The sequence below is a fragment of the Aureitalea sp. L0-47 genome, from assembly GCF_026126405.1.
In the GTDB taxonomy this organism is placed as follows: domain Bacteria; phylum Bacteroidota; class Bacteroidia; order Flavobacteriales; family Flavobacteriaceae; genus Pukyongia.
Genome location: NZ_JAFMTQ010000008.1, coordinates 57,672 through 115,342, shown reverse-complemented (window position 1 = coordinate 115,342; position 57,671 = coordinate 57,672). Strand labels below are relative to the sequence as shown.

Here is a 57,671-nt window from a genome sequence, read left to right as displayed (position 1 = left end):
TGGAAAAGTGATCCAGGAGCTACAGAAAGAAACCAAGACGACCATCGTGATCAACGAAGATCCGGTTACTGAAGAAGGAATTGTAGAGATCCTCGGAACCGACCAGGAAGGAATCGATGCTGTACTAGCGAAAATCGACTCTATCACTTTCAAACCAACAGTAGGAAATGTTTACGAAGTAAAAGTGATTAAGATCCTCGAGTTCGGAGCTGTAGTTGAATATTTAGACGCTCCGGGTAATGAGGTATTATTACACGTTTCTGAATTAGCATGGGAACGTACCGAAAATGTAACTGATGTGGTGAACATGGGTGATGTTATCGACGTGAAATACTTTGGGATTGATTCCAGGACCCGAAAAGAGAAAGTCTCTCGTAAGGCCATCCTTCCTAAGCCGGAAGGCTATGTAGAGCGTCCTCCGAGACGTGATAACAAAAATCGCGGTCGCGATAACCGAAACCGTGATAGAAGAAGGGACTAGAGACCAAAATTATTGAATAGACCGAATACGCCTTTTTCAAATTGAAATGAGAGTAAGAATTGAGAAAGGTCGAGAATAAAAGGTGAATTTATAAACACCTTAAAATAGCTAAAATCATAGTTTAAAGACTATTAAATTGTCAAACGCCTTCCTTTCGAAGGCGTTTTTTGCATTTAATCGAATAGTTCTTAGAATTTAAAAATTATCTATTAGATTCGTTTTTGAAGGAATTTTCCTTCAAGATAATAGCCCCCAAATGAATACTCTTATTAATCGTTTTTTTACGAGAAACGAGGCTAAGGAATTAATTGAAGAACAATGCAATGATTCGAGGAGAATCGTCCTGAATTATTTGTATGATCTGGCCTCACGCTCTACTCACATTCCCGAGTTTGAATCTGAAGTATTAGACATTAGGTTTGACGAAGATCCTTTCTTCGCCGATCTGCAATTGGTGAGATCCTATCTTTACGCCGAGAATTACCTTGTTAATAAAGATCCAAGGTTCATTGGAAATTGTTCCGAGCTTCGAGAAAAAACCAAGGAGAAGTTCTTCGAAGTTATGGATCAGCCGGCATTCAAATTACTGCTTGATTCAGAAGCAAATCAAAAATCTCACTTAGCTAGATTATACCTGCTTTATCTTATTAAAAAAGTTCAAAAAGATCATCCCCAAAAACAGCTGACCAAAAATTGGCTGGAGCGCATCCATATAATGTTCCCGGAAAAATATGGATTTAATATTGTTGATAGGATCAATCTTTTCAGAAGAGTCAAAGAAACCTCGGTGGAAATATACGATGAACTGTGCGATACATTAGGGAACAATGAAACAGAACGTCTCTTCTACGAGTCTTACGAAGACCTTCAAAACATCTATCGTTTTAACAAACAAATAATTGGTATTAAAGAAATAATACCAGAAGGTAAAAAGGTTCCACAAGGAATCCCGGTTCGGAAATTAATTGCTGTAAAAGACAAGAACGAAGGTGAGAATTCGAATTACATCAGCGGAGCTCATTATAAGTCTGTTCTTGAAAATATGCTGGATGGATTTGTACTGATCGATAAACATTCTCGAATTCTAGATGCCAACACTAAGGCCATGCAAATTCTCGAGCTTACTCAGGACGAGCTGGCAAACCATACGATCACTGAATTCCTACCCGATGAGATCTCAAGAGGAATAAAACAAGACCTTAACAGGCTCGATTCAAGTATTCCCAGCATCTTTATCGGTAAACGAATAGAGACGGTGTTATCGGACAATAGCGGTTCAAAGGAAGACTACGAAATAACCATCACCAATAACTTCCACGGTGACAATGAAACCTATACTGTTCTTTTAACGAACATTAGCCATAAAAAGCACATGTTGGAGGCTATACAGGAAGCAAAGGTTAATGCGGAGCGTTCGGCGAAGGCCAAATCGACCTTCTTATCGAACATGAGTCACGAGATACGCACCCCTCTTAACGTAATTCTAGGGCTTTCAGATATAATAAAAAAGAGTGCCTCCGGAGAAAATGAAATATTGCAGAAGAATATTGACGGCATAGACTTTTCGGCAAAGAACCTTCTTTCTATAGTAAATGATATACTGGATTTTTCGAAGATAGAGGCGGGGAAACTCACCCTACAATCCATAGATTTCAACTTGCGTAAAGTAGTTGAAACTATTTCAGATGGCTTTGCGATAAAAGCAAATGAGAAAGGATTGGATCTTATTTCAGAAATGGACAAGGACATACCTGATATGGTGATTGGAGATCAGTACCGCCTTAACCAGATCCTCACTAATCTAATCGGTAACGCGATTAAATTCACAAAACAGGGAGCGATCAATATCAAAGTTGAACTAGTTTCGGTATTTGAAGATGAAGTTAAACTTAAGTTCAGTGTAAAGGACACAGGAATTGGTATTTCCGAAGAAAACTTATCGAAGATCTTTGATAGTTTCTACCAGGTAGAAAACAGAGAAGACAACGAGATCGCCGGTACGGGATTAGGACTGGCGATTACCAGGGAATTGATCAAATTACAAGATGGTGAATTCCATGCGAATAGCAAGCTCCATGTTGGATCCGAATTTGAGGTTACTCTTCCCTTCAAGAAGAGTAAACTAAAAAGTCTGAATGATTCCATTAAAACCTTCGTAAGGGAGGATAAGAATCTCGAAGGTCTTAAAGTACTGGTTGCCGAAGACAATAAGATGAACCAATTCTACATCCGCCAATTGCTTTCAAACCTGAAAGTAACTGTGGATATTGCGGAGAATGGTAAGGAGGCTGTTGAGATTTTTCAGCAGGATACGGCGAACTACGACCTCATCCTCATGGATATGCACATGCCGGTAATGAACGGTATTGAAGCTATTTCGAAAATCCGAAGAACGAATAAAGACAAATTAAAGAAAGTGCCCATAGTCGCCTGCTCTGCTGATGTATTCCCGGAGGCAAGAAAGAGTGCAATAAAGGCAGGCATAGATTTCTATCTTACAAAGCCGGTTAGTGAAGATGCACTTAAAGAAGTGTTGTTCTGGTTGAGATCGGATGAAGCTTTCGAACCACAAATTTCAGGGAACCAGATAAGTTCAAGAACGCAGGAAGAAGAGAACATCGAGCGAAGTGTAAATATAAACCACTTGATGGAGACCTTCGATAATGACGAGGAATTCATTTCTTCCCTGCTTGAGGTATTCATTCAAACAACGCCGGAGGAATATAAAAGCATGCGTACCTGTATCGATAGGGAATACTACGCCCGTGCAAGTGCGATGGCCCATAAAATGAAATCCAGCTTTATGAACCTGGGCATGACGGTTCACGGACATCATTTGCAGCAAATAGAAAGTAATATCATAAAGAGAGATGGCATTGAAGAAGCCAAACGACATCTGAGTCTCTTCAGTCAGTTATACAACAAAGCACTACTGGAAGTCAATCTGTTACTCATAGAATTAAAGCAAAACTAGAAGAGCCGCCCCAAGAGGGCGGTTTTTTTTTGACGCAACCTTTTTGCTCACATAAGATAAGTCCAGACCTGATACCCTAAAGAATTTATTCCAAGATAAAAAATAAGATACTTAAAGCGTCAGCTTAGAGAATTCGCCACGTTTGTGGCGATTTTTTTTGATGCGGTGCGAAATCCATTTCTAGAACCACCAGGGAGTATTATTTGATATCTAATCAAATTTAATGTAAATTTAACCCTCTGTTGACCAGCTAAAAGATACTTTTTACCGAAAAACAAACAACCTTTTGTAACAAAAGGCATCTTTTATACGTATAACTACCAAAGCGAATTTAACTTAAGACAGGTAAACCTTAATGAGACAACTTAAAATTACGAAGCAGGTCACGAATAGAGAAACTGCTTCCTTAGACAAGTACCTACAGGAAATTGGTAAAGTTGACTTAATCACAGCAGACGAAGAAGTAGAGTTGGCACAACGTATAAAAGCGGGAGATCAACTTGCGCTGGAAAAGTTAACTAAAGCCAATTTGCGTTTCGTGGTTTCGGTAGCAAAGCAATACCAAAATCAAGGTCTTACCCTCCCAGATTTGATCAACGAGGGAAACCTTGGGCTTATAAAAGCAGCTCAGCGTTTTGACGAAACCAGGGGATTCAAATTTATTTCCTACGCGGTTTGGTGGATTCGTCAGTCCATTCTTCAGGCCTTAGCCGAACAGTCCAGAATCGTTCGTCTTCCGCTGAATAAGATTGGAAGTATAAACAAGATCAATAAGACATTTGCATTCCTGGAACAAGCGCACGAACGTCCGCCATCAGCCGAGGAAATCGCAAAAGAACTGGATATGACCATTAACGATGTGAAGGAGTCTATGAAAAATAGCGGCCGTCACGTATCAATGGACGCTCCTTTAGTAGAAGGAGAAGATTCAAACCTCTACGATGTATTGCGTAGTGGTGAATCGCCAAATCCGGATCGATCTCTGTTACACGAATCGCTTAGAACCGAGATAGAGCGAGCGCTCGAAACACTAACTCCTCGCGAGGCCGATGTGATCCGATTGTATTTCGGGCTGGGTGATCAACACCCAATGACCCTGGAAGAAATTGGTGAGACTTTCGACTTAACACGAGAGCGAGTGCGACAAATTAAAGAAAAAGCGATCCGCAGACTGAAGCATACTTCACGAAGCAAGATCCTTAAAACATACCTGGGCTAATACCCGGTAACCGCAACAACAGTTTATAAAATAACTGTTCGTTTTTTGATTGATGAATGACCCCCGGCTGATTACCGGGGGTTTTTTTTGTATATTTAAGTAAACTAACCATCATGTTGCGGACTATATGTTACGTAAGCACTGCAGCACCCTCACTTGACGAAAACGGGCTGGCTGATCTCTACGAGGAAGCAATACAGAAAAATACTGAGCAGAATATTACCGGAATACTTCTCTATTCAGACGGGAACTTCATGCAGATCATGGAAGGTGAGGCAGCACCGTTATTAAAACTTTATAATAGCATTGATAACGATGTAAGACACCATCATCTTATCAAGCTCACCGATCGTGAAATCAAGCAACGCATATTCGAAAATTACGCCAACGGATTCACCATTGTCAATAATGAACAGGAGGTCTTTAAACTGAACCTCTATCTCAATTGGTTGAAGGAAAATTTTGAAGGTAACGTTCAAAGACTTGTGGAAATCGTTCAGCCCTTTCTAAAATATACCTAAACAGCACCCCATGAATGGTTTAGTTATCGTCTTTTTTTATATATTCGGACAAACAACCAAACCCTCATGTTCACTATTTGTTATGTGAGTAGTGCCCGTTCCGGTATTACCGAAAATGATTTAAATGAACTTTTTTCTACAACCCAGCACTACAATGCTTCCGGGAATATAACCGGCATTTTGTTATACCAGAGTGGTAAGTTTCTCCAGGTACTTGAAGGTGAAGAAGAGACCCTCTTAAATTTATACGAGAAAATTGAGCAGGATTCGCGGCACAACAATATCTTTGTGATCTTAAAGCAGAAATGCAAACGAAGAATATTCGAGAACTATAAATCCAGGTTCAGTATTGTGAAATCGAAGGAAGAATTACAAACCATAGAAACTTACCTGAACCAAATTGAAGATTCTCCCAACTTAAAATATGTAAAAGGCCTACTCGAGCCTTTTCTACTCTGAATTTATGAGCGCACTTATTGCACCTTCGATCCTAGCCGCCGATTTCGCCAACCTGCAACGTGATTGTGAATTGGTGAACAACAGTGAAGCAGATTGGTTCCACCTCGATGTTATGGACGGGGTTTTTGTTCCGAATATATCCTTCGGAATGCCTGTGATCAAGGCCATTGCCCAACACGCAAATAAAACGCTGGATACCCACCTGATGATCGTGGATCCGGACAGATATATTAAGACCTTTGCCGACCTGGGCGTTAACGTTCTTACAGTGCACTATGAAGCCTGCACACACCTCCACCGAACGCTGCAGGCTATCAAAGCGGAAGGTATGCAGGCTGGTGTGGCGCTTAACCCGCATACCAATGTTTCTTTACTCGAAGACACGTTAAAGGACATCGACATGGTTTGTATTATGAGTGTGAATCCCGGATTTGGAGGCCAAAGCTTCATAGAGAATACCTATTCCAAGGTAAGATCCCTAAAACAAATGATCACGGATCAGGGAGCTTCTACATTGATAGAGATAGATGGAGGTGTGACAAACAAGAATGCCGCCCAACTTGTGGAAGCAGGAGCGGATGTACTTGTTGCCGGAAGTTATGTGTTCCGTTCCGAAGACCCAACATCTACAATTGCCGGCTTGAAATCAATCACTGCATAAATTAGTCTGAATTTATAATTCAAGACATCATTTTGTTGCGAACTAAGTAACTTCCCGGTTATATTTGGTTATGCAGCAACCACCATCATTTGATACCTGGACCTCGCTATTCCTGTTCGCAGTTGCCATGGGTTTGTTCTTATTTGTTCTCCTTATCACAGGGAAAAACAAAAAGAATTACCCTATCGCCTTCCTGGTACTTGCTTTTTCAGTGATACTATTTCAGTATGTCCTTTACTGGACGAGATACGAAACTGTTTTCCCCTACTTTGTTCTGATCCCCCAGGCATGTTACTATATCACTGGGCCCCTGCTCCTTCTCTATTTTCTGAATCTGTACAAGAATAATACGAAATTCAACCTTTTACTTCATTTCATCCCGGCTATCATTATACTAATCCCAAATATCACCATCTGGCTGCGCTATTTAGGCTGGACTGAAGTCGAGATTCCGTTACTCTGGCTCGTCCGAAACCCCTGGTTCGCGGCAGGCCATATGATTTTCTATACGCTGCTGGTTGTTCGTTTGATCTATATAAACAGGAAAAGCACTACGGAATACTTGCGATTAAGACATCGTTGGGCCACAATTATGGTAAGCCTTTATTCACTGTTCATCTTAGCATATGCTTCATATTACATTTTGGTAAAATTTCCTTTTTTCAACAGTCAGTGGGATTACGCCATATCCTTAACCATGAGTTTTTCAATTTATGCCATTGGGTTCTTCATATTCAAACAACCACAAATCTTCGATGGAGAATTTTACAGGCAATTGTTTATACCCCTTCGGAATAAAAAAGAAAGCTTCGAACAATCGTTATTAAATGAATTGTATAAGAATCTCACCAAATACATGGAAACCAAAAAACCCTATATCGAAAATGAACTGCGTTTGGTGCATTTGGCAGATCAGCTTGGTTTTTCCACACATTTACTCTCAAAGGTGATCAACGACATGGCTGGAAAGAATTTCAACCAGTTCATAAACGACTATCGCCTTCAGGAGGCTGAAGGTCTCTTAAAAGAATCGTCAGACCTCTCCATTCAGAATATCTACTACGAAGTGGGTTTCAACAATAAGGCCACGTTTTACAGTGCCTTCAAAAAGAAATACGGCTGCACTCCCACCCAGTTTAAGAACACTATACTTAGGTCTTAATTTTTAAATCAAGAGTACAGAATTATAATTTCAAACCCTTTTCTGAAGGTTTTTGGGCAATTTCGGACTGCAATCCTTAAAACTCATACACTATGAAAAGATGTAAACTATTCGCAACAATCATACTCCTGTTAATGGCAGCAGGAATTTCAGGACAAAACCTGGCAGTTTATGTTTCCGATGCCGGAAGTTTTAGCACCGGTCCCTGGCAGATCGCCAAATTCGATGAAAACGGTACTTACGAGGGCGCTTTGATGAATGACGCCGACGGTATCGTCTGGCCACAGGATATTATCTTCCTGGACAATGAACAAGCTGTTTTGATATCCAACCTAAGCACTGCCGGAATTATTTCAAAACACGAATGGGACACAGGAAACCTGATAGAAAACTTCGCAGAAGGTATAGCTGGTCCAACACGCATGAAGATCGGACCAGATGGCCTCTTGTACGTGCTTCAATGGAGTAATACCGATAATAAAGTACTTAGATATCAATTGGACGGAACCTTTGTGGATGAATTCTCAGAAGTAGGTGTGGTGCAAAGTATCGGGATCGACTGGGATAGCAATGGTGACTTTTATGTTTCTTCCTATGGTCAATCCACTATCCGCAAGTTCGACGGAACTAACGGTGATGATCTCGGTCTATTTATCGATACCGGCTTACAGGGCCCTACGAATATCTTTTTCGAACCGGGGGGAGATCTTATCGTATTCAACTATAATAGTGGTATAATCAAACGATTCGATTCCAATGGAAATTTCGTAGAAGACCTTATTACAGGTGTTAACGGATGCGAAGGTTTCGCTTTCTTTCCGAATGGAGACCTGCTAATAGGTGTTGGCTCGGACGGTTCGGTAAGGAGATATGACAGTAGTTATAATTTCATCGAAAACTTTGTAGATATTGGGGTGCTAAACACGCCAAATGCGATCGTAATAAGGGACGATATCCCTTTAGCCGTTAGGGAGAACGCCCTTAAGCTCATTATGGTGACTCCCACGATCGGTACCGCTTTCACTATTACCGATCAGGCAATGAATAACTACAACACATTCTATTTACATAATACCCAGGGAATGCTGATCGACTCCATAGATCCATCAATCAATCGAACATATAATGCATCACATCTCGCTGAAGGAATCTATTTCCTTTCAGCCACGAACGGTGAGAACAGAATTACCCAAAAAATTGTGGTAATGTTTAAGTAGGCTGCTGTTGGATAAGCAGGTCTCGCCCGACTCTTTTTAAGTAGTAAGAGTCGGGCTTTTTGTATCTTTGCCACAAACAATTTGTTGTGAGTATGAGGCTGGATGTATTGATTATCGGAGGTGGTCCCATAGGGATCGCCTGCGCACTGGAATGTAAGAAAAAAGGGTTGGACTATGTAGTATTAGAAAAGGGTACCCTCACCAATTCCCTGTACAATTACCCATTAAATATGACCTTCTTTTCCACTTCTGAAAAGCTGGAAATAGACGATATTCCATTCATAAGCAACAGTGCAAAACCGAATCGGGATGAAGCCCTGGAGTATTATCGAAGGGTAGCGACATCCAACCACCTGAACATCAACCTGTACGAAAAAGTAGAGGCTGTTGAGAAACAAGGGGATATTTTCGAGATCAAATCGAGCAAGTCATCGTATACAGCTAAAAATATTATCGTTTGCACCGGTTTTTACGACATCCCTAAATTACTGGATGTTCCGGGGGAAGATCTTCAGAAAGTCTCTCATTATTTCAAGGAAGCACATCCCTACGTTATGCGAAAGACCATCGTGGTAGGCGCAAGTAATTCGGCGGTTGACGCCGCACTGGAGATCTGGCGAAAAGGCGGCGAGGTTACTATGGTAGTCCGTGGTCCATCCATCGGGGAGCGGGTTAAGTATTGGGTGAAGCCTGATATTGAGAACCGTATAGCCGAAGGAAGTATAAAAGCCATCTACAATTCAGAAATAAAAGAAATTAGAGATAACGAGGTAGTAATTTCCACTCCTGATGGCGAGCAAACACTCGATAATGATTTTGTGGTAGCGCTTACCGGTTATCGTCCGAATTTCGAATTCCTTAAATCGATTGGTGTGAAGCTCTCTGAAGATGGCAACTACTTCCCTGCATACGATCCCGACACAATGGAATCAAATATTCCCGGCTTATACCTGGCGGGTGTGATCTGCGGCGGAATGGAAACTCATAAATGGTTTATTGAAAACAGCAGGGTTCACGCGAAGATCATCCTGGAGAATATTCTTTCCCGGGTTAGTACCCGGCATACCTGAAATTAAGTAAATTCTGAGTGTATTTGTACAGGGTTGGAAAGTGCGACTTGAACTCCTCAGGGGATTCGATAAAATACTCTGCCAGTACAGCCATAAATTCATACTGATTGGAAAACGCGTATTCCCTGAAATAGCGCGTTTCATCCAGTTTGTGCTTTACATCTTCGTTGGTAAGTCGCCTTAGAATATTCTGGAATTGCTTGACAAAACGCGACGAATCTATATCACTTCGCTGTTTGGCTTCCAACTGCATGGCATGCATGAATTCATGGATTCCCAGGTTAAGGTTGTCGTTGGTGATTTTAAATCCATCCTCGAAATGTTTCCAACTTAAAACAAGCGCTTTCTCCCTGGGATTGAACTCTCCCTTGTGATGAGATTCGTTGATCGCACTGTAGAATTCCCCGGGATAGACGAGGATGAAGTCGATAAGGCTGTATTCGTAATTCTTTCTGCCAAAACTCAGCATACACCCTATGGAAGCTATTAGAACTTTGATGCGGTCATCAATTTCCAGGCTTTCCCTTCCGATAAATCTTTTTTCGGAAATAAAGGTTGCTACACGATGACGAAATTGTTTTTTGTATTTCTCGGATAATTTCTGATAGAATAAAAACTCCTCTTCTAGTATTTTAACCTGATTGGGTTTTAATTTCTTATATACGAAGTAATGCCTGAAGAGGGGTTTATCATATCTTCCCGCATACCAATTCTCGAAAGCCCTGAAGATGGCGAAGAGTAATATAACGAACACGACCCCATACGCATAGGGCGCCAACCAAGTTGCATTCTCATCGGCTTGTAATAGTAGCATCATAAAGAATTGGGATACCTAAGATACCGATTAATCCGGTACTCGTTGTTAATTCATTGAATAAAAACGAATTAAACAGCTCCTTTATTACTTTTTTGTGCTCTCTCCCCTAAAATTTTGAGAATTATTTTTGAACAGGACATTAAAGGTAGTAAGTGAGCCATAGCATCGCGTTATGTACTGCTGAAGATCAACCTTATCCTGATCATCCATAGTTTTGCTGGAATTGATCTTCTGTTCCAATACACGCAAGCGATCCCTTAACATTACAATCTTGTGAAAAAAAGTATTGATAGGGATCTCTTTTTCTGAGAGGGAGATATCCTTTGGTTTAAGGATCATTGTACCTCCTTTGAATTTATCTGCTATAGGTACGATCTCACTGGCATCGCTCCATTTCTTGAGAATGTCCCTTAGACTTTTTTCAACTTCATAAAAACTCACAGTGTCTACTTCGTCTTCAGCGGCTTCGATTATATCGAAGGTATCATCTACATCGATCGTCTCGAGTCCTTTATCGATAAATGTTACCCAGTACATCCTTGCTGTTACATTTGTAACTACTCCTTTTCCGTGTTCGGGATGATCGATACGCGATCCTATGCCTAAAATCCTGTTCATAGTATTTGGTTTTACAGCTAGTGAAAATACGGAAATTTTATACCCGATAAAACCATCATAGGAAGATTTCTAAAATGATAATTATCATATTATTTGAGACCACCTCACCTTAGTTTTGTGCTCAACGGTTGGTTGAAATAACATACTCCCTGTATATAGGGGACATCTTTTAAACAAGGAAGATCTCATTGTTCGATCGCATATTTTAAACCTGATGTGTCATTTCGAAACTTCATGGAAAAGCGATGATATGAAGTTTAATGAACTTCCGGATGTTTTGATCCGGTTGAAAGAAATGGAAACAGATGGTTTGATCGAAATGGAAAGTGACCGAATTCAGGTCACTGAGAAAGGTAGGCCGTTCGTAAGAAACGTGTGTATGAGTTTCGATTTGCGCTTAACACGCAAAAAACCGGAAACTCAACTCTTTTCTATGACGGTTTAAGTTGGTTTATTAGTTAGAAGCGTAAAACGGGATGCAGTTTTCGAATTGCTCCCGTTTTATGTTTTACTCGTCTTCTTTCTTTTTACCCTGAGACATATAATAAATAGTAACCCCGATAAGGACTACGACTACCAGGGCAAAAACCCCGATCATTATTACGCCGTTACCCCAGTCTACTAATGGTATATTAAGTGCTTGCATAGCGTTATCGTTTACGAATTATAATGAATTATTTTTTCTGAACTTATTGAAGTGTGACATTCCATTTCGGCATCCACTTTCTCACTCATGGGTTTTGGTGAAATGTATGGTATTCCAAGTCCGAGGCCCCTCAAAATGAAAAGCACACCAACGATCACAACGAATACCGGAATCACTTTCCGAATTCGATGACGAATTTTACCGGTAAGGAAATTTCCGAAGTAAACAGCAGTGGTCATAAGCGGTATGGTACCCAGTCCGAAAAGCACCATATACAAACTACTTTGAAACAAATCTCCTGCGGCAATCGCACCAAAAACAGCCATATAAACTAATCCGCAAGGCAGAAATCCATTGAGGAAACCTATGGTTAGAAAAGTATCGGGTGATTTTTTCTTGAGCGCTGCTCCCAGTTTGTTTTTTAGTCCGGATATTGCCTTGTACAAGGGTGCTGAAAACCTAAACTTCCTTATGGATGTAGCCGCCAGGACTACTGCGAGAATCATAAGAATACCCGTGATTACAGATATTTTTTGCTGTAAACCAAAAAGATACAGGCCTCTGCCCAATAGTCCGAAAAGTAATCCGATAAGACTATAGGTTATAATACGCCCAAGATGATACAGAGACACCTGAAGCATTCGCTTCGATCTGCTTTTTCTATCCAGAGGCAACACGAATGCAATAGGGCCACACATTCCCACACAGTGGAAACTACCTAACAATCCCAGTATGAAGCCAGACCAAAGCATAAGTTTAATAGACTATGGATTCCTTGTACATATAGTGTTCTCCTTCGTATTCCCAATCCAAGGTAATGTTCCAGCGACCGTCCAATAAACGTTCATCAGGTATGAGTAATTGAGCATTGGATATAACTATGGGTATGTCGAAATCCAATCGCTTATTAGACGGTCTGTATAGGAACACTTTTCCTTTTATTTTATTGGGATCCAGATCTTCGGGAAAATGCAGCAGCCATCCTTCGGCTACCTTTTCACCCGTAATATTTGCAAATTTCTTCTGACTATTCTCTTCAGCATTGATCTCCTTCTGATATTGGAGGTCTTTTTCATAATAGCCCTCGGTAACGAGATCGTGATTATAGGCATCGTCTGTCATCATTGTTATTACCATATACATGATAAACCCAATGAACAATACCATCCCGATAACAATTCCCGTTCCCCAGTTGAACTTCATAATTTCATCTTTAATTATAACTTCTAGGCCCTAAAAAGGCTGATTTGGTTGATTCTATCAGTTTATCACCACTGTAGACTCCAATTTTTACTTTTTCTCTGTCGCTGGACAGATCTGAAGATTTTATTTCAATAAAAAGGGTTCCTTCAGAAATACCCTGTTCTTCAACATTAATATTACCGTCTTTCACCATTCTTATCGTACCATCATGAGACATTAGCTCAAATCGTATATTTTCAATCTCTTCGGTGGTTTTATTCACCAATTTATAGGTATACACATTGCTTATTGTGTTTTCGTCTACCTTTTCGTATAGCTGACCCGGGAGCCTGAGTATCCTCGCTTCAACGTCATTCCGAAGGAATAACATCCCAATGAACACTCCTATCAGTATAACCAGAACCGCAGAGTACCCTTTTAACCTGGCACCGAATTTAAATTTCTCTTTGCTCTCAATATTTGCCTCGCTGGCATAACGGATAAGTCCTTTCGGAAGGTCAACCTTCTCCATCATATGGTCACAGGCATCAATACACGCTGTACAGTTCACACATTCGAGCTGCGTACCATTCCGAATATCGATTCCCGTAGGACAAACATTAACACACTGGAAACAGTCTATACAATCTCCTTTTCCGGATGCCTCACGGTCTTCATCCTTTTTAAATTTAGCCCGACCAGCTTCTCTTTCTCCTCGCTTATGGTCGTAGGCAACAATAATCGAGCGGTTGTCTAACAGTACTCCCTGCAATCTTCCGTAAGGACATGCAATAATACATACCTGCTCACGGAACCAGGCGAAGACGAAATAGAATACAGCTGTAAAGATGAGCAATGAAATAAGCGTGCTCATGTTTTCAATAGGGCCTTCCGTTATGTATTCTATAAGTTTATCGCTTCCTATGATGTAGGCCAGGAATACGTTAGCGATAAGGAACGAAATGACAAAGAACACAAACCATTTCAAAGTACGTTTTCGGATCTTTTCACGGTTCCACTTTTGTTTATCAAGTCGGATTTGCTTACCACGATCACCTTCAATCCAATATTCAATTCTTCTGAATACCATTTCCATAAAGATGGTCTGCGGACAGATCCATCCGCAGAAAATCCTTCCGAAGGCAACGGTAAAAAATACGATGAATACCACCCCGATGATCATCATGATCACGAATAAGTGGAAGTCTTGTGGCCAGAACGGGAATCCAAAGATATTGAACCGCCGTTCCAGGACATTGATCATTATAAATTGGTTTCCACCAATCTTGATGAAGGGTGCGGCGAACAAAAAGGCAAGTAAAATGTAACTTACCAGTTTGCGTTTCTCATAATACCTTCCCGAAGGTTTCTTAGGGAAGATCCAGGCTCGCTTACCCTCTTTATCTATAGTTGCAATACTATCCCTGAATATTTCATCTTCCGGTGTTTCCAATTTTCAATTTTTAGGTTATTCTCGGTTAATGACCAGGGTTCTTATGTTCTAGGTTTTACTCGTTATCGGTCATAGTTATCTCTGCCTCCGTGGCAATAGAATCTACTACAGTTTCCATAACTTCTTCTGCTGGTGCTTCAGCGTCCGGATCAACCCATATTTCTCCTTCCGGAGCTTTAGGTTCTGCCGGGGTTGTACCCTGCATGGTAAGAATGTAGCTTCCTACTTGTGCCATTTCGGCCGGACTAAGCTCCGACTTCCATGACACCATACCTTTACCGTCACGGCCTCCTTCGGAAATGGTTTGGAATACATTCTTGATTCCTCCACCCAGGATCCAGTGTTGATCCGTTAGATTCGGACCAATACCTCCACCTCCATCGTTCTTATGACAAACGGCACATTTTCCTTCGAAAATCACCTTACCAGCGGCCAGGTCAGATTCTTCGGTTAACAATTCAACTGTATTTACATCCACCAGGTCTTTAGCGGTCTTCTTATACTCTTCAATTGCCAGGCGAGCATCTTCCATCTCAATTTCAAACTCCTCTGATGTGCTCACTCCATCGAAAATATGGTAACGAGCCAGGTAGATACCTGCGAAAATAATAGTGATGTAGAATCCGTATAACCACCATGGCGGAAGCTTGTTGTCAAGCTCCTTGATACCATCGTAGTTGTGATCAAGAACGATCTCACCTTCTTCTTCTATTGATTTACTACCTTCCAGCTTTCTCATCAACTTTTTAATTCCGGAAAATTGGTTCTCCTTCCTTAAAGCTTCCTTTTCAAGGTAGCGTTCCTGAGCCTCTGGTGTCATTCCTCTGAACATGATGGATTTCAGAGATTCGGAAACGATCTCAACAGCAGCTGCGAATAGAGCCAGCATTGCAAGTACTCCCCAAATTATTGGGTATTTTTCAATGGCCATTTGATCGCCGCCATCTATAGTTACTTCCAGCAGCACAAAGGCGATCACCATAAATATGATTACTCTTAGATATGACGCGACTGTTTTCATAATTGAATAGTATTGTTGGTGTTAGTATCTTCTTCTAAAGGAATATTGCTTACTTCCTCAATGTATTGCTTCTTCGCACTTAATACCCAAATGGCCAGTACAACAAAGAAGACAAAAAATATCAATAGTGAGATGATCGGGTAGATCTCAACCCCATCAATATTCTCCAGGTTTCCTTTTATAAATTTCAACATGACTCTTATTGATTTAGGGTTACTTCTTCGTTATTCTCTACTTTAATATCAGTTCCAAGTCGCTGCAAGTATGCTATCAGGGCTACGACTTCTCTGTTTCTCATATCCACAAACTCCTCACCACTTTCTAAAGTGGCTTGCTTATCGGCTTCATAGGTCTTCACAAAGTCCGGATCGGCGAATAAATTCTCTTCGATCTGCGTCCCTTGTTCCAACATCGACTCCTGAGCAGCGGTGATTTCTTCTTCGGTATATGGAACACCTAATGAAACCATAACCTCCATTTTCTTCTCTGTTAACGATTTATCCAGGGAATTTTTAATCAGCCAGGTATATCGAGGCATGATTGATCCCGGAGAGGTTGTTTGCGGATCCCAGAAGTGGTTGAAGTGCCAGTTGTCTGAGTATTTTCCACCTACTCTAAAGAGGTCGGGGCCGGTTCGTTTACTACCCCAAAGGAATGGGTGATCGTAAACATATTCACCGGATTTGGAATACTCACCATAACGTTCCACTTCGCTACGGAACGGACGGATCATTTGCGAGTGACAAGCGTTACAACTTTCTCGAATATAGATATCTCGACCTTCCAGTTCAAGTGCGGTATAAGGTTTCACACTAGTGATCTTAGGAACATAGTCGTCTACCATCAACGATGGAATGATCTGAACCATACCTCCTATCAATATTGCTATAGTAGCATAAATTGTAAGTTTCACAGGTCTTCTTTCTAACCAGGTGTGATAACCTTCTTTTGCAGTTCTTCGTTTGGTAACTCGTTTTAGTGGAGCAGCCTCTGCAAGTTCGTCGGTTACTTTGCTACCACTTCTGATAGTCATAACCACATTAACAAGAAGCATAATCGCACCTAATATATACATACTACCTCCTATTGCACGCATCCAGTACATTGGCATAATCTCACTCACTGTTTCAAGGAAGTTACCATATACTAAAGTACCGTCCGGATTAAACTGTTTCCACATGAATGCCTGCACAAATCCGGCGACATACAATGGAAGTGCATAGAGTATAATACCCAGGGTCCCAATCCAGAAGTGGGCGTTTGCCCATCCTTTCGACCAGAGCGGTGATTTAACCAACTTCGGAATTAACCAATAGATCATACCAAATGCCAGGAATCCATTCCAAGCCAAGGCTCCCACGTGTACGTGAGCAATGATCCAATCGGTAAAGTGAGCGATAGCGTTTACATTCTTCAGTGAAAGCATAGGCCCCTCGAAAGTTGCCATACCATAACCGGTGATGGCTACCACCATAAATTTTAGTACCGGGCTTGTTCTTACTTTATCCCAGGCTCCACGAAGGGTTAACAGCCCGTTGATCATACCTCCCCATGAAGGTGCAATAAGCATTACGGAAAAAGCAACACCCAGGTTTTGGGCCCAATCCGGAAGTGCAGAATACAATAAGTGGTGTGGTCCGGCCCAGATATAAATAAATATCAGTGACCAGAAGTGCACTATGGAAAGTTTGTAGGAATACACAGGACGATTCGCCGCCTTAGGCACGAAGTAGTACATGAGTCCTAAGAAAGGTGTGGTAAGGAAGAATGCCACAGCATTGTGTCCGTACCACCATTGAACCAGGGCATCCTGAACCCCCGCATAGGCAGAATAGCTCTTAAGAGCATGCACGGGAAGTTCCATACTATTTACGATATGCAATACCGCTACTGTTACAAAGGTGGCAAGATAGAACCAGATGGCAACGTACAGGTGACGCTGTCTTCTTTTCAGTATGGTTCCTATCATGTTCGCACCAAAAGCAACCCAAACTAATGCAATCGCAATATCGATTGGCCATTCCAGCTCTGCATATTCTTTTGAAGTTGTATACCCTAAAGGCAACGTAATTGCCGCGGAAACGATGATTAACTGCCATCCCCAGAAATTAAACTTACTGAGGAAGTTACTCCACATTCGTGCTTTAAGTAAGCGTTGTAGTGAGTAATACACCCCTGCAAAAATTGCGTTCCCCACAAAGGCGAAGATCACAGCATTGGTGTGTAGCGGACGTAAACGACCGAAACTTAACCAAGATATGTTTTCGGTTAGGTTAGGGAATAAAAACATAAACGCCAGTAATAAACCGACGCTCATTCCAATAATACCCCAGAAGATGGTGGCATATAGGAAACTTCTAACGATCTTATTATCGTAATAAAACTTCTCTACTTCCATAATTAGTGCTTGTCGTTATTTTCTATTGGTTGATCCTCTGTTGATTCCTTCACTACTTCATCTTCAAAAAGCATTCGTACCGAAGGCGTATAAGTATCATCGTATTGCCCGCTACGTACAGAAATAACGAAGGCCGCGAAGAAACCAAGGGCCACAACAATACTGATGGTTAATAAAACATAAATGATACTCATACCTATGTGTAATTAAGTCGTAAAAGTAGCCTGAGTCCCTGCCTCAAAAAATGACATTTATCAGGTTCATTCATTTTTATTTTTAATAAGCCGACTCCCAAAATATCGCGTTGCCAGCGTGGTGAAGACAACAATACTTATGGAACTCAATGGCATAAGAATGGCTGCCACAACAGGAGCCAAATTCCCGGTTACTGCAAATCCCAATCCTATCACATTGTAAATCAGTGATAAAACAAAACTCCACCTAATAATTCGCATACCTGATTTCGACAATTGGAAGAACTGTGCAAGTTGATCGAATTTAGACGCATCCAGGATGGCATCACAAGCCGGCGAAAAAATATTAACATTCTCGGCAATGGCAACACCAATATCACTTTGCTGCAAGGCACCGGCATCATTCAAACCATCTCCTACCATCATGACCTTGCTGCCGTTTTGCTGCATTTCATGTATAAAGTTGAGCTTGTCTTCCGGCTTCTGATTGAAGTACATAGCCGTTCCTGCAGGAACTAGCTTCATTAAACGTTCACGCTCTCCGTCATTGTCACCAGACAAGACCACAAGTTTCTTTTCTTTGGAAAGTTCTTTCAGCAATTCTGAAAGTCCGTCACGATATTGATTCTGAAACACATAACATCCTTTATACAAATTATTACTACTGATGTGAACCGCTGTCCTGTTGATGCTTTCTTCCAATTTGTTCTCATCTCCTTTTCCTTCGGAAACGAACTTATATGAACCTACTTTTATAAACTGATCATCTGCCGATCCAGTTATTCCCTTACCTGCCTTCTCTTCGAAAGAGTCCAGGGTCTTGATATCATGATCCTTCAGCATATCGTACAAGGACCTACTCAAAGGGTGATTGGAGGCCCTAAGGGTACTGGTTAGCAGCTCCTCCTCATCATTCGTAAGTGCTATGCCTTCATAGGTCATATTGCTGCCTGAGCCGCTGGTAAGTGTTCCGGTTTTGTCGAAAACCACAGCATCTACACCCGCCATCCTTTCAACCACTAATGCCTCCTTAACATAGAATCTCAACCTTCCGAAGATCCTCAGCAAATTACCATGCGTAAACGGTGCCGATAGTGCAATGGCACAAGGACATGCAACGATGAGCACTGCAGTGAAGACATTAAATGCTTTGGATGGATCATAGATCATCCAAAACAAGGTTGCCACAAAAGCAATGGTTAAAACAGCCACTGTAAACCGCTTGGAGATACTGTCTGTGAACGACTGGAAAGCGCTGTGTTTATCCACATCAAACACGTCGTTGCTCCATAGCTGAGTGAGATAACTTTGTTCTACAGGTTTCAGCACTTCAACTTCCAATACCCCGGCTTGTTGTTTCCCTCCGGCGAATAATTTATCACCGCTGTTCCTTGAGACCAGTTCAGATTCACCAGTTACAAAACTGTAATCGATAAGAGCGTTTCCTCTAATTAGTATGGCATCCACCGGTAGTAGTTCGTTGTTTCGAACCAGGATGCGGTCTCCTTTTTTAATTTCATAAACTTCTACCTGTTCTTCATAAACATTTTCATTTTCATCCTTGGCCAATCGCGTAACCGCAATAGGGAAATAGGATTTATAATCCCTCTCAAAGGATAGGTAACTGTATGTTTTTTGCTGAAAGAACTTCCCAACCAACAAGAAGAATACCAGGCCGGTGAGACTATCGAAGAAGCCAGTACCCCAATTCAGGACGATATCAATGGTACTTCTTACGAATAGCACCAGAATTCCCAGAGCAATGGGGACATCGATGTTTAAGATCCTCGACCGCAATCCTTTGAAAGCTGAAATGAAATAATCCTGGGCCGCATAAAATACCACCGGAATTGAATAGGCAAACATTAACCAACGGAATACCGGAGCAAAGCGTTCAAGCCAGTATCCATCCACTTCGAAATATTCCGGGAATGAAAGAAACATCACATTTCCGAATGCAAAGCCGGCTACCGCCAATTTATAGATCAAGCTTCTGTTGATGATTCGTTTCTTCTTATCCGAATCCTCCAGGGAGATATAAGGTTCATAACCGATCCTGCTCAGTAATTTAACAAGTTGCTTAAGGTGAACCCGATCCGAATTGAACGTGATCCGAATGGTCTTTTCGGGAAAATTCACCTGGGAACTTTGAACCGCGGGCTGAAGTTTATTAAGGTTCTCCAATACCCATATACACGAGGAACAGTGAATGGAAGGAATTAGAAAAGCAACCACACTTGTATGGCCATCTTTAAATTCCAGTAATTTATCGGCAATAGTTTCGTTATCGAGAAAATCGAACTTATGTTCAAATTCTCTAGGAGATACTCCGGGAGTTTGTTCTAATTCGTAATAATAACTGAGGTCATTTTCATGCAATAATTCGTAAACGGTTTTACAACCGTTACAACAAAATGGAAGCTTTTCCAGATAGATTAATTCCTCCTTGCATGGGTCCCCACAATGGGCGCAATGCTCCATATCCAACTTAGTTACTCATTTACCTGTCGCAAATATTGGAAGTTGGAGATCGTTAAACTATGACAAAAATCAGCTACTCTTTGGCCGGGTGTTTGTAAATTTGGACTAGATAAATTGATATGAAAACTACACAATACGTTCAGAATTTGAAATGTGGCGGGTGTGCAAACACCATTCGTAAGAACCTTGAATTGCTACCCGGAATATCCGAAGTCATTGTTAATGACGAGGATTCTTCCGTTACTTTCGATTTCGAGAATCAGGAAGCCTACGAAACAGCGCATCACAAACTGATCGCTCTCGGATATCCATTGGCTGAAGATGCTAATTCCTTTATGACCAAAGCAAAGTCCTTCGTCAGCTGTGCCGCGGGTCGTATGGGTTCTACAAGCCAATAGTCGCAATATTTATTCTGAAGAAATAATACTTTTAATAACACCAATTGGTGACATTCCTCATTGTAATCACCGACATATTTACAGACATTTACTAGAATAGTTAAACCCTGATATCATGAAAGAAAATGAAAATTCTCATTTGATGGACAAAGTCGCTAAGGCCCTTCGGAAAGCAGCCGTTGAGATTGAGGAGTTTCAGGTACAAACCGCATTGGGAAAGGCCGAAGCGCAAGACAAATACGAAGACGTGAAAAAGAAATTCAACCATTTCATTCACGAAAGTAAATCCAAGATCCAAACGGGCAAGGATAAACTGGAAGATCTGCAGATGAAGTTGGAAGAACTAAGAGTTCAATTGGCGTTGGGTAAAGCAGAATCGCAAGATGCTTTCAAACAACAAAAAAGAAAGCTACTCTCCCTCATTCACCAGATCGAAGCTAAGATAAAAAGCAACGAAAAGCTTCAACAGATGTACGCTATACTGCTCATTGAGATCGAGATATTTAAAGTTCAGCTCGAGATCCTGGAAGAAAAATTCGATGAAGGCAGGGAAAGTGCTAAAGAGGCTTTCGAAAAAGGAAAGGTGGAATTCAATGAATTCATAGACAGGTTCAAATCGAAAGAACCCGAAACAGAAGCAACACGCTGGGAACATTTCCAGGGAGAGATCTCCGTAGCATTCGATCACTTCAAGAAAGCATTTCAGAAAGTCTAAAGAAGAAATAATTTATTCAGAAAGAATAAAACTCATCGATCGTAATCACCTTTACTGATGTCGCGTAACATGCCTATGGCTAATATTGCAGCGGCGGCGGCACAGAGAATTCCAAAGGCAGAATTATCCCACCACAGCGGACCTATCTTAAATGTGATGAGCAGTGCAGCTCCTACAATAAGTGCTACCATGATAAATGCAGTTACCAACTGTTTAGTTACCCTGTTTATGGTGTGAATCATAGGATCCATCCCTTTGTGCGTTAGATCTACCTTTACCTGTCCGGTATTAATTCTACGGATGGCGTTTCGAAGATCCCTCGGAAACTCCTCCATATAACTGGCAAGTTCATAAATGGAATTATACGCTTTCTCACCTAGCTTTATAGGGTCGAAGCCTTTACTCACTGCCCTGGAGAGATAAGGTTTTACTACATCAAACTGTTCTAATTTTGGGTCCAACTTCTGTACTACACCCTCTATAGTTACCAGTGATCTTGCGAAGAGGAAGAAATGAGAAGGTACTACCAGTCCGTTTTTAATGATAATATCCTTTAATTCTAACAATATGGTACTCATCTCATTCTTATGAATGTCGCGAGTATAATATTTCTCAATGAATTCTGAAATATCGAATTCCAGGCTGCGCATATCGTCTACCACCATTTCGTTAGACAACCGCTGAAGCGCCTTGATCACCTTGTTAACCTCCTTGCGGGAAATTGCCAGGAATAACTTACCAAAGACTTCAATATCCCTCGGAAGTATGCTTCCCATCATTCCGAAGTCGAGATAACAGATCTTTCCGTTGGGCAGCACGAGTAAATTTCCCGGATGTGGATCTGCATGGAAAAATCCGTATTCAAATATTTGCTTAAAGAAACTCTTTGTCAATCGCCGCGCGATCATCTTGGTGTCGAACCCCTTTTCCTCCAATCTCTGGATCCTGCCAATCTTGGTTCCGTTCATAAACTCAAGTGCCAGCACCTTACTTGTCGTGAATTCCTGGTATACTTTGGGGGAACAGGCAAACTGATCCCGACCGCGATCCAGGTACCAGTTGTTGTAAAAGCGTTGCACATTGATGGATTCATTGATAAAATCCATTTCCTTGGTAATGGCATCTTCAAAATTGCGAACCAGGCCAACCGGATCGAAGTTTCGCACAGAAGGTATCCGTTTTTCAATGATCTCGGCCACCTTGTACATTACCTTGATATCCTCTTCGATGATCTCTTGAATACCCGGGCGTTGGACTTTCAGCGCAACCCGCCTTCCTGTGTGTAGCGTTACTTTGTGCACCTGCGCCATGGATGCCGAAGCGAAGGATTTTGGTTCGAACCAGGCAAATAACTCATGTACCGGCGCGTTCAATTCTTCTTCAACCACCTTTTTGGCGACATCTTCGGCCATGGGTGGAACATTGTCCTGTAACTTCTCAAGTTCGAGAACGAGTTCCAAAGGAATAAGGTCCGGACGATTGCTGAGTATCTGGCCAAATTTTACAAAAGTGGGGCCTAATTCCTCGCAAACCATACGCATTTTCTCCCACTTGGTATACATTACAGCGTGTTTGCGGGAAGATTTCGGTATCATTTTCCGAAGGAGATTATATTCATTCCGCTCCTCCAGGTGCTGCACCAGATCCTCGAAACCATATTTCAGAAGTACCTTTAAGATCTGGTTGTAACGAGATACCGATCTAAACTTTCGTCCTATGCCCGTTAGGATACCCATCTTACGTTTTTAATTCGAGCTTGTTCAGCCTAGCTTCCAGAAGCGCTATCGTCCTGTCTGCCTTATCTTGCTTTTCATTCAAGGCTTTAATTTCATCCAGGTGTGCCACGTTTATCTTTTTGTAGAAAGCAGCCACCAGCTCTTCGATCTTCATTTCCAGCTCCTGCTTCATCTCCCCGGCTTTATGGAGGATCTTATCCATAAGTTCAAGTTCATTTCCATCTTCATCCAACAAAGGTTCTGCAGCTACCTGGTTGATGCCCTGTTTGCTCTTTTCTGAATATTCCTGTATTTTTTCCATCAGATGAGTGTCTTTCGCGATGTGATACAGGCTTGCCGAAAGCGTGAGTAGTTCTAGTATTGTTTTAGTTTTCATAGTACGGCAATTTGAGAATGCATTACTAACAAAGTTATCGTATAACAGTAGCCGTAACTATGACTTTGATCAGTTGAAAATTGAGCTTTTCACCTTTACTTTAAGCTTGTAAATTGCAAAATTCCGTAGTTATGAAACCCAGGGCTGTCGAATCGATAATGACCAAAGAAGTGGTATGTGTATCACCCTCACAAAAACTCATAGATGTTAAGCACATATACGAAAAGTCCGACTTCCACCATCACATACCCGTTATTGAAAACGACAGGCTAGTGGGAATGGTGAGTCTAATCGATTTTATGTATCGAATCAAGGGTGCGGGACTGGACGACAGCAACGAGATTTATCATAAACTTACGGTTAAAGATATTATGACACCCAATCCTTACACGGTGAAAACCTCAACACCCATCCAGGATGTTGCAGAAGAGCTGGGAAGAGGTAGATTCAGGGCCATTCCAGTATTAGAAGGAGACAAAGTTGCAGGTATTGTTTCCACTGCCGATGTAATTAAATTCTACCTTGAACAACAGAAAAGACCTTAATTTCATACACTACTGATCAACTAAATCCTACGCGATTTTTCTTATTGGGTAATTCCCATCGGATCATTTCTTTCAGGAAATCATCTACTTTCTCTACAATTAATTTCTCGGTCATTTCCGAAGGAGAAAATGTACCCATATCTATCATGTCCTTTTCATTCTGTATGGTTTCGTTATGTGGCAATAGTATAAATACGAAAACATCACCATTGTAGGTTTGTGAAAACACCAGTGATCCGCCCGGAATGAATTGATAGGCAGGTATGCGGTTTGTACAATCGATCAGTTCGGGAGGAAATGATTCGAAAGTGATATTTACTGCTTCATTGGAATACATCCAACTCAATTCCTGTACCTTCCAACCAATGTCATAACGATTCACAATGCTCTTCAGGGTATTCTTTATCAACCCTTTTAAACTCTCGTTCCACATAGTTTTCTTATCGACTACCTTTTCAATGGACATCTTGTAATCGGCTACACGTTCTTCCAGATGTTCTAGTTTCATTTTTTTAGTTTTTTTAGGGAATCCCGCTCGGCTTTCTTTTTCTGGCGCTCCAGCTTTCTGAAATAGCCCCTGAAGAGGAAATTGTGCTTCAGCGCCTCCATATTCGTATTCAGCCTATTGGTGGCTTCCTTTAAGTTCAACAGTGTTGTGTCCAGGTTCTGAGCGAAAACTTCGTCATTGATCAGTTTGTTCACCGCACCCTCACCAGCTCGCATCTCACTCACATACTCATCCAGCTGGGCACTTACCATTTCGATATTACCACTGCTGGATTCAAGGTCGGTAATGATCTTCTTAACTTTTTCTCCTGAAACGGAATCGTTAAGTAATACCCCGGCTACGCTCTCGTCGAAATCGATACCCGCGATAATACCGTTTAACTGCCGGATCGCCTCATTAGCCCCCGAGCTCGCCCTTCTCAACTCGATAACGCTTAATTTGAGGTTTTCGGCCATGGTGGTATCGTTGATCAACATGCTAATGGTTCCTTCCCCCTCTATGATCTTGGTTGTGATCTTTAAAAGATCGGAAGTGAGTATGGCGGCATTTTCGTTGGTCACACTCAGCGTACTCAAAATATCATTGGCCCCGATCTTGGTGTACGACTGTATAGTGTCTCCGGAAACAATGGGCGGGGATGTCCCCTCCTGCGGCAGAATATTGATAAGCATGCTCCCCACCAAGCCATCCGAACCAATGGTAGCCACCGCGTTCTTATTGATACGCTTAGCAATCTTTTCCTCTATGAACATAGAAACCACGATACGAGATTGTCCTATCATGTTGATTGCTTTAACTGTACCTACATTAATACCGGAATAACGCACGTTGTTACCCAGCTGCAAACCGTTGACGTTAGTAAACTCCGAGTGCAGCTCTATGTTCTTTCCAAAGAGGTTCTGTCGGTTACCAATAAAATAAAGCGCGGAAACCAATAAAGTTGTACCTAAAATCACGAAAATACCTAATCTAACTTTCTGTGCTACTGTCTTTTGCATGATTTCTATGTTTTAAAGAAGGCCTGCACCTTTGGATCGTCCGATCGAATCAATTCCTGGTAGGTTCCTTCAATGTAATTCACTCCGTCTACCAGCAAAATGATACGGTCTGCGATCACTCTCGCACAATCCACATCATGGGTAATGATAAGAGCGGAGGTTTTATATTTCTTCTGAATGTTACGCATCAAATGAATGATCTCTTTCGACGTGATGGGGTCCAGACCTGTGGTAGGTTCATCGTACAGAATGATCCTTGGTTTCAGTATCAGTGCCCTTGCAAGCGCTACCCTTCGTTTCATTCCTCCCGAAAGTTCTGCGGGCATAAGGTCGATAGCTTCAGCCAGCCCGACGTTTTCAAGCGCTTCCAATACAAGTTGTTCGTTGGTCTCTGTGATCCTCAGTTTTTCTTTGTGGTGCCGAAGCGGGAATTCGAGGTTCTCACGAACCGTCATGGAATCGTACAGGGCGCTTCCCTGGAAAAGGAAACCGATCTCTGTACGGAGTATGTCAAGCTCTGTTTGCCCTAATTCGGTAATATTATACCCCTTTATCCGAATCACTCCTGCATCAGCCTGCATAAGGCCTACCAGACACTTGATCATAACCGATTTACCTGATCCCGATTTACCCATGACCACCAGGATCTCACCTTCGTGTAGTTGTAGATCAAATCCCTTAAGCACGTGATTATCTCCGAAGCTCTTTTTTAAGGCTCTCAGTTCTAAAACAGGCGCTATGGATCGATCTTCTTTCATTGCACTTCAAAAAAGATATCGGTTACAAATACAGCTATAAAGTCAATAACGAACAACAACATGGAAGTATACACTACGGCCGCATTCGATGCTTCACCTACCCCTACAGTGCCCTTGCTACAGTAATATCCCTTGTAACAACCAACGAGGCCAATGGCAAATCCGAAGAAGAACGACTTGATAGTGGCAGGTACAATATCAGAATACTTCAGGGCATCGAACACTTCGTTAAAATATAACTGGTAAGATACTGCCCCTTTCAAATTCTCCACCATCGCGGAACCTAATAAAGCAACGGTATCTCCAATTACAATTAGCAGTGGCAGCATTAGTGTCGTTGCTACTATCCGGGTAACTACAAGGTATTTAAACGGATTTGTACCCGAAACCTCCATAGCATCGATCTGTTCGGTTACTCGCATGGAACCCAGCTCCGCTCCTATCCCAGATCCTATCCTACCGGCACAGATCAGGGCAATGATCACTGGTCCAATTTCCCTTACTATGGAAATACTCACCATGGAAGGCATCCAGGACTCGGCCCCGAATTCCATCAAAGTGGGGCGCGACTGTAGCGTGAATACCAGCCCGAGGATAAACCCCGTAACACAAACTAATAAAAGTGAGCGGTTACCAATATTGTAGCACTGTCGGATAAGTTCCCGGAATTCAAATGGTGGCCTGAAAACCTCTCGAAAGAATCGCAAGGCAAAATAGGAGATCTCTCCAATTTCGGTAAAAAAGGAGACTGCCCTGGATCGTATATTTTCCGGACCTTTCATTCCTATGGTGATATTGCCTAACTATCAAAGGTATCTGTCATTCTTCCTAATAACTATGATATTAATCAGATAGAATTTATACCCTTTAGTATCAACCAACTCGGTCTATAGTCTATGATGTGGTTATTATTTTCCTTCGGAAGATTTCTGAATTCGATTGTAAAGTTTTGCAAACCGGGCGGCAACCGCTACCAGGTCTTTAGTCTCCAGGAAAATGGTGAACAGCAACAAACTCTGACGCATCCCGAATTCCCCTGCCTGGATCCCATCCATTTGAGCATCGAGTCTGTCCTCTAACCAATGGAGAAGGGCTCTTTTGGTATTCAATGCCGTCTCTACACCTTTGAAATCACCCGAAACAATCAAATCACTAAGGTATTTGAGATATTCGTCTACCTCTTTACTCATTTCCAGAATCACTCCCGAATGTCGACCGTTAACCGGAGTCATGCTATTAGAAACATGAGTTCTGCATGATTTTACGATTAGTGATATCGACTGAAGAAAATCCTGTTCATGATGATAAATTAACAAGTACAATCTTCCTGCGTCCTTATGTTCGGGAGCTATGCGCTTGATGAGTCCGTAAAGGCGTTTTTGCATCAATTCGTTCTCCAGAAGTAGTTCTTTGGTTTTTTCTTTAGCTCGCTTTAACCTCGCGGGATCCTCCTGAATTAGACCAGTTAGAGAAGAAACATACACTTTCCTCACCAACTCCAGCATCTCACCAACTTTTTGTTTTGTCTCACTTATGATCTGTGAAGAACCGAGGGCACTTGTTTCACTTTCAAGGGCCTTGGTCCGTGATTTAACCTTTTCTTTTTTACGATGCATCATAAAGGTCCGTGTAATAAGAAACACTGCAAGCATCATAAGCAGAACGATGGCAGTGAAACCAAAATAAAATATACAGAGGGCGAAGACCGCCGATGCAGAAAAGGCAACGATAGCCGTAAAAAACCATCCACCTATCACATTGATCACTCCGGAAACCCTGAATACAGCACTACTCCTACTCCAGGCCTTATCGGCTAGTGAAGTACCCATGGCCACCATAAAAGACACATAGGTTGTACTTAGTGGTAGTTTAAATGAGGTAGCGAGGGCGATAAGGATACTGGCAACCGTGAGATTCACCGAGGCACGCAGCAAGTCGAACGCAGGTTTATCTCGATGTGTTTTATCCGAAGCCATCACTGCCACAGGTTTAAAGCTTCGAGCTATTCTATTTGACCAGCTCACAGGCACTAATCGGTCAACACTGTTTCCAATTGCAATAGAATAGCGAACAATACCCTTTGCGAGTAGATTAGGTTTAAATCGCTCGGATCCTTCGTCCTGACGGCCAAGGTTCACTTCGGTTTCGGTGACGGAACGCGCTTTTTTAGAGAACCATAGTGTTACGATCATTATTCCCCCGGCGATAACCAGCATATAGGTGTCTGTCCGTATAGGTTCATTCAGAAAAGACATAACGAGACTCGTAGGTTCTTCGCCGGAAGCCACCCAATTCTGATAAGATTCGAAACCGGCTATAGGTACCCCTATGAAATTTACGAGGTCGTTTCCGGCAAAGGCCATTGCTAGCGCGAAGGTTCCGAAGAGAACCACGATGCGTAGGATGTTTACTTTCAGCACAACGTATAGCAAATACATCACTATGCTCCAAAAAACAAAGGATACGGTCAATAATACCAGGGTATTTTCCTGAACCCAGCTAATAAACGTACCGGAAACAAAAGAGGCCCCTTTTACACCCTTGATCAAAAGGAAATATGTCAATGCCGAAAGTGCCAGCCCACTCCATACCGAGCCTACCACTTTCAATTTTTTCTGAATGTTGAACGTAAATAAAATCCTGGAAATATATTGCACCAGGGCACCTATCACAAAGGCGATGAGCACCGAAATAAAGATGCCCGAAATAATTAAAATAGCACTTGAAGAATTAATATAATCTCCAAGAGTACCCGCATTTTCCCCTTCGGAAAGGATCTTCAGAAGAGACACTGCGACTGCCGCACCTAATAACTCGAATACAATTGATACAGTAGTGGAAGTAGGCATTCCGAAGGTATTGAAGAGATCGAGCAGTATGATATCTGTGATCATTACCGCCATAAAGATGGTCATGATCTCGGCAAAATAGAAGTATTCCGGATTGAAGATCCCCTTCCTCGCCACTTCCATCATTCCACTGGAAAAAGTAGCTCCCACCAGTATCCCCAGGCTGGCCACGATCATTATGGTTCGGCGAGTGGCTACTTTAGAGCCTATGGCAGAATTCAGGAAGTTAACCGCGTCATTGCTCACTCCCACGATCAAATCGGAAATGGCCAGTACGAATAAGAGAACCAGTATAACAAGGTAGATGTCTAACATCAATATGCTCTCGGTGGTTATAACATATAAAGTAACAAACCCAAGGTTAACTGGGTGTCAACTAGGTATGAAGTTGGGGTTAAGTTCTTTGAAGGATATCTTATTACTCGTTCTGGAGGATTACTGCGTGATCCTCAATGGATTAATAGAAAACTAATGCTGAAGCATAGTGTATCTTGTTTCATTCCGCTTTTGAAAACAATCGGATTACAGCGTGATCCTCAATTGACTCTCCTTTGCAAATAGAAAACCAATGCTGACGCATAGTGTATCTTGTTTCATTCCGCTTTTGAAAAAACACAAAACTCCACCTCGAGGATTCCCTTCGGGCTTCCTCATCAGATCCGCTTTGAAAAAACACAAAACTCCACCTCGAGGATTCCCTTCGGGCTTCCTCGTCGGCTCCGTCAAGGATTCACCTCGTGATCCTCACAAAGCTCCGCTTTGAAAGCCGAAAAAAGAAAGCCTCACTTCGTTCCAAAAAAGAAAGCGAGCTTCCTTTTTAGGAAACTCGCTCGTTTTCACCTTTTTTTCGGCTTATTCGTGACCCCGGGAGGATTCGAACCCCCAACCCTCAGAGCCGAAATCTGATATTCTATCCAGTTGAACTACGGGGCCAAAATTCCTGCATAGGCAGGAATGTATATTTCTTTATGACAACCTAGCCTTAACAAGCGTCGAAATGGTCTTACCATCCGCCCTGCCGGCCATTGCCTTGTTCGCCATACCCATCACCTTACCCATGTCTTTCATGGAACTGGCACCGGTTTGTGCGATAATTTCATCTACAACTTTCGCAATTTCTTCCTCGCCCATTTGTGCTGGGAGGAATTGCCCAATTACTTCAGCTTCGGCAAGTTCAGGAGCGGCGAGATCATCTCTTCCCTGTTCGGTAAAGATACTCGCACTGTCCTTGCGCTGCTTCACAAGTTTCTGCAATAATTTGAGTTCCTGGTCCTGGGAAAGCTCCTCAGAAGCACCTTCTTCTGTCTGGGCTAAAAGTATAGCCGACTTCACCGCACGCAGCGATTGCAGGGCAACTGTATCCTTCTCTTTCATTGCGACTTTCATCGCATCCATGACCTTTTTCTGTAAACTCATATCCGTTGTTTAATCAGACCGCGAAGATACATAATTATTAATTTCCTGAAAAGAATAGCCCGCGGCAAATTACATTCACCGCGGGCCGTCTGCAACGATTTAATCTAAACAATTAATCTACATTGTCATGGAGGAATGAGTTGTTGGATCGCAATTCAATATCATCATCGTCTGTGTTCACAGAAGTCCTCGAAATATTGGTGTCTCCGGAGTTCTTGGTCTCGTCCAGATCGATGCCCGCACGCTTATACGCCGGTTGCTTTTCAATATCCTCGATCTTAGATGCGCTATTCCTGAACTTGTAATTGAACTCCTTCATTTTCTTCTTGCGCTCTTCCGTTCTATCCTTTAAAAGCTTGGAAATAGGTGTATTTAATGGATCGGCAGGTTCATCATCGGCTTTCTCATCAGTATCCGGACTTTCTACAGTGCGTGTAGAAAAGGCAACTTCTTCGTCCTCAGTATCACCTGGTTTTGCCTCATTAAGCATGGTTTCCATCTCCTGGTAATCATCCAAACTATAACGCTTAACACCTTCGCCAGTCACTTCGGTTACCGGGACTACTTCAATGGCATCTTTAACTTCAATTTCTTCAATGCTAGAAGTAGCTACCTCTATATCGAGTTCCTTCTTCTTTGGAGCCTCAGCGGTGTCATCAGAAGAAACCGCAGGCAGATCAAACATCAACATCTGGTCTTCCGGCTCCTGAGCTACTGCTTCTTCCTTTACTTCCCGAACAACCTCTGCTTCCTCCTTGTGATCCACAATTTCAAAATCATTCACATCGATCTCATTAATGATAACCTGTTCGAACTCCATTAAATGATGAATATCGATCTCTGAGTATGTGACGTCGATATTCTTAATCAATTCTGTTGTTTCAATATAACCTTCAAAAGTCAATTCCGTCTTGGCTTCTGCTTTCTTCTCTGTTTTGGGAACTACAACCGTTTCTTCCTCCTCCTCGAATAATGTATGTCGTATTACCGGTTCGCTTTCCACTTGTTTAGCCTGTTGGGTAACTTCAGACACCGGGATCTCGACCGGCGTTGCGGTTGGTTCCGGAGTAAGCACTTGCTCGGCTTTTTGTTCGTCTTCCAGTGTATGGATGATCTTCTTTGTTTCGGTATTCACGATCTCGTCCTGCTGTTCAGCATTGAATCCGGTGGCGATGACCGTGATCGAAATAGCGCCTTCGAGAGATTCGTCTTCCCCAACACCCATAATGATATTCGCGCTATGACCCGCTTCGTCCTGGATGTGATCACTGATCTCTCCAATCTCATCAATCGTGATCTCTTCGGAACCGGAAACGATCAGAAGCAATACATTCTTTGCGCCGGTAATCTTATTATCATTTAACAACGGTGAATCCAGCGCCTTGTTGATCGCTTCTCCTGCACGATTTGCACCTGTCGCACTTGAACTTCCCATAATGGCGGTTCCACTATTTGCCAGCACGGTTTTCGCATCCCGAAGGTCAATATTCTGAGTGTAGTGATGCGTGATCACTTCGGCTATACCCCTCGCAGCCGTAGCAAGAACTTCATCAGCCTTTGAAAAACCAGCTTTAAATCCAAGATTTCCGTAAACCTCGCGTAGCTTATTGTTATTGATAACGATGAGAGAATCTACATTCTGACGCAGCTTCTCAACACCAATCTGTGCCTGCTCATTACGAAGCTTACCTTCAAACTGGAATGGAATCGTAACAATACCTACGGTTAGAATATCCATCTCCTTGGCCATTTTCGCAATAATAGGAGCTGCACCTGTACCAGTACCACCTCCCATACCAGCTGTGATAAATATCATCTTGGTATTGGTAGTGAGCATGTTCTTGATCTCTTCCATGCTCTCTACGGCCGATTGCTCTCCGATCTTAGGATTGGCTCCTGCGCCCAAACCCTCAGTTAGCGAGACACCCAATTGGATCTTTATCGGGACAGGGCTGTTCTCAAGTGCTTGGGAATCTGTGTTACAGATCACGAAATCCACTCCCTTGATTCCCTGGCTAAACATGTGGTTAATAGCATTGCTCCCGCCACCACCTACACCAATTACCTTGATGACGTTCGATTGATTTTTTGGCAGATCGAATGAAATATTTTCAAATTCTGTGTTGCTGCTCATGTTGTTTATTTTGTGAGGTTGTATATTGTATTCTCTTATTCTGCGTTGTCTAAAAATTCTTTGAACTTTTCAGCCCATTTATCGAAGAACCTCTTGCGTTCTTTCGGTGTATTGTCCATCACTTCCTCTTCTTCATTCTCATTCTCCTGAACTACCCCCTCCGAACCAGTTGCTTCTTCCATTGCCACAGCCGTGCTTGGTTGAGCGGCTTTGTCCCTGCTGTTCAAACTATCTAGTACCAGTCCAACTGCTGTTGCAAACATCGGACTCGTAGTTTCCGAATCACTATCCCCTGCTAAATGTTCGTTCGGGTAGCCGATTCGAGTGTCCATTCCGGAAATGTACTCCACCAGTTGCTTGAGGTGTTTTAGTTGAGCACCTCCACCGGTAAGTACTATTCCCGCGATCAATTTTTTCTTCTGGTCCTCATGACCGTAATTCTTAATTTCCAGATATACCTGCTCAATGATTTCCACCACTCTCGCGTGTATGATCTTGGATAGGTTCTTCAAGGTGATCTCCTTTGGCTCCCTGCCTCGAAGTCCTGGGATAGAAACGATCTCGTTGTCCTTGTTTTCTCCCGGCCATGCCGATCCGAACTTTATTTTCAACAATTCCGCCTGCTTTTCGATAATGCTGCAGCCTTCCTTGATGTCTTCAGTAATAACATTTCCACCAAACGGTATTACCGCCGTATGACGGATGATACCATCTTTGAAAATGGCTAGGTCGGTAGTACCGCCCCCTATATCGATAAGTGCCACTCCAGCCTCTTTCTCTTCCTGACTCAATACCGCGTTGGCAGATGCAAGAGGTTCCAGAGTAATTCCTGACAATTCCAGTCCGGCACTTTTCACACATCTTCCAATATTCCTGATCGATGAAACCTGCCCAACTACTACATGGAAATTGGCCTCCAATCGACCTCCATACATACCGATGGGCTCTTTTACTTCAGCCTGACCATCTACTTTAAAGTCCTGCGGAAGCACGTGAATTATCTCCTCTCCCGGCAGCATTACAAGTTTGTGTACCTGGTTGCAAAGCCGGTCGATATCTTCTTCGTCGATCACCTCGTCGCTATTCGACCGGGTGATGTAGTCGCTATGCTGAAGGCTACGTATGTGCTGACCCGCAATTCCAACCACTACTTCCGAAATCTTCATATCGGAGGAAGCTTCGGCATCCTGTACCGCTTGCTGTATGGATTGAATGGTCTGTGTGATATTATTCACCACACCCCTGTGTACTCCCAGGCTTTTGGACTTACCGATACCCAGGATCTCCATTTTGCCATACTCGTTCTTTCTACCGATCATGGCAACGATCTTGGTTGTCCCAATGTCTAACCCAACAGCAATATTTTCGTGTTCCATGGCTTTACTTTTTTGTTGCTACCACCTGATCTCCAAATTGCAGATCGACCAGGCTGTAATTGTTAATCAGATTGTCTTGTTTGGTCTTTTTATAAAACGCCTTGAAGTTTCTAAACTTTCTGGCGATGTCCCTTGGCTTTCCGAAGTGAACTTTTAATTCGTGTTTTCGCAATCTTAGAATTACATTTCCACTGCCTTCTATATGCAATCCTACCACACTGCTTTTCATAAAATCATCTCCTTCTATTTCGAGCAGTAATTGTGTTACTTCGGTTAAATCTGATTGAGATCTTCCTGTGATCAATGGAACTCTAGCTGTGTAGACCGAAGAAAGCGGCATTTTTTTTCCGTCTTCGTCCAGGTAATAATCCGGACTCGAAGCCACTCTGGCAATTGGATTTCGCTGCTCGATCTGCGCTCCGAGGGCTCCATCCACGGTCACAAAAACCTCGGCATCCCGGATCATAGGATTCCCTAGCAGCCTTTGCTCCATCTCATTCAAATCTAAAGTTTCTTTGACTATACTCGTAACACTGTCTGTATTTTGTATTAACAATTTATTAACCGCATCATGAGTGATAAATGGCTCATTTTCATCGGTAAATTCGATGTTGATCTTTTCAAGATTCCGACTTGCATTTCGCTGTCTCGAGAAGCCCAGAAGGAAGACCACCAAGACCACTAAGACACTCAATTTTATGAACCAACTATTAACCTTCATCGCTCAGAAATTTTGTGATTCTATCCACCTCGGCTCCAATATCTCCGGCGCCTACTATAAGTTTTATACGGCTCCTGGATTCTTTTATTGCCGCAGGAAGTTCGTTTTTACTGGTCAACGCTACATTATCCTTATCAATTTTACCCATTAACCACAAAGAAGTTACCCCTTCTATGGGCTCTTCCCTGGCTGGATAAATGTCTAGCAATATCACTTCATCAAATCGGGCCAGGCTCTCTCCAAATCCATCGGCAAAATCCCTGGTTCTGCTGTACAAATGAGGCTGGAACACGATTAATTTTTTATCGTCAGGATACAATTCATTTACTGCCTGACTAAGGGCGTCGATCTCTGTTGGATGATGAGCATAATCATCGATAAGCACCAGGTCGTCCCGCCTGATCCTGTAAGAGAATCTCCTTTGAACTCCACGGAAGTTACCTAATGCTTTGGGCAGACAATGGGTTGGGGAACCTGCTAAAATTGCCATACCCAAAGCAGTAACTGCATTCTGTAGGTTATGATGTCCGGGCAGTGAAAACTGTAAATCCCTGATGAGTTCATTCGGTGTTTTCAGATCAAAAACATATTGGCCGTTTTCTATGCGAACATTCATCGCTTCAAAATCGGCTGAGGATTCTACAGCAACCGATTTGCCATCTAACGGCAATCCTTTTTTGTGTAATAGTTTTTCTTTGGAAGGCAACAACTCAGCAAACTCCCTGAAGGCATCCTCCAGGGTACCTTTGTCTTCATAGATATCGAGATGATCCGCGTCCATTGAAGTTACACAGGCAATGTCCGGACTCAGGGTTAAAAACGAACGGTCAAACTCATCGGCTTCCACTACGGTGATCTCCGTTCCCCTGCTTATGAAATTCGAATTATAATTCTCTGCTATGCCTCCTAAAAAAGCGGTGACCGGCATGTCACAGTCCGCCAACAAATGACCAAGTATAGCCGATGTTGTTGTCTTTCCGTGCGTGCCAGCCACAGCCAAACATAAAGTGTTTCGTGTCACCTCGCCCAGGAACTGAGCGCGCTTAATCACAGTATAATTCTCTGTTCGAAACCAATTAAGCAAGGTGTTATCTTTTGGTATCGCCGGGGTGTAGACCACCAGCGTATCTTCATTGTTTTTTATCGCATCAGGCACTTCCGAAACCTCATCGATATAGGTAACCGAAATTCCTTCCGTTACCAGTTCCCTGGTAAGTTCGGTTTCAGTTTTGTCGTAGCCACAAACCTGTTTCCCTTGTAGGTTCACAAACCTCGCCAGGGCACTCATCCCAATTCCTCCAATGCCTATGAAATAGACGGCTTGTATGTTATCGAGTTTCTTCAAGAGCTACTAATTAATTTTTCAATCTCATCCACGATCTCACGTGTTGCATCGGGACGAGCGAGTTTCTTTATATTTTCAGAAAGAGTTCTTTGTTTTTCTTCGGAATGCAATAGTTCAGTAAATACGGCTTCGAACTTCGTTTCGGCTTCCGATTCTCTTAATAAAACTGCTGCATTCTTTTCGGAAATTGCCTGGGCATTCTTTGTCTGATGATCTTCAGCAACGTTAGGTGAAGGTATAAAGATGACAGGTTTACCCACCAGGCATAATTCAGAAACAGAAAGTGCACCGGCCCTGGAAATAATGATATCCGCTGCTGCATACGCCAGGTCCATCCTGTTCAAAAAGGCATGCACCTGAACCGTTCCTTTGCTTCTGTCTTTGTACTCTTCATAATAAAACTTTCCACACTGCCAGATGAGCTGCACGCCTTCGGAAGTAAGCATCTCCAAGGAGCTGTCGATCAGTGTATTGATCTTCCGGGCGCCAAGGCTACCGCCCAGAATAAGTAAGGTTTTCTTTTCAGCATTCAGATTAAAGAAAGATAGCGCCTCACTTCGATTCTCTGAGATATCGAGTAGGTCCTCACGCACAGGATTTCCGGTCATCACGATCTTTTCCGAAGGAAAGAATGCATCCATACCATCGTAGGCCACGCAGATCTTTTGCACTTTGTTCTTCAACCATTTGTTAGTGATCCCCGCATAGCTGTTCTGTTCCTGGATGAGACAGGGAACCCTTCTCATGGAAGCTACTCTAAGCAAGGGTGCACTGGCATAACCACCCGTCCCGATCGCAGCATCAGGACGAAACTTGCGAATTATCCCTTTAGCCTGAATGAGACTGGAGGCCAGCTTTAGTGGGAAGAGTAAGTTCTTTAAACTTAAATTCCTTTGAATACCGGAGATCCATAGTCCTTTAATTGAATAACCAGCCTGCGGAACCTTTTCCATCTCCATCCTGTCCTTTGCCCCAACAAACAAGATCTCGCAATCACTATACCTGCGTTTTAATTCGTTGGCAATAGCTATGGCCGGGTAGATATGCCCCCCGGTTCCTCCTCCTGATATGATGAATTTATAAGGTTTCACTTAATATTTCGAGAGGATTTTCCACCTCTTCCATTTCTTTTAATTTCGCTTCTCTTTTAGCGCTAACACTTAGCACCATACCTAACGCCAGGCAGGTCATCCAGATCGATGTCCCACCACTACTGATCAATGGTAAGGTCTGTCCGGTAACCGGGAACAGTTCTACTGCCACAGCCATATTGATCAATGCCTGGAATACAATGGGTAATCCCACACCAACTACGAGTAAGGTACCAAAAGCCGAACTGGCCTTGTGGGCAACAATTACTAGCCGAAACAACAACAACAGGTACAGGAACATAAGAGTCATCGCACCTACCATCCCGAATTCCTCAACGATGATGGCATAAATGAAATCTGATGATGATTGTGGTAAAAAGTTCTTCTGAACACTCTTCCCGGGTCCAAGGCCGGTCACTCCTCCTGATGCAATCGCGATCTTGGCTTTTTCGATCTGGTAGTCGGCTTCCGTATCGGCATTATCTGTAAAACTTTCAATTCGGCTCATCCAGGTATCCACCCTGTTATCGAACAATCCCGGGAAGGCTTTGACAGTAAGTACAAAGAGTGCCAGCATAACCACCCCGGCGCCAAGGACAATGCCTAAATACTTTAATGGATAGCCGCCAATGAATACCACTACCACAACCATGGCAAAAATGATTGCTGTAGTTGAGAAATTGGCAGGTAAAATAAGGGCTAAGACCAGGAATACAGGTAACCACAAGGGTAATAAGGACTCCTTGAATGTGATCGTTTTGTCCGTGATCTTCGAGAGATATCTGGCAACATAGGTAAGAAGAACAACCGCCGCCAGTGTGGATGTTTGGAATGTCACACCAACAAACGGAACTCGAATCCACCTGCTCGCATTAGCTCCTTCGATTGTAGTTCCCTGGGAAAGCGTAATGAGCAACAGGATAATAACAACGGGTAAGGCGATAATGGAAAGTCCGCGGAAATATCGATAAGGAATTTTATGAACTCCGTACAGGATGGCAAACCCTAAGAGTAGGTGCGCAAGGTGCTTCAGTAAATACGGTAAAGTACTGCCATCACCATAGAGATACGCCAGGTTACTGCTGGCACTGTATACAGGGAGGAAAGAAAAGAGCGCCAAGAGGCCCGCAACTGCCCAGATCGCTTTGTCTCCTTTGATATTTTTAAATATTCCCTGCATATCTAATTCTCGCTATAGATTTCTAACTGCTTCTTTAAATTGCCTTCCTCTATCCTCGAAATTCTTAAAGAGATCAAAACTCGCACAAGCTGGGGAAAGCAATACGGTATCTCCTCTTGTTGCCAGTTTGTAAGCGATCTCAATCGCAGCTTTCATAGAATCTGTTTCAACCATTATATCCACACAACTTCCAAACTGGTTGATGATCTTTTCATTATCAACACCCAGGCAGATGATGGCTTTCACCTTTTCGTTTACAAGCGGTAACAACTCGGTGTAATCATTTCCCTTGTCTTCTCCACCGGCGATCCAAACAGTTGGCGTTTCCATGCTGTCGAGAGCATAGAAAGCGGCATTCACGTTAGTTGCCTTAGAATCGTTGATATACATCACGTTGTTGATCTTAAGTACTTTTTCCAGTCGGTGTTCCACCCCCTGGAAGTTTTCCATGGACTCCCTGATGGTCGACTTCCTAATTCTCAGCAGGGCCGCCACCGTAGAAGCCGCCATGGCATTTTTAATATTGTGTTGTCCTTGTAAACCTAAAGTTGCGATTGGCATAATTTCTTCTGTGTTGTTTAGTTTTATTATTATTTTTTCATCTTCTAAATACGTTCCCTTTTCAAGTTTTTTAGTTACTGAAAAAGGTATCATCTGAGGTCGTGTGTTATGTTCCGAAAGCCATTTATCGATCACCGGATCGTCTGCGTCGTAAATGAAATAGTCTTCCTCCGTCTGGTTCATCAGTATCCTGAATTTCGCCTCCACATACTTGCTGAAGTCGTATTCATACCTGTCCAGGTGATCGGGAACGATATTCAGTAGTACCGCAATTTGATTTCGGTATTCTACTATTCCATCCAACTGAAAACTGCTCAGCTCCAGCACGTAATACCGATGGGCATCTTCGGCTATCATCCCTGCAAAGCTTCTACCGATATTTCCACCCAGTCCAACATCCAGTCCACCCTGATGTAAAACCTGGTAGGTTAGATTGGCTGTAGTAGTCTTACCGTTTGTTCCGGTAATACCCACCAAATGCGCATTCGCATACTTATAAGCGAACTCTATTTCAGAAACCACCTTAACACCTTTGGCCAGTAGTTTTTGTACTATGGGTGCCGTATCAGGTATTCCCGGACTTTTCATCACCAGGCTGGCATTCAAAATCTTTTCTTCGGAATGGGTTCCTTCTTCCCACTCGATCTCATGATGTATAAGAACTTCTTTGTATCTATTGTTTATGGTTCCGTAATCCGATACAAATACTTCGAAACCTTCTTTTTTTCCTAGTATGGCGGTTCCGGCCCCGCTCTCCCCTGCTCCCAGTACTACTAAGCGCTGCATACTTATCTGATCTTTAAAGTCACTATGGTTAGAATTGCCAGAAAGATCCCTACAATCCAAAACCGGGTAACGATCTTACTTTCGTGAAATCCTTTCACCTGATAGTGATGATGTAATGGTGACATTCGAAAGATCCTTCTTCCTTCACCAAACTTCTTCTTCGTATACTTGAACCAACTCACCTGCAGTACCACCGACAAATTCTCCATCAGGAAAATGCCACAGAGGATGGGTATCAATAATTCTTTTCGTATTGCAATGGCTATTACAGCTATCACACCTCCAATAGTAAGGCTACCCGTATCTCCCATAAACACCTGGGCCGGGTAAGCATTGTACCATAGAAAACCTATGAGAGCTCCAACAAAAGCGGTGATAAAAATGGTCATCTCTCCCGTATTCGGGATGTACATGATGTTCAGGTAATCTGAAAAGATCAGGTTACCCGAAACCCAGGCAAAGAGGGCCAGTGTGACGGCAATGATAGCTGAGGTCCCTGCAGCCAGGCCGTCTATTCCATCGGTGAGATTTGCTCCGTTCGAAACAGCGGTGATGATAAATATGAGGATAGGGATGAAGATCAGCCAGATGTAATCCTTTGCTCCTTCACCAGCCCAGGAGATCAGACTTTCATAGTTAAATTCGTTCTTCTTAACAAAGGGTATGGTGGTAAGCAGGCTATTCTCCTCCGGGCCAAATTCCAGAGTCGGATCTTCCACCTGGGCAGTGATCTCGGTTGCGGGAGCTACATTATCCTTTTCCAATCGAACAGTAACATCTGGATGCCAGTACATAATAGCCCCCACGAAGATGCCCAGTCCAACCTGTCCTATCACTTTGAATTTTCCGGGCAGTCCTTTTTTATCGTTTTTGAATTTCTTGAGATAGTCGTCTATAAAACCAATGGTCCCCATCCAAAGTGTGGTTACGATGAGCATGATCACATAGATGTTGTCCAGTTTCGCCAGTAAAAGCACCGGAACCAGGGTAGCGAGGATGATAATGACCCCTCCCATGGTAGGAGTACCCGCTTTTTCATTCTGACCTTGCAAACCGAGGTCGCGAATGGTCTCTCCCATTTGTTTTCTCTGAAGAAACCGGATGATCTTCTTTCCGAAGAAAGTAGCGATCACCAGCGACAGGATCACGGCCAGTGCCGCCCTGAAGGTGATAAAACTGAAGAGTCCCGCCCCTGGGATATCAAAGTTTTTTTCTAAATACTCAAAAAGGTAATACAACATAGTTTACTTTTTTAGGGCGTTTATGAACTCCTTCACAATTCTAAAATCATCGAAATCGAAACGTTCACCATTGATCTCCTGGTAGGTTTCATGACCCTTCCCGGCAATAAGGATGATGTCGTTTCTATCGGCCATCTGACAAGCTGTTTTTATCGCCTGTTTTCTATCTGTAATTGACAGCGTACGTTTAAAGTGCTCTGGTGGCACTCCGGCTTCGATCTGCTCTATTATATCTTCGGGCTTTTCACTTCGTGGATTATCACTTGTGAAAATCACTTTCGTACTCAATGAAGCCGCGATGTTCCCCATTTTAGGGCGCTTTTCGGCATCCCGATCACCGCCACAACCTACTACGGTAATGAGTTCTTCGTTGCCTGTACGAATACTATTGATGGTATGGAGCACATTCTTCAATGCGTCCGGTGTATGCGCATAATCGACAATGGTTGTTATGTTTAAATCTTCTGAAACGGTATACTGAAACCTGCCGGTTACACTTTCCAGGTTGCTCATCAATTGAAGTACTTCGATCGTCTCAAGGCCTAAGAGATCGGCTGTTCCGAAGATGGCCAGCATATTATACGCGTTGAAAGCGCCGATTAGTTTTACCCATAGTTCATTGTTGTTGATCTTCAGAAGAAGACCGCTAAACTGGTTCTCCAAAATCTGGCCCTGGTAATCAGCATAGGTTTTTAAGGCGTAAGTATATTTTTTTGCCGCCGTGTTCTGAAGCATCAGAGGACCGTTCTTGTCGTCGGCATTAGTAAGGGCAAAAGCCGATTTAGGCAGGTGATCAAAAAAGGATTTCTTTACATCCCGATATTCCTTGAATGTCTTGTGATAGTCGAGATGGTCATGGGATAGATTGGTGAAAATTCCACCCACAAAAGTCAGTCCTTCTGTCCTTTTTTGATGGATTCCGTGGGAACTCACTTCCATAAAGCAATATTCAACACCTGCTTCCACCATTTCTCTTAAATAGTGATTAATGGTAAGTGAATCCGGGGTCGTGTGTGTTGCTTCAAATTCCTTACTTCCCACCATAATACGAACAGTGGAAAGCAAACCTGTTTCAAAACCTGCCGAACTTAAAAGATGATATAGTAATGTGGTTATGGTCGTTTTGCCATTGGTTCCTGTCACTCCAACAAGTTTCAGTGATTCTGAAGGATTCTCGTAGTAGTTCGAAGCCATAAGCGCCAGGGCTTGCTGACTATCATTTACCTGCACATAAGTAATACCATTGATAACGAGTTCCGGCAACTCTTCGCAGATCACGGCAAGCGCTCCTTTATCAGTGGCCATTTTGATGAAATCATGACCATCGGATACGGTACCACGAATTGCTACAAAGACATCATTGAGTTCAACTTTACGAGAATCAAAATGAATGTTACCTATAGCCACAGCAGTAGTACCCACTGTCTTTTCAATGGAAACCTTATACAATATGTCTTTCAGTAAGATCATTTAAGCATTAATTGTATTATCTGACGTTTGCGGAACGCAGCTCCGGGCTCGATAGACTGCGAAGCAACCGTTCCATTTCCTTTGATTTCCACTCGCATCCCCATGTTTTCTAACAGGGACACAGCATCCATACCGGCCATCCCCGAAACGTCAGGAACCGCAGTGCCGGTTTTCTGCACTTCGTTGTAATAATTCTCGAAATCGGAGGCAAAAGCTTCATCCACTCTATCCACTTCGTCTATCTCTGCGATCCTGGGCGAATCTGTAAATATCTTCTGGGCAATACGCTTAAATACTGGACCTGTTACATCGGCTCCATAGTATCCTTTTTTAGTACTAGGCTTGTGGATAACAACGATGCATGAATACTTGGGATTTTCCGCCGGGAAATAACCTGCGAAGGATGAGATATATTTGCGATCCTTTTCCCAGCCTGGCAACCAGTATTCGGTTCGTGCCGTTCCTGTCTTACCGGCCATAGAGAAATATTCAGAATACAATCGTTCACCTGTTCCTCGCTTCACTATGTTTAGTAGTATATCCTGAATCTGACGAAGAGTTTCATCGGAACATATCTTTTCGTTGATCACTTCTGTTTCGAATGTTTCCACCTCCTGGTTCCACTTCCGAATTTCCTTGATAAATCGTGGCTTCACCATCACGCCATCATTCGCTATGGCATTATAAAATGCAAGTGTTTGAAGCGGGGTCAAACTAAGATTGTAGCCATATGCGATTGATGGTAAGGCATTTTTACTCCAATTTTCGTGGCCGGGACCCGGTATCATCGGCTTGCCTTCACCGAGGATAGGTATACCGATCTTCGAATTCAGATTCCAGCTGTTGAGTCGGTCAATGAACTTCTGAGGCTTCTTAGCGTAGGCTTCATCGATGATGGTGGCCAGGCCAATATTTGAAGACACCTCAAGTGTTTTGGCTGCTGAGATCTCGCCGTAACCACCTCTTCGGCTATCTGTGATGCTTCTTCCGTAAAATCGCTTGGTTCCGTTTTGTGTATCAATTACCGTGGAGGTATCGATCACCTTATCTTCCAGGGCTGCCATGAAGGCCATAACTTTAAAGGTCGATCCCGGCTCATGGCTTTCGCCTACTGCGTAATTCAGTTTCTCATAATAGGTGCCCTGCTTTGTTCGCCCTAAATTGGAAACGGCTTTTATTTCCCCGGTCTTTACTTCCATAACGATAACCGATCCATGCTCGGCTTCATAATATTCCATTTGCTTCAGCAAGGCATGATGTGCAATATCCTGGATGTTCACGTTGATTGTTGAGATCACATCGTAACCGTCTTGAGGTTCGATCTCGTTATTGTCTGATACAGGTTTCCACTGGCCTTTGGCTATCTTCTGCTTTAGTCGGCGCCCATTCTTCCCCTGCAGGTATTGATTAAAGGCTCCTTCGAAACCTACTTCATATACACCGGGTTCATTTTTATTCTGGCTACCCACCAGTCGTTCACCGATCTTCCCCATGGGATGCTCGCGAACGGTATGCTGATCCATAATAAATCCACCTCTGTATGGTCCTTTATTGAATAGTGGAAAGCTCTTAACTTTTATGTATTCTGAATACCCCAGATTCTTTGCCACCAGTAAGTATCTGTTCTTATCGGCTCTTGCCTTTCTGAATCGCTGCTGATAGTAGGATGCAGACCTACCGAACATCTTGCTGAGTTCTTTCGAAAGGGGAACGAGATGTTCCTTGAAGTCTTCCGAGGAAACCGTTACCGCGTCAAATCGTATTTCATACTTCGGAACTGAAGTGGCGAGCAGACTTCCATCGTCGGCATATACATTTCCGCGATTTGCAGGTATCTCGAAATTCTTGGTTGTATTCCTTTGCGCCAGGTCGCGATATTTCTCACCTTCCACGAACTGAATGTTCATGAGTTTGAAAGCCACGGCAAATGCAAAGACGAACATACATCCGGCGATAATATAGAGGCGGTTAAGTATGTTTTTGTCTTCCGTAGCCACCTGTTTTATTCGTTGTTTGAGGTTATTCTGATTCGTTGTGGAGGGGTGACCGAGGGTTGGAGTCCCCTTGCGGCCATTGCCCTAATGATCCTGCTTTCCAGTTTGGTTTGCATGAGCTTCATGCGCACATCTACATATTCACTTTTTAATTCCTTTACTTCATCGCTCAGCTCAGCGATTCGGTGTACTTTCTTGTCGGCACTATGCGAGCTGGCGATCATGATAAGCGCCAGGAAAGAGAGAAAAATGATAAAGCGCCAGTTTCGGAAAGCATCGTCGCTTACCAAAAACTTCCCTTTAACTACATTGTAGAAACTCTTCTTCATTACAATTTTTCGGCTATTCTCAATTTCGCGCTGCGCGCTCTTGGGTTTTCACTTATTTCTTCTTCTGAAGGGATTATAAATTTCCCAACAGGCTTGAAAGGGACTTCTACCCTTCCGAATACATCCTTTTCCGGTTCTCCTTCAAACAGTCCATTCCGCATATATCGCTTTACAAGTCGGTCTTCAAGAGAGTGATAGGAGATCAGGCTTAATCTGCCTCCTGGCTTTAGCACATCTGCGGTCTGCAAAAGAAACTCCTTAAGGGCCTCCAATTCCTGATTCACTTCAATACGAATTGCCTGGAACACCTGTGCGAGTATTTTGTTTTCACGATGTTTGGGAAGAAACCTGCCCAATGCCTTCTTCAATTCCTCACTGGTCTTAATAGGCTGTTGTTGCCTTGCCTCAACAATTACGCGTGCCATACCCGCAGAACTACGTAATTCACCGTAGCTATACAGGACTTGCTTGAGTCGTTGTTGTTCGTAAGTATTGATAACATCATAGGCAGAGAAGTCGCTTTTTGTGTTCATACGCATGTCGAGGTCGGCTTGGAAGCGTGTTGAAAAACCGCGTTCAGCCACGTCGAACTGGTGGGAGGAAACTCCGAAGTCACCCAGGATACCGTCCACCTGCGTATACCCATAGAAACGTAAGAAGCGCTTGAGAAATCTAAAGTTTTCGTTAATTAACAAAAACCGGGGATCGTCGATAGCATTCTCAAGCGCGTCTGTGTCCTGGTCGAAGGCGATCAGCTTTCCTTCTGTACCAAGTCGTTGAAGTATTTCCTTTGAATGACCGCCGCCGCCGAAAGTGACATCCACATATACCCCGTTGGGCTGGATATTTAAGCCGTCTACTGTTTCGTGAAGTAGTACCGGTTTATGATATTCCATGGTCTGCGTTGCTTGCATCACCCATTACTTCTTCAGCCAGATCTGCGAAATCATCGGCCGCGTCGTCTATAGCTTGTTCGTATTTCTGTTTATCCCAGATCTCAACTATGTTGATAGCGGAAGAGATCACTAGTTCTTTATCAATACCTGCGAAAGACGCCAGGTCCTTCGGTATATTCAACCTGCCTGTAGCATCGAGCTCAACAGTTTTGACACCTGCTGTGAATCTTCGAATGAAGTCGTTGTTTTTCCTATTGAACCTATTTAACCCGCTCACCTTTTCCATAAGAGCCTGCCATTCATCCATAGGATATAATTCCAGGCAGGGCTGAAAAACCGCACGCTTGATCACAAAGCCATTATTGGACACGGGCGCGAGCTGTTTCTTCAGTGCAGAAGGAACCATTACCCGCCCTTTTACGTCGGCCTTGCATTCGTATGTCCCTATGAGATTGAGCATTAGGTTGTTTGTCGTTCGGTATTAATAAATCCAAATATATAGAACTTTTACCACTTTTTACCACATTTTACCACATTGTTAATAAGTTTTACCACGATCTCATATCAAATAGCTCACAGCCCTGATTATCTGTATTTTATAAACTGACTCACCTATGACAGAACTGAGAATTGATCTGGATTTGGCTTTAACACACACGGTATTAGTCCATTGATATCCGAACTAGAGACATGGTATTCGATTCAACTATTTTTGTGTATTTTAGCCATTGCTAACCCAGACACTGAATGACAAAGCAGTTTCGCGAAGAAGGCAAATTCAATTACCTAGAAGTTGGAGAGGGAACTCCCATTATCGTATTACACGGTTTGATGGGAGGATTGAGTAATTTCGATGGGGTTACCGAGTTTTTCCCATCCAAAGGATACCAGATCCTCATCCCGGAATTACCTATTTACACCATGCCCATTTTAAAGACCAATGTGAAGCGTTTTGCGGAATACGTGGTAGAATTCATCGATCACAAAGGTTTTGAGAACGCCATTTTACTTGGTAATTCACTTGGTGGACATATCGGGCTGCTCTGCACAAAACTCTATCCGGAGAAAGTAAAGGCCCTGGTGATAACCGGAAGTTCCGGCCTCTATGAAAGTGCCATGGGAGAAAGCTATCCAAAACGAGGTGACAGGGACTATATTCAGAGAAAAGCGGAAAATGTCTTTTACGATCCGAAGGTAGCTACCAAGGAGATCGTGGACGAAGTGTATGCCTCGGTGAACGACCGGAATAAACTAATCCGAACACTTTCTATCGCTAAGAGCGCGATTCGTCATAACATGTCGAAAGACTTACCCAATATGAATACGCCCACCTGTGTTATCTGGGGAAAACAGGATAATGTTACTCCTCCGGAGGTGGCCATTGAATTTCATGACCTGCTGCCGGATTCAGACCTATACTGGATCGATAAGTGTGGCCATGCTGCCATGATGGAACATCCCGATGAATTTAACGACCTGCTTTACGCCTGGTTGCAAAAACGGGAATTTTAACCCAGGAACTCATGAAGATCGTATCGGCAGAATTTGTAATGAGCAATAGCGATGTCGCTAAATGCCCTGGCGGCTCGTTGCCGGAATACGCATTTATTGGCAGAAGCAATGTTGGAAAGTCATCCCTCATTAATATGCTGATGCAGCGTAAAAACCTAGCCAAAACTTCAGGGAAACCGGGAAAAACTCAGCTTATCAATCATTTCCTGATCAATGAGAACTGGCACCTGGTCGACCTTCCTGGTTATGGTTACGCTCGTGTTTCAAAAAAAGATAAGAAGACCTTCCAGAAATTTATCACCCAGTACTTCGAGAAAAGGAAACAGTTGGTACTTGGTTTTGTACTGGTGGATTGCCGACATGAGCCTCAGCCCGTCGATCTCGAATTCATGCAGTGGCTTGGAGAGAATCAAATTCCATTTGCCATCATATTCACTAAGGCAGATAAACTAAAGCCAAATGCTCTAAAGGCAAATATCGAAAACTACCAGAAAAAAATGCTGGAATCATGGGAAACCATGCCAAACTACTTCATCACCTCCTCCAGCAAAGGGTATGGGCGCGAACAGCTTCTGGATTATATAGATGCCATCAATCTTGAGATAGGCGCTCTTCAACGAGCCTGATTAGTTGTCGGGTGGTTTTCAATTCTTGGAATTCTTCAGAAGAAATAAATAATTCCATCGAATCCTTGTCCATTAACAATGCTACTGGAAAATCATATTTAGGGAGCCATTTCGACTTGTAGCGTTTCAGAAATTCATCCTTGTGGAGAAATCGAAATTCGTAGTTTGAATGCTGTCTGAATTTTTTCCAAATACGTTTTTCAGAAAAAGTTCCGAAGGTAAGTTCACATAATTTGCAATCGTAAGTTGACGGACTCAGCATCTTGTGCATACTGTCGAACACAGCACTCGCTGCCCCGGAATTGGCGTTGTAAACGAACAATACGGTCATTAGTCCTCCTTCAACTCTAGCTTTTCTGCGAAATAGTCGCAAAAATCCCGCATTGTTGCCGCCATTTTATCATTGGCCGTGGCCCTTTGGAAGGTGTGCGACATGGCTACCAGTGTTTGATGAAAGAAGACATTCATCTCATCCAACGGCATGTCTTTAGTCCATAGATCAATACGTAATGCTTCCTGAGCCTGGTGGTCCCAAACCGATAACAACATGGCTTTGGTGGGGCTATTATCCACTCCCCCATCCGGAGCGGACCAGTTGAGCTTTTCCGGGATACGGTTTTCGTCAAGGCTAACGTTTATTTTTATTTCTGAAGTAAGTTCCGACATTATCTTGTTGGTTTGTATTTTGAATTTTGAAATATCTCCTCCGTTGATTTTATCATCAATTGTGGCACAGTTACATCGTTGTTTTCCATATAGGACCGAACGATCTGCCAACCGATGAACCTTCCCACCATACCGGGAGATTCGTTATCTATTTCAAGGTAAAATTTTGAAAATGGCGCTGGGTTAACGAACCTTCCCAGTAATTTGGGATCTGTGCTATACAGCAGTTCATTTTCTATAAAGTATCGCCACATATCTTCCTCATTCTCAATTGCCCATTGCATCTCTTCTTCGGTATAGCCAATCCTGTCGGCCTCCGAAGACTCCGGCAACCAGACATCTTTCAGGTAGAGTTCCTTACCGAAGAAAATAATCTGCGCCAGGAAATCACGCTTCCTGGGTTGGCTGATAAGCTGACGCGCATAGGCCGAGGCCACATCGGGAGCTAATTGAGATGGTTTGAGATTCTTTGCGGCATAGCGCTTTATACCATGGTAAAATTCATGATCGTCGCCCAGGTATGTGTCCAGCCCCAAAACTAGCAAAGTATCTGCAACAATAACCTTATTCTGGTAGTCCACATCAGAAGTAACAGTTACAACCGCAGGTGGCACGAACTCGGGAAAATAATACTCCATATGCTGAAAAAGCGGGATCAACTGATCTTCCAGGTAGGATTCATCCGGAAACTCTTTGGCCACTGCATCGAACAATTGCTGCTGTAGCGTATCCTGCATCCTCCCTACCCAAATGCTGTCGTGGAATTGCTTCGGAAAAAAAGCCGGGTATTTCTTCTTTAGCATTGGCAGATCGTTGATGGATGCGGAAGCAAATTCTTTGTCGAACCTAAAGATCTCAACATCCATAGGGATCTTTTCAATCTCCTTTTCGATGCTGCTTTTGCCACTGCACGAAGCAAGCAGAAAGACCAAAATAAGCACTGTGATAAATCTCATGAAGCTCTCGTTTGCAATTCTTAACGCAAGCAGTTTTCATAAATTTTACAATTGCGTTACTTTTGTGGGCAAAGGTACTATTATAAACCCATATTTTCTTCAATATGCAAACTGAAAAGGTTATTGATCACATCGTAAAATGGCTGAAAGACTATGCCGAAAATGCCGGAATGAAAGGATTCGTTATTGGTGTTAGCGGAGGGATCGACTCGGCTGTAACCTCAACACTTTGCGCTAGAACCGGGCTGGAATTACTCTGCCTGGAAATGCCTATTCACCAGGCTCCTTCCCAGGTAAATCGCGCCATGAACCACATAGAATGGCTTCAGGAAAACTACAACAAGGTCTCCATGACCCAGGTGAATTTAACCCCTGTATTCGATGGTTTGATCGATGCCTTGCCGGCGGTGGAAAATGAAGAATCCCGATTTATGGCACTTGCCAATACAAGGGCACGGCTTCGAATGACAAGCTTGTACTATTTTGCCGCCTTAAAAAAGTACCTCGTTGCCGGAACGGGTAACAAAGTAGAAGATTTTGGTGTTGGGTTCTTCACTAAATACGGAGATGGCGGTGTAGATCTCAGTCCGATTGCAGATCTCATGAAAAGCGAAGTGTATGAGATAGGACGAATCCTGGGGGTCAACCAGGAGATCCTGGATGCAGCACCTACCGATGGCTTATGGGGTGATAATCGAACCGACGAGGACCAGATCGGGGCGAGCTATGACGAACTCGAATGGGCTATGAAAATGCAGGATAATGGTAAGAATCCAGGCGATTTTGAAGGCCGTGAGAAAGAGGTGATGTCAATCTATTTAAGGCTTAACAAACTCAATCAACACAAAATGATCCCTATTCCTGTTTGCGAAATCCCCGCACAACTTAAAAATTAAGCACTTTCAACGAATTTTTTCAACGTTGAACGAAATTTCCTATGAAGGAAAATTCTTTTCTTTAGTTTTGATTTGTAGTATTTCTATTACAAAAACCTCACACTTCTGACAATTCTATTGTCGTTGGTGTCTTTACTAAAAAGACAAATTTGGAAATGAAGAAAATTTTTATCGCTGATCATCATCCAGTTACAAGAAAGGGGATTGCTTGTATGCTGAAAAAGAACGATAATTTTAAGATTATCGGCAAGGCAAACAATGGTGATGAACTGTACAAAAGCTTACAGGAAGAAAAGCCCGATATCCTCATCATGGAGATCGACATGCCCCACATTAACGGTATTAACGCATTGCGAGGCATTAAAACGGAATTTCCGGAAGTAAGAGTCCTCATTTTCTCAACCCACCCGGAAGAGATTTACGCACTGCGATCAATTAAATCCGGAGCTGCTGGTTACGTCCCCAAAACCGCATCCACTAAAGTTTTCATGAAAGCGCTTAAACAGATCGCTAAAGGAGGTATCTTCCTAAACGAAGACCTTACTTCCACATTTACCAGTAGAAATGTTGGTGAGACAAGTGCGATCAGCAGGTACAAGAAACTGAGCTCTCGTGAAATTGAAGTATTGAATCTATTATCCAGCGGGAAACGCAACAAGGATATTGCCAATGCTCTCAATATCAATGAGAAAACGGTTAGCACGTACAAGACAAGATTGCTGAAGAAACTTAAAGTGGATAACCTTGCCGACCTTATTCACCAGTCGCGCATGTTCCAGTTCGGGTAGTCTAAAGCACCCTTCGTAGTTTTTCGGAAAGTACATCCCTCAGGATGGTGTAGTCGGATATATTCTCAAGTACCGTTTTATCTTCGTATTCCCCATTCTTAACGGGACTCTTCGCCAATTCCTCGATTTTCGAGCTAACTAGATGTCGACGTAAATTCAATATAGTCTCACTAACAAGCTGAGAGATCGTATGCTTCTTTTCCTTTACGTATATTTCTTTGCGCTTCCAATCGTGAAGATTGTACTTTTCCTCCTCCATTAGGATATGGGTAACTGCTTCGGCCTTTTCAGGCTGCAATTGATTCACCAGGGAATCAATTTGAAGATTCTGCTGTTGGTTAAGCTTATCGATAATTTCATAATATAGTTCCCGGAAATCCTCATTCATAAATTCGATTTCATCATCCTGAAGATCCAGGAAGATCTTTTCATACACTTTTGTCTGTATCTTCTCCGGAACAAAAGCGATCTCACCCTCTTCATTGGTTTCCAGTATGAGATCTTCAAATTCTTCTTCAACCGTTCCATAGAGCAGTAACAACTCGATGATCTTCCGTTCAAGCTCAAACTGCACATCCACCTTGGGTGCGGCTTGCCTCTCGGAACTCACCACTCCCATTGGCTCAACTTTCTGCTGAGACGATTTTCGGGATGCGTCTCTTCTTTCCTTCTGAAGTATTTGGGCCAGGGTATTAAACAGCACCGCTTCGGAAATATCCATGATGCGTGAACATTCCTTGATATACACCTCCTGCTTGATCTGGTCCGGGATCTTTGAAATGCTCACTACCATATCCCGAATGGTCTCGGCCTTCTTTAACGGGTCGTCTTTGGCTTCCGAAGCAAGGAGCGAAGCCTTGAAGTTTATAAAATCAGCAGAGTTCTCGTTCAGGTAGCTCTTAAGTACATCCAGCGTGTTTGCTTTTGCAAAACTATCGGGGTCTTCACCCTCTGGAAATGTGCATATCTTTACATTCATTCCCTGTTCAAGGATCAGGTCCACACCTCGTAACGAAGCCCGCAGTCCCGCCGGGTCACTGTCAAAGAGCACAGTTATATTCTTTGTCAACCTGTTGACCAATCGGATCTGTTCAGGCGTGAGTGCAGTCCCCGAGGAGGACACTACATTCTCAATCCCAGTCTGATGGAACTGTATCACATCTGTATAACCCTCTACCAGGTAACAATTGTCTTCCTTAGCTATAGCCTGTTTCGCCTTGAAAATTCCGTAGAGCACCTTGCTCTTGTGATAGATATCACTTTCGGGTGAGTTTAGGTATTTGGCCGCTTTCTTATCGCTGGTAAGTATTCTACCACCAAATCCGAGTACTCGACCACTCATACTCTTTATCGGGAAGATTACCCTTCCCTTAAAGCGATCGAATTGTTTTTCCTCTTTCACAATGGTTAAACCGGTCTTCTCCAGGAATTCCAGTTTGTAACCATCCTTGATTGCCTTGTCGGTAAAGGCGCTCCATTCGTTTGGAGAATAGCCCAGTTCGAACTTCTCCATGGTTTCAGGAGTAAATCCCCTCTCCTTGAAATAGGTAAGACCGATGGCTTTCCCTTCTTCCGATTTGTGAAGGGCCGAAACAAAGAAGTCTTTCGCATATTCACTCACCAGGTAAAGGCTTTCTCGTTCGTTGGCCAGTTGCTTTTGCTCGTCGCTTTGTTCGGTCTCTTCAATTTCGATCCCGTATTTCTTCGCCAGGTAACGAATGGCTTCAGGATATGTGAAATGTTCATGCTCCATTAGAAAGGCCACTACATTTCCTCCTTTTCCGCTACTGAAATCCTTCCAGATCTGTTTCACGGGCGATACCATAAAACTGGGAGTACGCTCATCGGTGAACGGACTCAATCCCTTGAAGTTACTTCCCGATTTCTTCAATTGTACAAAATCACCGATCACCTCCTCTACGCGGGCGGTTTCAAAGACATTATCGATGGTGGTTTTTGAAATCAATTGAAGTAATTCAGAATCCTATAAAAATACTATTATTTTTAGTTTCTCACCTCATAAAAAAAGACCCCCATCGGAGGCCTTTTCAGAATACATAAACATACTAACACTAGTCCATATCGAACCTTAAACCAAGTGATATATTGCGTTGCTCCACCGGGTTATCCTTAAAAATTGTATTCAGGTCGTACTTAACGTACAAAGCGGTGTCCCTCCATCCCAGGTAGGCACTAAGTCCGTAAATTAAGTTATTGGTATTGAAATTACCTTTTTGCTTCTCTTTGATCTCCTGACCCATATCATCATAGATCAGTTTCTGTCTTGTTCCTAGTCGGAAACCTGCATATCCACCGAAACCAAGCTTAACCTTCTTATAGGTAGAATATCGGAAATAAGTGTCTTTTTCAATTTTCTTTGATGGACCCACCTCAAAATGAACCGGGAAAACAAGATTATCTACCCTGAATTTCGACTTGTCCAAATCAATCGGATAGGTCATGAGTTCGGTTTGAGAACCTGTATCAACAAAGTAGCGGTTATCCTCTGGTTTCAGTCCGTTGAACTGAAATGAGAACCCATATTTAAGTCGCAACCAGTTGCTTTCCTTAAAAACACGTGTCTTCCAGGCCCATCCTAGTTCCGCAAAGCGGCTACCTCCTACTTTATAGAGATCATCACCAAGTTTTCCATCTACGATCACATTGTTCAAACCAAAAGCAAATACAAAATCGCTTGTGGTTCTTCGGTCATATTTCCTCGATCTGTTCTGCTTACCTATATAGATAAACGGAATATCATCGCCGTTTTCGTTTCCAATCTCAATGACAACTCTGTCCCCATCATCCTTCAAAACCGTCATGTCCTGGTTTCGTTCCAGCAGTTCGATCTTGTTGTCGATGATGGCCACTCGATTCTCGATATTCAAAGCATGCTTTTCTGCTTCTTTCTGCTTTAGTATTTCAGCCTCTTCGGTAGTAAGATCACCGTTGTCCAATCGTTGGTTAATACCTTCCACGGTAACTTTCAGCGCTTCTTTTTCTTCGGAAACGATACGTTCCTTAGTTGCTTCCAGGACTTGGATTCTGTCCTGTACATTTGTGTCCTGGGCCTGGGTAACGGCCATACTTAGTACCCACACCGTGATTACGGTGCATAATGTAATTAGTCTCATAAGTGTTCAGATTTATTTCCGCCAAAGGCGGAGCGATTGATGAATAGTTATTAATTATTTCGTTCGGCCACGGCAGTTCGGATCTTTTGGAATCCTTCACCCAATGCATCGAATACCTTGTCCCTGAAGCCACGCTCCAATTCGAATTCCACGTCCTCGAGTAACGCGGTGGCATCCACTTTATTGGTTCCCGAATTCAGTATACGCCTGTTGCTTATCTCTCGCTGCGCCTGGATAAGCAGGTCGTCAATCTCCTCTGGGCTGACCTTACTGTTCGTTTTCATTCTATTTTCTACTTCGGCAACCACTTCATCCACCTTGCTTTCCACAAAATCCTTGTTATTCATGGGTTGCTCTTCAATTTTAACTTTGTCCTCTTCTACTTTCGCGATGAGTTTCTCCTCCACTTTTACTTCAGTAATAAGCTTTTTCTCCTTTATGATAGCACTCTTCTGTGGCTCATCCGTTTTTGCAATGGATCTAGAATTTTCCACAGTCCTGGCTTCGGTATTATCTTTTTCTGAATTAGTTGGTTCAACAGCTACTGCTTCTTGCTGTTGCTTTGGATCCGGGATCAACTCTGGAATTTCATTTTCTATTTCTGAATTTACTTCTTCAGAATTCACATCTTCAGTAACCACATCGATACTTGATGCATCGTTGCCTGAATTCATGAAGACAGAAGCCAGGATAAGTATCCCGATAAAACTGGCGGCAATTGCAAACCAGCTATTACGGCCCATTCCCTTCTTCTTCTCTTCCTTCCCCAGTCTCGCTTCCAGCTTGGCCCAGGCGTCTGCAGACGGCTTGATTTCCCGCTCCTGCATCTTTTCCCTTATATGGTCTTCAATCTTATTGGGTGCCATAGTTCATATTATTTTGTTTGGTGATCATCGCCTGAAGCATGCCCCGGGCTTTTGATAATTGCGATTTCGACGTTCCTTCTGAAATCTGAAGCAATTCGCTGATCTCGCTGTGTTTGTATCCGTCAACAACGTACAGAACGAAAACCGTTTTGTAGCCGTCGGGTAAGGCGTCGATTAGTTTCTGGATCTCTTCAACTTCCAATCCTGATTCAATTTCCGCTGAATGTTCCAATGAGTTCTCTATTACCGACTCATCTTTGAAAAACAACTTTTTCTGCCTGCGCAATTCCGTAAGGGATTCGTTTACCATTATCCTTCGTATCCACCCTTCGAAACTTCCCTGGCCCGAGTAACTGTCGATCTTCGTGAAAACTTTAAAGAATCCGTTCAGCATCACTTCTTCTGCCAGGTCCTGCCTTTTGAGGTACTGTCTGCACACACTCAGCATCCTCGGAGAGAACAGCTCAAATAACTCGTGCTGAGCTTTCCTGTTTCCTTTGGACACTTTTTTTATAAGTGCCGAATAATTTTTATGTAAAGAGACCAGTTTCAAATCGGGCTTCGCTAGTTGCTTCTATTTTTATAGACGAGTCATTTTAAAAAAGGGTTGCCTGGAGGTTGGAAATTATTATTCCTCGATACAGCCACAGTGATATAAATCACAAAAAACAATAATCAAATCTCAAATAATAATCAATTCATGAATCACCAATAATTAAGTCATTAGAGATTGGAGCTTGGCACTTATTTGAGATTTGGGATTTGAGTTTTGATCATTTCCGTAGGTTATTTCTTCCTGTCGATCACGTAGTTCACCATCAATTCCAGGGAGTCTTTATAGTCGGATTTGGGGTAATTGGAAAGGATCTCCAGGGCATGGCTGCGATACTCCTTCATTTTTTCAGTAGCGTAATCCAGTCCGCCAATTTTCTTTACGTATGCAATTACCTCTTTTACCCTTTTGCGATCCATATTGTGGTTCTTGATAGAGTTGATAAGCCAGCGTCTTTCTTTGGAATCGGAATTATTGAGCGCATAAATAAGCGGGAGGGTCATCTTTTTTTCTTTGATATCGATTCCCGTTGGCTTTCCTATCTTCTCCTCACCATAGTCGAACAGATCATCCTTGATCTGAAAAGCCATGCCAATAAGTTCTCCGAATTTCCGCATTCGTTCCACCTCTTCGGCGGGTGCATTAACAGATTGAGCTCCCATGGCGCAGCAGGCGGCGATGAGGGTTGCTGTTTTCTGCCTGATAATTTCAAAATAAACATCTTCTGTTATATCAAGCGTTCTCGCTTTCTCTATTTGAAGCAACTCTCCTTCACTCATTTCCCTTACGGCCACCGATATGATCTTCAGCAGGTCGAAATCGTCATTATCAATCGAGAGGAGGAGTCCTTTAGACAGCAGGTAGTCCCCTACCAGTACCGCGATCTTGTTCTTCCACAGGGCATTGATCGAGAAGAAGCCCCTCCTGCGGTTACTGTCGTCCACTACATCATCGTGCACGAGAGTGGCTGTGTGGATCAATTCGATTACCGAGGCTCCCCTGTAGGTTCGCTCATTCACCTCACCGTTATTCGTCATCTTAGCAATGAGGAAAACGAACATGGGTCGCATTTGCTTCCCTTTTCGGTTTACTACGTAGTGGGTGATCCTGTTCAGAAGAGAAACCTGAGACGACATGGAACCGGAGAATTTCTTCTCGAAGAGCTCCATCTCATTCTCAATGGGAAGCTTTATTTGAGCGGTAATCTTCATAAACTATAAAGATAAGCAGCATTTATTTATCAAACTGTGCTGCTTTTCTTCTCAACTTTGTTCCGGTGAAGCGACTTGTCAATACACTTGGTCATTTCATCTTTCTTCAGAGGAATCCCAATAAATGATTCTATAGTATCTAATGCCTTTGAAGGGTTTTTTAGAACATTACCATAGTCTATATAAATAAGTTCTACACCAGGTTCTCTTTCTTTCCACTTGTCCACAAAGTTCAATAGTTCACGGTATTTGTTATACAGCTTTACCGGCAAAACATCTGGGTTTTTCCCAATCATTTTTTGTTGCGATTTTAAGACTTCATCAAGATCTCTTGTCATAAACACTACTTTATATCGGTATTTTCCGTCAATGTGATTCAATAATGGTGCAACAATCTTAACTGCCTTATTCTGGGCTTGACCCATCCATGAATTGTCCTTATTAAGGGACATTACAGGTTCATATT

General features: G+C 42.8%; 57 protein-coding genes, 1 tRNA gene and 1 pseudogene (2 of these 59 cut by a window edge). 17 read left to right on the top strand and 42 right to left on the bottom strand.

Annotated elements, in window-relative coordinates:
• From J1N09_RS09685 to J1N09_RS09645, 9 genes are all read left to right on the top strand, one after another.
• Window positions 1-481, top strand: partial view of a polyribonucleotide nucleotidyltransferase gene (locus J1N09_RS09685; RefSeq protein WP_265199975.1) — the 3' portion only. The gene continues 1,724 nt to the left of window position 1, outside the view; 481 of the gene's 2,205 nt are visible here — the last part of the coding sequence; the start codon falls outside the window, past its left edge; the stop codon is at window positions 479-481.
• A gap of 256 nt (window positions 482-737) precedes the next feature.
• Entirely contained in the window at window positions 738-3,455 is a 2,718-nt protein-coding gene (locus J1N09_RS09680) for an ATP-binding protein (RefSeq protein WP_265199974.1), read from the top strand.
• Between the two features lie 355 nt (window positions 3,456-3,810).
• Window positions 3,811-4,674, top strand: a complete 864-nt coding sequence (locus tag J1N09_RS09675) for an RNA polymerase sigma factor RpoD/SigA (RefSeq protein WP_265199973.1) — start codon at window positions 3,811-3,813, stop codon at window positions 4,672-4,674.
• A 113-nt stretch (window positions 4,675-4,787) separates the two neighbouring features.
• On the top strand, window positions 4,788-5,195 hold the full coding sequence (locus J1N09_RS09670) for a BLUF domain-containing protein (RefSeq protein WP_265199972.1): 408 nt from the start codon (window positions 4,788-4,790) through the stop codon (window positions 5,193-5,195).
• 66 nt (window positions 5,196-5,261) lie between these two features.
• The gene (locus J1N09_RS09665; RefSeq protein ID WP_265199971.1) at window positions 5,262-5,654 is read left to right on the top strand and encodes a BLUF domain-containing protein; all 393 of its coding nucleotides are present in this window, start codon (window positions 5,262-5,264) and stop codon (window positions 5,652-5,654) included.
• Window positions 5,655-5,658: 4 nt separating this feature from the next.
• Entirely contained in the window at window positions 5,659-6,315 is a 657-nt protein-coding gene (gene rpe / locus J1N09_RS09660; protein ID WP_265199970.1) for a ribulose-phosphate 3-epimerase, read from the top strand.
• Window positions 6,316-6,385: 70 nt separating this feature from the next.
• Complete coding sequence (locus J1N09_RS09655) at window positions 6,386-7,477, top strand: helix-turn-helix domain-containing protein (RefSeq protein WP_265199969.1); 1,092 nt, start codon at window positions 6,386-6,388, stop codon at window positions 7,475-7,477.
• 92 nt (window positions 7,478-7,569) lie between these two features.
• The gene (locus tag J1N09_RS09650) at window positions 7,570-8,694 is read left to right on the top strand and encodes a T9SS type A sorting domain-containing protein (protein ID WP_265199968.1); all 1,125 of its coding nucleotides are present in this window, start codon (window positions 7,570-7,572) and stop codon (window positions 8,692-8,694) included.
• Between the two features lie 92 nt (window positions 8,695-8,786).
• Window positions 8,787-9,764, top strand: coding sequence for a YpdA family putative bacillithiol disulfide reductase (locus J1N09_RS09645; RefSeq protein WP_265199967.1), 978 nt, complete (start codon window positions 8,787-8,789; stop codon window positions 9,762-9,764).
• Here J1N09_RS09645 and J1N09_RS09640 read toward each other — a convergent pair.
• Together J1N09_RS09640 and J1N09_RS09635 are read right to left on the bottom strand one after the other, a co-directional pair.
• Window positions 9,745-10,581: a zinc-dependent peptidase gene (locus J1N09_RS09640; RefSeq protein ID WP_265199965.1), complete on the bottom strand. Its 837-nt coding sequence runs from the start codon at window positions 10,579-10,581 to the stop codon at window positions 9,745-9,747. The genes J1N09_RS09645 and J1N09_RS09640 overlap by 20 nt on opposite strands.
• An 84-nt stretch (window positions 10,582-10,665) precedes the next feature.
• The gene (locus tag J1N09_RS09635; protein WP_265199964.1) at window positions 10,666-11,199 is read right to left on the bottom strand and encodes a hypothetical protein; all 534 of its coding nucleotides are present in this window, start codon (window positions 11,197-11,199) and stop codon (window positions 10,666-10,668) included.
• 139 nt (window positions 11,200-11,338) lie between these two features.
• Between J1N09_RS09635 and J1N09_RS09630 the strand changes: the two are divergent.
• Window positions 11,339-11,644: pseudogene (locus J1N09_RS09630) on the top strand (coproporphyrinogen III oxidase); the annotation flags it as partial.
• Between the two features lie 63 nt (window positions 11,645-11,707).
• On the opposite strand, the gene J1N09_RS09625 reads toward J1N09_RS09630, so the two are convergent.
• The 9 genes from J1N09_RS09625 to J1N09_RS09585 form a co-directional block, all read right to left on the bottom strand.
• Window positions 11,708-11,845 carry a hypothetical protein gene (locus J1N09_RS09625; RefSeq protein WP_265199963.1) on the bottom strand — a complete coding sequence of 46 codons (138 nt, stop codon included), beginning with the start codon at window positions 11,843-11,845 and terminating at the stop codon, window positions 11,708-11,710.
• A gap of 11 nt (window positions 11,846-11,856) precedes the next feature.
• Complete coding sequence (locus J1N09_RS09620; RefSeq protein WP_265199962.1) at window positions 11,857-12,597, bottom strand: sulfite exporter TauE/SafE family protein; 741 nt, start codon at window positions 12,595-12,597, stop codon at window positions 11,857-11,859.
• 4 nt (window positions 12,598-12,601) lie between these two features.
• The gene (locus J1N09_RS09615; RefSeq protein WP_265199961.1) at window positions 12,602-13,048 is read right to left on the bottom strand and encodes a FixH family protein; all 447 of its coding nucleotides are present in this window, start codon (window positions 13,046-13,048) and stop codon (window positions 12,602-12,604) included.
• A 10-nt stretch (window positions 13,049-13,058) separates the two neighbouring features.
• Window positions 13,059-14,480 carry a cytochrome c oxidase accessory protein CcoG gene (gene ccoG, locus J1N09_RS09610; RefSeq protein ID WP_265199960.1) on the bottom strand — a complete coding sequence of 474 codons (1,422 nt, stop codon included), beginning with the start codon at window positions 14,478-14,480 and terminating at the stop codon, window positions 13,059-13,061.
• A 55-nt stretch (window positions 14,481-14,535) separates the two neighbouring features.
• On the bottom strand, window positions 14,536-15,501 hold the full coding sequence (locus tag J1N09_RS09605; RefSeq protein ID WP_265199959.1) for a cbb3-type cytochrome c oxidase N-terminal domain-containing protein: 966 nt from the start codon (window positions 15,499-15,501) through the stop codon (window positions 14,536-14,538).
• Window positions 15,498-15,695 carry a cbb3-type cytochrome oxidase subunit 3 gene (locus J1N09_RS09600; protein WP_265199958.1) on the bottom strand — a complete coding sequence of 66 codons (198 nt, stop codon included), beginning with the start codon at window positions 15,693-15,695 and terminating at the stop codon, window positions 15,498-15,500. Before J1N09_RS09600 ends, J1N09_RS09605 begins: the two co-directional genes overlap by 4 nt.
• Window positions 15,696-15,700: 5 nt before the next feature.
• Window positions 15,701-17,899: a cytochrome-c oxidase, cbb3-type subunit I gene (ccoN, locus tag J1N09_RS09595; RefSeq protein ID WP_265199957.1), complete on the bottom strand. Its 2,199-nt coding sequence runs from the start codon at window positions 17,897-17,899 to the stop codon at window positions 15,701-15,703.
• Window positions 17,900-17,901: 2 nt separating this feature from the next.
• Window positions 17,902-18,093, bottom strand: coding sequence for a cbb3-type cytochrome oxidase assembly protein CcoS (ccoS, locus tag J1N09_RS09590; RefSeq protein WP_265199956.1), 192 nt, complete (start codon window positions 18,091-18,093; stop codon window positions 17,902-17,904).
• A gap of 66 nt (window positions 18,094-18,159) precedes the next feature.
• On the bottom strand, window positions 18,160-20,574 hold the full coding sequence (locus J1N09_RS09585; protein ID WP_265199955.1) for a heavy metal translocating P-type ATPase: 2,415 nt from the start codon (window positions 20,572-20,574) through the stop codon (window positions 18,160-18,162).
• 119 nt (window positions 20,575-20,693) lie between these two features.
• On the opposite strand from J1N09_RS09585, the gene J1N09_RS09580 reads away from it, so the two are divergent.
• Together J1N09_RS09580 and J1N09_RS09575 are read left to right on the top strand one after the other, a co-directional pair.
• On the top strand, window positions 20,694-20,972 hold the full coding sequence (locus J1N09_RS09580) for a heavy-metal-associated domain-containing protein (RefSeq protein WP_265199954.1): 279 nt from the start codon (window positions 20,694-20,696) through the stop codon (window positions 20,970-20,972).
• A 115-nt stretch (window positions 20,973-21,087) separates the two neighbouring features.
• Window positions 21,088-21,687 (top strand): hypothetical protein, encoded by a 600-nt coding sequence (locus tag J1N09_RS09575; protein ID WP_265199953.1) that lies wholly within the window; start codon window positions 21,088-21,090, stop codon window positions 21,685-21,687.
• Window positions 21,688-21,719: 32 nt separating this feature from the next.
• Here J1N09_RS09575 and J1N09_RS09570 read toward each other — a convergent pair whose 3' ends face one another.
• Entirely contained in the window at window positions 21,720-23,423 is a 1,704-nt protein-coding gene (locus tag J1N09_RS09570) for an ABC1 kinase family protein (RefSeq protein ID WP_265199952.1), read from the bottom strand.
• Between the two features lies 1 nt (window position 23,424).
• On the bottom strand, window positions 23,425-23,799 hold the full coding sequence (locus J1N09_RS09565) for a hypothetical protein (RefSeq protein WP_265199951.1): 375 nt from the start codon (window positions 23,797-23,799) through the stop codon (window positions 23,425-23,427).
• 131 nt (window positions 23,800-23,930) lie between these two features.
• Here J1N09_RS09565 and J1N09_RS09560 point away from each other — a divergent pair, with 131 nt between their 5' ends.
• Window positions 23,931-24,344, top strand: coding sequence for an HPP family protein (locus J1N09_RS09560; RefSeq protein ID WP_265199950.1), 414 nt, complete (start codon window positions 23,931-23,933; stop codon window positions 24,342-24,344).
• A gap of 16 nt (window positions 24,345-24,360) precedes the next feature.
• Here J1N09_RS09560 and J1N09_RS09555 read toward each other — a convergent pair whose 3' ends face one another.
• From J1N09_RS09555 to mraZ, 20 genes are all read right to left on the bottom strand, one after another.
• Window positions 24,361-24,852, bottom strand: coding sequence for a hypothetical protein (locus tag J1N09_RS09555; RefSeq protein ID WP_265199949.1), 492 nt, complete (start codon window positions 24,850-24,852; stop codon window positions 24,361-24,363).
• A complete protein-coding gene (locus J1N09_RS09550; protein WP_265199948.1) occupies window positions 24,849-25,850 on the bottom strand; it encodes an MlaD family protein in 1,002 nt (333 codons plus the stop codon). Before J1N09_RS09550 ends, J1N09_RS09555 begins: the two co-directional genes overlap by 4 nt.
• A gap of 5 nt (window positions 25,851-25,855) precedes the next feature.
• The gene (locus tag J1N09_RS09545; RefSeq protein WP_265199947.1) at window positions 25,856-26,608 is read right to left on the bottom strand and encodes an ABC transporter ATP-binding protein; all 753 of its coding nucleotides are present in this window, start codon (window positions 26,606-26,608) and stop codon (window positions 25,856-25,858) included.
• Window positions 26,605-27,390, bottom strand: coding sequence for an MlaE family ABC transporter permease (locus J1N09_RS09540; RefSeq protein ID WP_265199946.1), 786 nt, complete (start codon window positions 27,388-27,390; stop codon window positions 26,605-26,607). The genes J1N09_RS09545 and J1N09_RS09540 overlap by 4 nt, the downstream gene beginning before the upstream one ends.
• Before the next feature lie 126 nt (window positions 27,391-27,516).
• Complete coding sequence (locus J1N09_RS09535; RefSeq protein WP_265199945.1) at window positions 27,517-29,772, bottom strand: inorganic phosphate transporter; 2,256 nt, start codon at window positions 29,770-29,772, stop codon at window positions 27,517-27,519.
• Window positions 29,773-30,316: 544 nt separating this feature from the next.
• Window positions 30,317-30,390, bottom strand: a tRNA-Arg gene (locus J1N09_RS09530).
• A gap of 33 nt (window positions 30,391-30,423) precedes the next feature.
• Window positions 30,424-30,873, bottom strand: coding sequence for a GatB/YqeY domain-containing protein (locus tag J1N09_RS09525; RefSeq protein ID WP_265199944.1), 450 nt, complete (start codon window positions 30,871-30,873; stop codon window positions 30,424-30,426).
• A gap of 112 nt (window positions 30,874-30,985) precedes the next feature.
• A complete protein-coding gene (ftsZ, locus tag J1N09_RS09520) occupies window positions 30,986-33,007 on the bottom strand; it encodes a cell division protein FtsZ (protein WP_265199943.1) in 2,022 nt (673 codons plus the stop codon).
• 35 nt (window positions 33,008-33,042) lie between these two features.
• Window positions 33,043-34,383 (bottom strand): cell division protein FtsA, encoded by a 1,341-nt coding sequence (gene ftsA, locus J1N09_RS09515; RefSeq protein WP_265199942.1) that lies wholly within the window; start codon window positions 34,381-34,383, stop codon window positions 33,043-33,045.
• 4 nt (window positions 34,384-34,387) lie between these two features.
• Window positions 34,388-35,104 carry a cell division protein FtsQ/DivIB gene (locus J1N09_RS09510; RefSeq protein WP_265199940.1) on the bottom strand — a complete coding sequence of 239 codons (717 nt, stop codon included), beginning with the start codon at window positions 35,102-35,104 and terminating at the stop codon, window positions 34,388-34,390.
• Complete coding sequence (locus tag J1N09_RS09505; protein WP_265199939.1) at window positions 35,094-36,449, bottom strand: UDP-N-acetylmuramate--L-alanine ligase; 1,356 nt, start codon at window positions 36,447-36,449, stop codon at window positions 35,094-35,096. The genes J1N09_RS09510 and J1N09_RS09505 overlap by 11 nt, the downstream gene beginning before the upstream one ends.
• Window positions 36,446-37,540, bottom strand: coding sequence for an undecaprenyldiphospho-muramoylpentapeptide beta-N-acetylglucosaminyltransferase (murG, locus tag J1N09_RS09500; protein ID WP_265199938.1), 1,095 nt, complete (start codon window positions 37,538-37,540; stop codon window positions 36,446-36,448). The genes J1N09_RS09505 and murG overlap by 4 nt, the downstream gene beginning before the upstream one ends.
• Window positions 37,527-38,720: an FtsW/RodA/SpoVE family cell cycle protein gene (locus tag J1N09_RS09495; protein ID WP_265199937.1), complete on the bottom strand. Its 1,194-nt coding sequence runs from the start codon at window positions 38,718-38,720 to the stop codon at window positions 37,527-37,529. The genes murG and J1N09_RS09495 overlap by 14 nt, the downstream gene beginning before the upstream one ends.
• A 12-nt stretch (window positions 38,721-38,732) precedes the next feature.
• Complete coding sequence (gene murD / locus J1N09_RS09490) at window positions 38,733-40,067, bottom strand: UDP-N-acetylmuramoyl-L-alanine--D-glutamate ligase (RefSeq protein WP_265199936.1); 1,335 nt, start codon at window positions 40,065-40,067, stop codon at window positions 38,733-38,735.
• 2 nt (window positions 40,068-40,069) lie between these two features.
• Window positions 40,070-41,308 carry a phospho-N-acetylmuramoyl-pentapeptide-transferase gene (gene mraY / locus J1N09_RS09485; protein WP_265199935.1) on the bottom strand — a complete coding sequence of 413 codons (1,239 nt, stop codon included), beginning with the start codon at window positions 41,306-41,308 and terminating at the stop codon, window positions 40,070-40,072.
• Between the two features lie 3 nt (window positions 41,309-41,311).
• Window positions 41,312-42,778 (bottom strand): UDP-N-acetylmuramoyl-L-alanyl-D-glutamate--2,6-diaminopimelate ligase, encoded by a 1,467-nt coding sequence (locus J1N09_RS09480; protein WP_265199934.1) that lies wholly within the window; start codon window positions 42,776-42,778, stop codon window positions 41,312-41,314.
• The gene (locus tag J1N09_RS09475) at window positions 42,775-44,775 is read right to left on the bottom strand and encodes a penicillin-binding protein (RefSeq protein ID WP_265199933.1); all 2,001 of its coding nucleotides are present in this window, start codon (window positions 44,773-44,775) and stop codon (window positions 42,775-42,777) included. Before J1N09_RS09475 ends, J1N09_RS09480 begins: the two co-directional genes overlap by 4 nt.
• A gap of 5 nt (window positions 44,776-44,780) precedes the next feature.
• Window positions 44,781-45,101, bottom strand: a complete 321-nt coding sequence (locus tag J1N09_RS09470) for an FtsL-like putative cell division protein (protein WP_265199932.1) — start codon at window positions 45,099-45,101, stop codon at window positions 44,781-44,783.
• Complete coding sequence (rsmH, locus tag J1N09_RS09465; protein ID WP_265200003.1) at window positions 45,101-45,997, bottom strand: 16S rRNA (cytosine(1402)-N(4))-methyltransferase RsmH; 897 nt, start codon at window positions 45,995-45,997, stop codon at window positions 45,101-45,103. The genes J1N09_RS09470 and rsmH overlap by 1 nt, the downstream gene beginning before the upstream one ends.
• Window positions 45,984-46,457 (bottom strand): division/cell wall cluster transcriptional repressor MraZ, encoded by a 474-nt coding sequence (gene mraZ / locus J1N09_RS09460; protein WP_265199931.1) that lies wholly within the window; start codon window positions 46,455-46,457, stop codon window positions 45,984-45,986. Before mraZ ends, rsmH begins: the two co-directional genes overlap by 14 nt.
• Window positions 46,458-46,744: 287 nt before the next feature.
• Here mraZ and J1N09_RS09455 point away from each other — a divergent pair, with 287 nt between their 5' ends.
• Both J1N09_RS09455 and yihA read left to right on the top strand, forming a co-directional pair.
• Window positions 46,745-47,509, top strand: coding sequence for an alpha/beta fold hydrolase (locus J1N09_RS09455; protein WP_265199930.1), 765 nt, complete (start codon window positions 46,745-46,747; stop codon window positions 47,507-47,509).
• A gap of 11 nt (window positions 47,510-47,520) precedes the next feature.
• On the top strand, window positions 47,521-48,135 hold the full coding sequence (yihA, locus tag J1N09_RS09450) for a ribosome biogenesis GTP-binding protein YihA/YsxC (RefSeq protein WP_265199929.1): 615 nt from the start codon (window positions 47,521-47,523) through the stop codon (window positions 48,133-48,135).
• Here the strand turns inward: yihA and J1N09_RS09445 are convergent.
• Genes J1N09_RS09445 through gldB form a run of 3 tightly spaced genes read right to left on the bottom strand, consistent with a single transcriptional unit; the run spans window position 48,101 to window position 49,757 of the window.
• The gene (locus J1N09_RS09445) at window positions 48,101-48,466 is read right to left on the bottom strand and encodes a GTPase (RefSeq protein ID WP_265199928.1); all 366 of its coding nucleotides are present in this window, start codon (window positions 48,464-48,466) and stop codon (window positions 48,101-48,103) included. The two genes, yihA and J1N09_RS09445, sit on opposite strands and share 35 nt — an antisense overlap.
• Entirely contained in the window at window positions 48,466-48,801 is a 336-nt protein-coding gene (gldC, locus tag J1N09_RS09440; protein ID WP_265199927.1) for a gliding motility protein GldC, read from the bottom strand. The genes J1N09_RS09445 and gldC overlap by 1 nt, the downstream gene beginning before the upstream one ends.
• A complete protein-coding gene (gldB, locus tag J1N09_RS09435) occupies window positions 48,801-49,757 on the bottom strand; it encodes a gliding motility lipoprotein GldB (RefSeq protein ID WP_265199926.1) in 957 nt (318 codons plus the stop codon). The genes gldC and gldB overlap by 1 nt, the downstream gene beginning before the upstream one ends.
• A gap of 104 nt (window positions 49,758-49,861) precedes the next feature.
• Between gldB and nadE the strand changes: the two genes are divergently transcribed.
• The gene (gene nadE / locus J1N09_RS09430; RefSeq protein ID WP_265199924.1) at window positions 49,862-50,653 is read left to right on the top strand and encodes an NAD(+) synthase; all 792 of its coding nucleotides are present in this window, start codon (window positions 49,862-49,864) and stop codon (window positions 50,651-50,653) included.
• Between the two features lie 155 nt (window positions 50,654-50,808).
• On the top strand, window positions 50,809-51,441 hold the full coding sequence (locus J1N09_RS09425) for a response regulator (protein WP_265199923.1): 633 nt from the start codon (window positions 50,809-50,811) through the stop codon (window positions 51,439-51,441).
• A 1-nt stretch (window position 51,442) separates the two neighbouring features.
• On the opposite strand, the gene dnaG is transcribed toward J1N09_RS09425, so the two are convergent.
• From dnaG to J1N09_RS09395, 6 genes are all read right to left on the bottom strand, one after another.
• Window positions 51,443-53,407: a DNA primase gene (dnaG, locus tag J1N09_RS09420; RefSeq protein ID WP_265199922.1), complete on the bottom strand. Its 1,965-nt coding sequence runs from the start codon at window positions 53,405-53,407 to the stop codon at window positions 51,443-51,445.
• 106 nt (window positions 53,408-53,513) lie between these two features.
• Window positions 53,514-54,575 carry a hypothetical protein gene (locus J1N09_RS09415; protein ID WP_265199921.1) on the bottom strand — a complete coding sequence of 354 codons (1,062 nt, stop codon included), beginning with the start codon at window positions 54,573-54,575 and terminating at the stop codon, window positions 53,514-53,516.
• Between the two features lie 50 nt (window positions 54,576-54,625).
• Window positions 54,626-55,441 carry a hypothetical protein gene (locus J1N09_RS09410; protein ID WP_265199920.1) on the bottom strand — a complete coding sequence of 272 codons (816 nt, stop codon included), beginning with the start codon at window positions 55,439-55,441 and terminating at the stop codon, window positions 54,626-54,628.
• The gene (locus tag J1N09_RS09405) at window positions 55,428-55,994 is read right to left on the bottom strand and encodes an RNA polymerase sigma factor (protein ID WP_265199919.1); all 567 of its coding nucleotides are present in this window, start codon (window positions 55,992-55,994) and stop codon (window positions 55,428-55,430) included. The genes J1N09_RS09410 and J1N09_RS09405 overlap by 14 nt, the downstream gene beginning before the upstream one ends.
• A gap of 233 nt (window positions 55,995-56,227) precedes the next feature.
• Window positions 56,228-57,205 carry a polyprenyl synthetase family protein gene (locus J1N09_RS09400; protein WP_265199918.1) on the bottom strand — a complete coding sequence of 326 codons (978 nt, stop codon included), beginning with the start codon at window positions 57,203-57,205 and terminating at the stop codon, window positions 56,228-56,230.
• A gap of 29 nt (window positions 57,206-57,234) precedes the next feature.
• Window positions 57,235-57,671 carry the 3' portion of an alkaline phosphatase family protein gene (locus tag J1N09_RS09395; RefSeq protein WP_265199917.1) on the bottom strand. It continues 2,116 nt past the right edge of the window, so the window shows 437 of its 2,553 coding nt (coding positions 2,117-2,553); the start codon falls outside the window, past its right edge; the stop codon is at window positions 57,235-57,237.

What these genes read in the sequence shown, in the direction of transcription:
- J1N09_RS09655 (WP_265199969.1), top strand. Translation starts at nt 6,386, where the DNA reads ATGCAGCAACCACCATCATTTGATACCTGGACCTCGCTATTCCTGTTC.
- J1N09_RS09545 (WP_265199947.1), bottom strand. Translation starts at nt 26,608, where the DNA reads ATGAAAGAAGATCGATCCATAGCGCCTGTTTTAGAACTGAGAGCCTTA.
- ftsA (WP_265199942.1), bottom strand. Translation starts at nt 34,383, where the DNA reads ATGGAACACGAAAATATTGCTGTTGGGTTAGACATTGGGACAACCAAG.
- gldB (WP_265199926.1), bottom strand. Translation starts at nt 49,757, where the DNA reads ATGAGATTTATCACAGTGCTTATTTTGGTCTTTCTGCTTGCTTCGTGC.
- ftsZ (WP_265199943.1), bottom strand. Translation starts at nt 33,007, where the DNA reads ATGAGCAGCAACACAGAATTTGAAAATATTTCATTCGATCTGCCAAAA.
- rsmH (WP_265200003.1), bottom strand. Translation starts at nt 45,997, where the DNA reads ATGGAATATCATAAACCGGTACTACTTCACGAAACAGTAGACGGCTTA.
- J1N09_RS09665 (WP_265199971.1), top strand. Translation starts at nt 5,262, where the DNA reads ATGTTCACTATTTGTTATGTGAGTAGTGCCCGTTCCGGTATTACCGAA.
- J1N09_RS09570 (WP_265199952.1), bottom strand. Translation starts at nt 23,423, where the DNA reads ATGGGTATCCTAACGGGCATAGGACGAAAGTTTAGATCGGTATCTCGT.
- J1N09_RS09470 (WP_265199932.1), bottom strand. Translation starts at nt 45,101, where the DNA reads ATGAAGAAGAGTTTCTACAATGTAGTTAAAGGGAAGTTTTTGGTAAGC.
- J1N09_RS09600 (WP_265199958.1), bottom strand. Translation starts at nt 15,695, where the DNA reads ATGTTGAAATTTATAAAAGGAAACCTGGAGAATATTGATGGGGTTGAG.
- mraZ (WP_265199931.1), bottom strand. Translation starts at nt 46,457, where the DNA reads ATGCTCAATCTCATAGGGACATACGAATGCAAGGCCGACGTAAAAGGG.
- J1N09_RS09510 (WP_265199940.1), bottom strand. Translation starts at nt 35,104, where the DNA reads ATGAAGGTTAATAGTTGGTTCATAAAATTGAGTGTCTTAGTGGTCTTG.
- J1N09_RS09400 (WP_265199918.1), bottom strand. Translation starts at nt 57,205, where the DNA reads ATGAAGATTACCGCTCAAATAAAGCTTCCCATTGAGAATGAGATGGAG.
- gldC (WP_265199927.1), bottom strand. Translation starts at nt 48,801, where the DNA reads ATGTCGGAACTTACTTCAGAAATAAAAATAAACGTTAGCCTTGACGAA.
- J1N09_RS09615 (WP_265199961.1), bottom strand. Translation starts at nt 13,048, where the DNA reads ATGAAGTTCAACTGGGGAACGGGAATTGTTATCGGGATGGTATTGTTC.
- ccoN (WP_265199957.1), bottom strand. Translation starts at nt 17,899, where the DNA reads ATGGAAGTAGAGAAGTTTTATTACGATAATAAGATCGTTAGAAGTTTC.
- J1N09_RS09480 (WP_265199934.1), bottom strand. Translation starts at nt 42,778, where the DNA reads ATGATCTTACTGAAAGACATATTGTATAAGGTTTCCATTGAAAAGACA.
- nadE (WP_265199924.1), top strand. Translation starts at nt 49,862, where the DNA reads ATGCAAACTGAAAAGGTTATTGATCACATCGTAAAATGGCTGAAAGAC.
- J1N09_RS09605 (WP_265199959.1), bottom strand. Translation starts at nt 15,501, where the DNA reads ATGAAAACAGTCGCGTCATATCTAAGAGTAATCATATTTATGGTGATC.
- ccoS (WP_265199956.1), bottom strand. Translation starts at nt 18,093, where the DNA reads ATGAGTATCATTTATGTTTTATTAACCATCAGTATTGTTGTGGCCCTT.
- J1N09_RS09635 (WP_265199964.1), bottom strand. Translation starts at nt 11,199, where the DNA reads ATGAACAGGATTTTAGGCATAGGATCGCGTATCGATCATCCCGAACAC.
- J1N09_RS09625 (WP_265199963.1), bottom strand. Translation starts at nt 11,845, where the DNA reads ATGCAAGCACTTAATATACCATTAGTAGACTGGGGTAACGGCGTAATA.
- J1N09_RS09680 (WP_265199974.1), top strand. Translation starts at nt 738, where the DNA reads ATGAATACTCTTATTAATCGTTTTTTTACGAGAAACGAGGCTAAGGAA.
- J1N09_RS09525 (WP_265199944.1), bottom strand. Translation starts at nt 30,873, where the DNA reads ATGAGTTTACAGAAAAAGGTCATGGATGCGATGAAAGTCGCAATGAAA.
- J1N09_RS09675 (WP_265199973.1), top strand. Translation starts at nt 3,811, where the DNA reads ATGAGACAACTTAAAATTACGAAGCAGGTCACGAATAGAGAAACTGCT.
- J1N09_RS09550 (WP_265199948.1), bottom strand. Translation starts at nt 25,850, where the DNA reads ATGCAAAAGACAGTAGCACAGAAAGTTAGATTAGGTATTTTCGTGATT.
- J1N09_RS09415 (WP_265199921.1), bottom strand. Translation starts at nt 54,575, where the DNA reads ATGAGACTAATTACATTATGCACCGTAATCACGGTGTGGGTACTAAGT.
- rpe (WP_265199970.1), top strand. Translation starts at nt 5,659, where the DNA reads ATGAGCGCACTTATTGCACCTTCGATCCTAGCCGCCGATTTCGCCAAC.
- J1N09_RS09495 (WP_265199937.1), bottom strand. Translation starts at nt 38,720, where the DNA reads ATGCAGGGAATATTTAAAAATATCAAAGGAGACAAAGCGATCTGGGCA.
- yihA (WP_265199929.1), top strand. Translation starts at nt 47,521, where the DNA reads ATGAAGATCGTATCGGCAGAATTTGTAATGAGCAATAGCGATGTCGCT.
- J1N09_RS09650 (WP_265199968.1), top strand. Translation starts at nt 7,570, where the DNA reads ATGAAAAGATGTAAACTATTCGCAACAATCATACTCCTGTTAATGGCA.
- J1N09_RS09640 (WP_265199965.1), bottom strand. Translation starts at nt 10,581, where the DNA reads ATGATGCTACTATTACAAGCCGATGAGAATGCAACTTGGTTGGCGCCC.
- J1N09_RS09565 (WP_265199951.1), bottom strand. Translation starts at nt 23,799, where the DNA reads ATGAAAACTAAAACAATACTAGAACTACTCACGCTTTCGGCAAGCCTG.
- J1N09_RS09445 (WP_265199928.1), bottom strand. Translation starts at nt 48,466, where the DNA reads ATGACCGTATTGTTCGTTTACAACGCCAATTCCGGGGCAGCGAGTGCT.
- J1N09_RS09560 (WP_265199950.1), top strand. Translation starts at nt 23,931, where the DNA reads ATGAAACCCAGGGCTGTCGAATCGATAATGACCAAAGAAGTGGTATGT.
- mraY (WP_265199935.1), bottom strand. Translation starts at nt 41,308, where the DNA reads ATGTTGTATTACCTTTTTGAGTATTTAGAAAAAAACTTTGATATCCCA.
- J1N09_RS09540 (WP_265199946.1), bottom strand. Translation starts at nt 27,390, where the DNA reads ATGAAAGGTCCGGAAAATATACGATCCAGGGCAGTCTCCTTTTTTACC.
- J1N09_RS09580 (WP_265199954.1), top strand. Translation starts at nt 20,694, where the DNA reads ATGAAAACTACACAATACGTTCAGAATTTGAAATGTGGCGGGTGTGCA.
- J1N09_RS09455 (WP_265199930.1), top strand. Translation starts at nt 46,745, where the DNA reads ATGACAAAGCAGTTTCGCGAAGAAGGCAAATTCAATTACCTAGAAGTT.
- J1N09_RS09425 (WP_265199923.1), top strand. Translation starts at nt 50,809, where the DNA reads ATGAAGAAAATTTTTATCGCTGATCATCATCCAGTTACAAGAAAGGGG.
- J1N09_RS09535 (WP_265199945.1), bottom strand. Translation starts at nt 29,772, where the DNA reads ATGTTAGACATCTACCTTGTTATACTGGTTCTCTTATTCGTACTGGCC.
- J1N09_RS09670 (WP_265199972.1), top strand. Translation starts at nt 4,788, where the DNA reads ATGTTGCGGACTATATGTTACGTAAGCACTGCAGCACCCTCACTTGAC.
- J1N09_RS09555 (WP_265199949.1), bottom strand. Translation starts at nt 24,852, where the DNA reads ATGAAACTAGAACATCTGGAAGAACGTGTAGCCGATTACAAGATGTCC.
- J1N09_RS09410 (WP_265199920.1), bottom strand. Translation starts at nt 55,441, where the DNA reads ATGGCACCCAATAAGATTGAAGACCATATAAGGGAAAAGATGCAGGAG.
- J1N09_RS09585 (WP_265199955.1), bottom strand. Translation starts at nt 20,574, where the DNA reads ATGGAGCATTGCGCCCATTGTGGGGACCCATGCAAGGAGGAATTAATC.
- J1N09_RS09620 (WP_265199962.1), bottom strand. Translation starts at nt 12,597, where the DNA reads ATGCTTTGGTCTGGCTTCATACTGGGATTGTTAGGTAGTTTCCACTGT.
- J1N09_RS09575 (WP_265199953.1), top strand. Translation starts at nt 21,088, where the DNA reads ATGAAAGAAAATGAAAATTCTCATTTGATGGACAAAGTCGCTAAGGCC.
- J1N09_RS09645 (WP_265199967.1), top strand. Translation starts at nt 8,787, where the DNA reads ATGAGGCTGGATGTATTGATTATCGGAGGTGGTCCCATAGGGATCGCC.
- murD (WP_265199936.1), bottom strand. Translation starts at nt 40,067, where the DNA reads ATGCAGCGCTTAGTAGTACTGGGAGCAGGGGAGAGCGGGGCCGGAACC.